The sequence below is a fragment of the Acinetobacter sp. FY731 genome, assembly GCF_059515905.1.
The window spans coordinates 115343-173013 of record NZ_JCAKNB010000004.1 but is presented as its reverse complement, the minus strand read 5'-3'; the positions used below and the strand labels follow the sequence as shown (position 1 = coordinate 173013).

Annotated in this window: 52 protein-coding genes, 1 pseudogene and 1 riboswitch (2 of these 54 running past the window's edge); of the genes and pseudogenes, 32 read left to right on the top strand and 21 right to left on the bottom strand. The window is 36.0% G+C overall.

Annotated features, from left to right (window positions below; all coding sequences use genetic code 11):
- The 8 genes from AC5YC8_RS06945 to AC5YC8_RS06910 form a co-directional block, all read left to right on the top strand.
- Positions 1-238, top strand: partial view of a 3-oxoacyl-ACP reductase gene (locus tag AC5YC8_RS06945; protein WP_496117850.1) — the 3' portion only. Its footprint begins 1154 nt before the window's first position; only the last 238 of its 1392 coding nucleotides appear in the window; the start codon falls outside the window, past its left edge; the stop codon is at positions 236-238.
- A gap of 140 nt (positions 239-378) precedes the next feature.
- A complete protein-coding gene (locus tag AC5YC8_RS06940; RefSeq protein ID WP_496164027.1) occupies positions 379-1233 on the top strand; it encodes a MaoC family dehydratase in 855 nt (284 codons plus the stop codon).
- 61 nt (positions 1234-1294) lie between these two features.
- Positions 1295-2551 carry a serine hydrolase domain-containing protein gene (locus AC5YC8_RS06935; RefSeq protein WP_496164026.1) on the top strand — a complete coding sequence of 419 codons (1257 nt, stop codon included), beginning with the start codon at positions 1295-1297 and terminating at the stop codon, positions 2549-2551.
- Positions 2552-2633: 82 nt separating this feature from the next.
- Positions 2634-3104: a copper resistance protein NlpE N-terminal domain-containing protein gene (locus AC5YC8_RS06930; protein WP_496164025.1), complete on the top strand. Its 471-nt coding sequence runs from the start codon at positions 2634-2636 to the stop codon at positions 3102-3104.
- Positions 3105-3328: 224 nt separating this feature from the next.
- A riboswitch (guanidine-I (ykkC/yxkD leader) is annotated at positions 3329-3442 on the top strand.
- A gap of 28 nt (positions 3443-3470) precedes the next feature.
- Positions 3471-4217: an urea amidolyase associated protein UAAP1 gene (locus tag AC5YC8_RS06925; protein WP_496164024.1), complete on the top strand. Its 747-nt coding sequence runs from the start codon at positions 3471-3473 to the stop codon at positions 4215-4217.
- 15 nt (positions 4218-4232) lie between these two features.
- Positions 4233-4883 (top strand): urea amidolyase associated protein UAAP2, encoded by a 651-nt coding sequence (locus tag AC5YC8_RS06920; protein ID WP_496164023.1) that lies wholly within the window; start codon positions 4233-4235, stop codon positions 4881-4883.
- Positions 4884-4886: 3 nt separating this feature from the next.
- Positions 4887-8492 carry an urea carboxylase gene (uca, locus tag AC5YC8_RS06915; protein WP_496164022.1) on the top strand — a complete coding sequence of 1202 codons (3606 nt, stop codon included), beginning with the start codon at positions 4887-4889 and terminating at the stop codon, positions 8490-8492.
- A 141-nt stretch (positions 8493-8633) separates the two neighbouring features.
- Entirely contained in the window at positions 8634-9578 is a 945-nt protein-coding gene (locus AC5YC8_RS06910; RefSeq protein ID WP_496164021.1) for an Abi family protein, read from the top strand.
- A 286-nt stretch (positions 9579-9864) separates the two neighbouring features.
- On the opposite strand, the gene AC5YC8_RS06905 is transcribed toward AC5YC8_RS06910, so the two are convergent.
- Positions 9865-10626 (bottom strand): hypothetical protein, encoded by a 762-nt coding sequence (locus tag AC5YC8_RS06905; protein ID WP_496117866.1) that lies wholly within the window; start codon positions 10624-10626, stop codon positions 9865-9867.
- 204 nt (positions 10627-10830) lie between these two features.
- On the opposite strand from AC5YC8_RS06905, the gene AC5YC8_RS06900 reads away from it, so the two are divergent.
- Genes AC5YC8_RS06900 through AC5YC8_RS06885 form a run of 4 tightly spaced genes read left to right on the top strand, consistent with a single transcriptional unit; the run spans position 10831 to position 14230 of the window.
- Positions 10831-10962: a hypothetical protein gene (locus tag AC5YC8_RS06900; protein WP_496164020.1), complete on the top strand. Its 132-nt coding sequence runs from the start codon at positions 10831-10833 to the stop codon at positions 10960-10962.
- Positions 10955-11404, top strand: coding sequence for a CopG family ribbon-helix-helix protein (locus AC5YC8_RS06895; RefSeq protein ID WP_496164019.1), 450 nt, complete (start codon positions 10955-10957; stop codon positions 11402-11404). Before AC5YC8_RS06900 ends, AC5YC8_RS06895 begins: the two co-directional genes overlap by 8 nt.
- A 1-nt stretch (position 11405) precedes the next feature.
- Positions 11406-13211, top strand: coding sequence for an allophanate hydrolase (gene atzF, locus AC5YC8_RS06890; RefSeq protein WP_496164018.1), 1806 nt, complete (start codon positions 11406-11408; stop codon positions 13209-13211).
- The gene (locus tag AC5YC8_RS06885; RefSeq protein WP_496117874.1) at positions 13208-14230 is read left to right on the top strand and encodes an ABC transporter substrate-binding protein; all 1023 of its coding nucleotides are present in this window, start codon (positions 13208-13210) and stop codon (positions 14228-14230) included. Before atzF ends, AC5YC8_RS06885 begins: the two co-directional genes overlap by 4 nt.
- Before the next feature lie 48 nt (positions 14231-14278).
- Here AC5YC8_RS06885 and AC5YC8_RS06880 read toward each other — a convergent pair whose 3' ends face one another.
- The 3 genes from AC5YC8_RS06880 to AC5YC8_RS06870 all read right to left on the bottom strand — a co-directional run bounded on the left by AC5YC8_RS06880 (position 14279) and on the right by AC5YC8_RS06870 (position 16502).
- Entirely contained in the window at positions 14279-14614 is a 336-nt protein-coding gene (locus AC5YC8_RS06880; RefSeq protein ID WP_496164017.1) for a DMT family transporter, read from the bottom strand.
- A gap of 63 nt (positions 14615-14677) precedes the next feature.
- Complete coding sequence (locus tag AC5YC8_RS06875) at positions 14678-15559, bottom strand: ABC transporter ATP-binding protein (RefSeq protein ID WP_496164016.1); 882 nt, start codon at positions 15557-15559, stop codon at positions 14678-14680.
- A 1-nt stretch (position 15560) separates the two neighbouring features.
- On the bottom strand, positions 15561-16502 hold the full coding sequence (locus tag AC5YC8_RS06870; protein WP_496164015.1) for an ABC transporter permease: 942 nt from the start codon (positions 16500-16502) through the stop codon (positions 15561-15563).
- Positions 16503-16752: 250 nt separating this feature from the next.
- Between AC5YC8_RS06870 and AC5YC8_RS06865 the strand changes: the two are divergent.
- From AC5YC8_RS06865 to dnaX, 3 genes and pseudogenes are all read left to right on the top strand, one after another.
- Positions 16753-17630: pseudogene (locus AC5YC8_RS06865) on the top strand (EamA family transporter).
- A gap of 60 nt (positions 17631-17690) precedes the next feature.
- Complete coding sequence (locus AC5YC8_RS06860) at positions 17691-18434, top strand: hypothetical protein (protein WP_496164014.1); 744 nt, start codon at positions 17691-17693, stop codon at positions 18432-18434.
- A gap of 60 nt (positions 18435-18494) precedes the next feature.
- Positions 18495-20513, top strand: coding sequence for a DNA polymerase III subunit gamma/tau (gene dnaX, locus AC5YC8_RS06855; protein WP_496164013.1), 2019 nt, complete (start codon positions 18495-18497; stop codon positions 20511-20513).
- A 74-nt stretch (positions 20514-20587) separates the two neighbouring features.
- On the opposite strand, the gene AC5YC8_RS06850 is transcribed toward dnaX, so the two are convergent.
- Positions 20588-21394, bottom strand: a complete 807-nt coding sequence (locus AC5YC8_RS06850; RefSeq protein WP_496164012.1) for an OmpW/AlkL family protein — start codon at positions 21392-21394, stop codon at positions 20588-20590.
- Between the two features lie 546 nt (positions 21395-21940).
- On the opposite strand from AC5YC8_RS06850, the gene AC5YC8_RS06845 reads away from it, so the two are divergent.
- Genes AC5YC8_RS06845 through AC5YC8_RS06830 form a run of 4 tightly spaced genes read left to right on the top strand, consistent with a single transcriptional unit; the run spans position 21941 to position 25669 of the window.
- Entirely contained in the window at positions 21941-22450 is a 510-nt protein-coding gene (locus tag AC5YC8_RS06845; RefSeq protein WP_496120127.1) for a low molecular weight protein-tyrosine-phosphatase, read from the top strand.
- Positions 22451-22460: 10 nt separating this feature from the next.
- A complete protein-coding gene (gene murB, locus AC5YC8_RS06840) occupies positions 22461-23504 on the top strand; it encodes a UDP-N-acetylmuramate dehydrogenase (RefSeq protein WP_496164011.1) in 1044 nt (347 codons plus the stop codon).
- Between the two features lie 3 nt (positions 23505-23507).
- The gene (locus AC5YC8_RS06835) at positions 23508-24626 is read left to right on the top strand and encodes a YdcF family protein (protein ID WP_496164010.1); all 1119 of its coding nucleotides are present in this window, start codon (positions 23508-23510) and stop codon (positions 24624-24626) included.
- Positions 24626-25669: an alpha/beta hydrolase gene (locus AC5YC8_RS06830; protein ID WP_496164009.1), complete on the top strand. Its 1044-nt coding sequence runs from the start codon at positions 24626-24628 to the stop codon at positions 25667-25669. The genes AC5YC8_RS06835 and AC5YC8_RS06830 overlap by 1 nt, the downstream gene beginning before the upstream one ends.
- Positions 25670-25859: 190 nt before the next feature.
- On the opposite strand, the gene AC5YC8_RS06825 is transcribed toward AC5YC8_RS06830, so the two are convergent.
- Both AC5YC8_RS06825 and AC5YC8_RS06820 read right to left on the bottom strand, forming a co-directional pair.
- A complete protein-coding gene (locus AC5YC8_RS06825; RefSeq protein ID WP_496164008.1) occupies positions 25860-27530 on the bottom strand; it encodes an FMN-binding glutamate synthase family protein in 1671 nt (556 codons plus the stop codon).
- A gap of 164 nt (positions 27531-27694) precedes the next feature.
- A complete protein-coding gene (locus tag AC5YC8_RS06820) occupies positions 27695-28855 on the bottom strand; it encodes a ribosomal protein uL16 3-hydroxylase (protein ID WP_496164007.1) in 1161 nt (386 codons plus the stop codon).
- A gap of 256 nt (positions 28856-29111) precedes the next feature.
- Between AC5YC8_RS06820 and AC5YC8_RS06815 the strand changes: the two genes are divergently transcribed.
- Positions 29112-29621, top strand: coding sequence for a hypothetical protein (locus tag AC5YC8_RS06815; protein ID WP_496164006.1), 510 nt, complete (start codon positions 29112-29114; stop codon positions 29619-29621).
- 186 nt (positions 29622-29807) lie between these two features.
- On the opposite strand, the gene AC5YC8_RS06810 is transcribed toward AC5YC8_RS06815, so the two are convergent.
- Together AC5YC8_RS06810 and AC5YC8_RS06805 are read right to left on the bottom strand one after the other, a co-directional pair.
- Entirely contained in the window at positions 29808-30401 is a 594-nt protein-coding gene (locus AC5YC8_RS06810; protein WP_496164005.1) for a Maf family protein, read from the bottom strand.
- Entirely contained in the window at positions 30401-30784 is a 384-nt protein-coding gene (locus AC5YC8_RS06805; protein WP_496120117.1) for a DUF2237 family protein, read from the bottom strand. The genes AC5YC8_RS06810 and AC5YC8_RS06805 overlap by 1 nt, the downstream gene beginning before the upstream one ends.
- Before the next feature lie 143 nt (positions 30785-30927).
- Here AC5YC8_RS06805 and AC5YC8_RS06800 point away from each other — a divergent pair, with 143 nt between their 5' ends.
- From AC5YC8_RS06800 to AC5YC8_RS06785, 4 genes are all read left to right on the top strand, one after another.
- Positions 30928-32115, top strand: coding sequence for a phosphoglycerate kinase (locus AC5YC8_RS06800; RefSeq protein WP_496164004.1), 1188 nt, complete (start codon positions 30928-30930; stop codon positions 32113-32115).
- Positions 32116-32248: 133 nt separating this feature from the next.
- Positions 32249-32503: a hypothetical protein gene (locus tag AC5YC8_RS06795; RefSeq protein WP_496164003.1), complete on the top strand. Its 255-nt coding sequence runs from the start codon at positions 32249-32251 to the stop codon at positions 32501-32503.
- A gap of 145 nt (positions 32504-32648) precedes the next feature.
- Positions 32649-33686: a class II fructose-bisphosphate aldolase gene (gene fba, locus AC5YC8_RS06790; RefSeq protein WP_496120114.1), complete on the top strand. Its 1038-nt coding sequence runs from the start codon at positions 32649-32651 to the stop codon at positions 33684-33686.
- 98 nt (positions 33687-33784) lie between these two features.
- Positions 33785-34639 carry an EamA family transporter gene (locus AC5YC8_RS06785; protein WP_496164002.1) on the top strand — a complete coding sequence of 285 codons (855 nt, stop codon included), beginning with the start codon at positions 33785-33787 and terminating at the stop codon, positions 34637-34639.
- Here AC5YC8_RS06785 and AC5YC8_RS06780 read toward each other — a convergent pair.
- Positions 34602-34826, bottom strand: coding sequence for a hypothetical protein (locus AC5YC8_RS06780; protein WP_496120110.1), 225 nt, complete (start codon positions 34824-34826; stop codon positions 34602-34604). The genes AC5YC8_RS06785 and AC5YC8_RS06780 overlap by 38 nt on opposite strands.
- A gap of 108 nt (positions 34827-34934) precedes the next feature.
- Positions 34935-35588: an oxygen-insensitive NAD(P)H nitroreductase gene (gene nfsB, locus AC5YC8_RS06775; protein WP_496164001.1), complete on the bottom strand. Its 654-nt coding sequence runs from the start codon at positions 35586-35588 to the stop codon at positions 34935-34937.
- 136 nt (positions 35589-35724) lie between these two features.
- Between nfsB and AC5YC8_RS06770 the strand changes: the two genes are divergently transcribed.
- A complete protein-coding gene (locus tag AC5YC8_RS06770; RefSeq protein WP_496164000.1) occupies positions 35725-35955 on the top strand; it encodes a hypothetical protein in 231 nt (76 codons plus the stop codon).
- Between the two features lie 4 nt (positions 35956-35959).
- On the opposite strand, the gene AC5YC8_RS06765 is transcribed toward AC5YC8_RS06770, so the two are convergent.
- Together AC5YC8_RS06765 and AC5YC8_RS06760 are read right to left on the bottom strand one after the other, a co-directional pair.
- Entirely contained in the window at positions 35960-36676 is a 717-nt protein-coding gene (locus AC5YC8_RS06765; RefSeq protein WP_496163999.1) for a UDP-2,3-diacylglucosamine diphosphatase, read from the bottom strand.
- Positions 36677-36795: 119 nt separating this feature from the next.
- Entirely contained in the window at positions 36796-37305 is a 510-nt protein-coding gene (locus AC5YC8_RS06760) for a peptidylprolyl isomerase (protein ID WP_496163998.1), read from the bottom strand.
- Between the two features lie 166 nt (positions 37306-37471).
- Here AC5YC8_RS06760 and AC5YC8_RS06755 point away from each other — a divergent pair, with 166 nt between their 5' ends.
- Positions 37472-39199 carry a glutamine--tRNA ligase/YqeY domain fusion protein gene (locus AC5YC8_RS06755; RefSeq protein ID WP_496163997.1) on the top strand — a complete coding sequence of 576 codons (1728 nt, stop codon included), beginning with the start codon at positions 37472-37474 and terminating at the stop codon, positions 39197-39199.
- A 59-nt stretch (positions 39200-39258) separates the two neighbouring features.
- Complete coding sequence (locus AC5YC8_RS06750; protein ID WP_496163996.1) at positions 39259-40170, top strand: bestrophin family protein; 912 nt, start codon at positions 39259-39261, stop codon at positions 40168-40170.
- 6 nt (positions 40171-40176) lie between these two features.
- Here the strand turns inward: AC5YC8_RS06750 and AC5YC8_RS06745 are convergent, their stop codons facing one another.
- The 5 genes from AC5YC8_RS06745 to putA form a co-directional block, all read right to left on the bottom strand.
- Positions 40177-40725, bottom strand: coding sequence for a lecithin retinol acyltransferase family protein (locus tag AC5YC8_RS06745; protein ID WP_496120097.1), 549 nt, complete (start codon positions 40723-40725; stop codon positions 40177-40179).
- A 442-nt stretch (positions 40726-41167) separates the two neighbouring features.
- Positions 41168-41413, bottom strand: a complete 246-nt coding sequence (locus AC5YC8_RS06740) for a hypothetical protein (protein WP_496163995.1) — start codon at positions 41411-41413, stop codon at positions 41168-41170.
- 148 nt (positions 41414-41561) lie between these two features.
- Complete coding sequence (locus AC5YC8_RS06735) at positions 41562-41786, bottom strand: hypothetical protein (protein WP_154773066.1); 225 nt, start codon at positions 41784-41786, stop codon at positions 41562-41564.
- A gap of 240 nt (positions 41787-42026) precedes the next feature.
- On the bottom strand, positions 42027-43109 hold the full coding sequence (gene trmA / locus AC5YC8_RS06730) for a tRNA (uridine(54)-C5)-methyltransferase TrmA (RefSeq protein ID WP_496120094.1): 1083 nt from the start codon (positions 43107-43109) through the stop codon (positions 42027-42029).
- 298 nt (positions 43110-43407) lie between these two features.
- On the bottom strand, positions 43408-47160 hold the full coding sequence (gene putA, locus AC5YC8_RS06725) for a trifunctional transcriptional regulator/proline dehydrogenase/L-glutamate gamma-semialdehyde dehydrogenase (RefSeq protein ID WP_496163994.1): 3753 nt from the start codon (positions 47158-47160) through the stop codon (positions 43408-43410).
- A gap of 116 nt (positions 47161-47276) precedes the next feature.
- Between putA and AC5YC8_RS06720 the strand changes: the two genes are divergently transcribed.
- Positions 47277-47774, top strand: a complete 498-nt coding sequence (locus AC5YC8_RS06720) for an Lrp/AsnC ligand binding domain-containing protein (protein WP_496117901.1) — start codon at positions 47277-47279, stop codon at positions 47772-47774.
- A 78-nt stretch (positions 47775-47852) separates the two neighbouring features.
- Here AC5YC8_RS06720 and putP read toward each other — a convergent pair whose 3' ends face one another.
- A complete protein-coding gene (gene putP, locus AC5YC8_RS06715; protein ID WP_496164147.1) occupies positions 47853-49370 on the bottom strand; it encodes a sodium/proline symporter PutP in 1518 nt (505 codons plus the stop codon).
- Between the two features lie 552 nt (positions 49371-49922).
- Here putP and AC5YC8_RS06710 point away from each other — a divergent pair.
- Together AC5YC8_RS06710 and AC5YC8_RS06705 are read left to right on the top strand one after the other, a co-directional pair.
- A complete protein-coding gene (locus AC5YC8_RS06710) occupies positions 49923-50240 on the top strand; it encodes a hypothetical protein (RefSeq protein ID WP_496163993.1) in 318 nt (105 codons plus the stop codon).
- Positions 50241-51013: 773 nt separating this feature from the next.
- Positions 51014-54310, top strand: coding sequence for an autotransporter domain-containing protein (locus AC5YC8_RS06705; protein ID WP_496163992.1), 3297 nt, complete (start codon positions 51014-51016; stop codon positions 54308-54310).
- Positions 54311-54373: 63 nt separating this feature from the next.
- Here AC5YC8_RS06705 and ilvA read toward each other — a convergent pair whose 3' ends face one another.
- The gene (ilvA, locus tag AC5YC8_RS06700; RefSeq protein WP_496117908.1) at positions 54374-55912 is read right to left on the bottom strand and encodes a threonine ammonia-lyase, biosynthetic; all 1539 of its coding nucleotides are present in this window, start codon (positions 55910-55912) and stop codon (positions 54374-54376) included.
- Between the two features lie 106 nt (positions 55913-56018).
- Here ilvA and rpiA point away from each other — a divergent pair, with 106 nt between their 5' ends.
- Together rpiA and AC5YC8_RS06690 are read left to right on the top strand one after the other, a co-directional pair.
- Complete coding sequence (rpiA, locus tag AC5YC8_RS06695) at positions 56019-56690, top strand: ribose-5-phosphate isomerase RpiA (protein ID WP_496117910.1); 672 nt, start codon at positions 56019-56021, stop codon at positions 56688-56690.
- Positions 56691-56874: 184 nt separating this feature from the next.
- Positions 56875-57558 (top strand): M48 family metallopeptidase, encoded by a 684-nt coding sequence (locus AC5YC8_RS06690; RefSeq protein WP_496163991.1) that lies wholly within the window; start codon positions 56875-56877, stop codon positions 57556-57558.
- Positions 57559-57560: 2 nt separating this feature from the next.
- On the opposite strand, the gene AC5YC8_RS06685 is transcribed toward AC5YC8_RS06690, so the two are convergent.
- Positions 57561-57671: the 3' portion of a hypothetical protein gene (locus AC5YC8_RS06685; RefSeq protein ID WP_496163990.1), read on the bottom strand. It continues 108 nt past the right edge of the window; only the last 111 of its 219 coding nucleotides appear in the window; the start codon falls outside the window, past its right edge; it ends in the stop codon at positions 57561-57563.

The window sequence follows — 57671 nt, the reverse complement described above, 5'->3', positions numbered from 1 at the left end:
ACCATTATTGAAAAATGGTGTGACTATTAATGCAGTTGCACCAGGTTTCATTGAAACGCAAATGACAGCGGCAATCCCATTTGCTATTCGTGAAGCGGGTCGTCGTATGAACTCAATGAGCCAAGGTGGTTTACCTGTAGATGTTGCAGAAACGATAGCAATGTTTGCTTCAACAGCATCATCTGGTTTAAACGGTAACGTTGTACGTGTTTGTGGTCAAAGCTTATTAGGCGCTTAATGTCACCTAAAAAGCTCCCTTTCTTTTAAGGAAAGGGCTAGGGAAAGGTAACTAGTTATGATGATCCTTACCCCAGCCTTTTCCCAAAGGGAGATGGAGCTTTTTTATAATCTGTAATAATAAAATTCCAAAGGTTTAGTATGAATACTCGCCATTTTAGTCAACTACCAAAACCTTACACGGCATACCCAAAAGTAATTCAGGGTTTAATTTTTAAAAAGCCAAAAGGGGAAAAGGTTCTACCACAAGTTGAATATGTGGTGGATTCATTCAAGGTCGATCCAAAACATTTAAAAGCGTATAACGAAGTCACTGGCTTTAAAAATAATGGATATATTCCTGCAATTTATTTAGCGGTGTTATCACAAAGTCTACAAATGCACATGATGACCAAAGAGGCATTTCCATTTGCAGTGCTTGGTTTAGTACATATTCGCAACCAAGTAAAGCAGTTACGTAAAGTAGGTGTGAACGAAAAATTGACGCTTTCTTGTAAATTTGGTGAGCTTCAACCTCACGATAAAGGCATGCAGTTTGACTTTATTACCACTGTGAAAGTGGGGAATGAAACTGTAGTAGAGGCTTTAACGACTTATCTTGCTCGTCAAAAAGTAGATAAAAAAGTAGGAGCGAAAGATACAGCGGTAAAAGCACCAGATTATCAAGTTGTTGAAGAATGGTCTGTATCTGAAAATACAGGTCGTCGTTATGCTTTAACTTCAGGTGATTTTAATTTAATTCACATTCATGCCATTACAGCGAAAGCCTTTGGTTTTAAACAAGCCATTGCCCATGGAATGTGGAGTAAGGCGCAAGTACTTAGTCATTTAACTTTGCCCGATGCCTATGAAGTTGATGTCGATTTTAAATTGCCAATGTACTTGCCATCAACAGTTGAATTTATGACTGCACCGTCTGGAAAAGACATTAACTTTTTGATTAAAAATAGTAAAAATAAGAAACCACATGTAGCGGGAATATTAAAAGCCGTTTAAGCTAGAAGCCTAAATCATCTGATTTAGGCTTTTTTTCTGTCTAATACAAAGGATTGTATAGATGAAACGTATTCCAGAATATCTCTTCGCTAAAAGAAGAAACTATAAGGGCGATGTCGATGCGCGATTTATAGATTTAGCGAAACAATTTAGCCAAATGCAGGATGCACGAACAGATTTTGGTGGCGCTGCTTTGGTGGTGTATTTCCAAGGTGAAAAAGTTGTTGATATTTATACAGGGAAAAAATCATTCACTGAAGATTGGCAGCACGACTCCATGTCTGTGTGTTATTCCACAGGTAAAGGCGTACTTTCAACACTTGCTCATATTTTAGTCAGTGAGGGTTTGCTCGATTACGATACGCCTGTTGCACATTATTGGCCCGAATTTGCTCAAAATAATAAAGATAAAATTACCTTACGTCATATGCTAAGCCATCAGAGTGGTTTGTTTGATATTCGTTCTAATATCGAGCATGCAACAGATATGGCAAATTGGGAGAAAATGCTACAAGTTATGGAGCAAGCAACTCCAAGATTTCCAGCGGGTACAGATGCAGCATATCAACCTTTTACTTTTGGTTGGCAAGTGGGTGGTGTGTTAGAAAAAGCCTCTGGTAAAAAATTAAATGAATTAATGCAAATTTATTTAATAGAGCCTCTTAAGCTTGATGGGGCATTTTATGGCGTTCCTGAAGATGAAATTGATCGAGTTGCTCGACCTTTAGTTGCTCAAAATCATGAGTTAAAACCGATGTTTCCCAATCCGAAAAAAATTAAACGTAAAAAAACCAAAATGGATCGTTTAATGGAATTTAGTGGGCATAATCTTCAAGATTTTCAAGATGCGATGATTCCTCGGGGCATGGGGCAATTCACTATGTTTAATGAACAAGCGATGCGCTCAATTATTCCTGCTGCCAATGGTGTATTTACCGCAGATAGCTTGGCAAAAATTTATGCCATGTTGGCGAATCGGGGAAATTGGGAAGGCAAACAATATATTCAAGACCAAGTGTTTCAAGAGCTGTCAACGATTCAATATATTAAGCGTGATAGAGTCATGCCTATTCCTATGTATTGGCGTTTGGGGTATCACCGTTTACTTACACTAGGTAAAAAAGCTCCACAAGGTTTTGGACATATTGGCTTTAATGGCTCTGGTGCTTGGTGTGATGTCGATCGACAACTCAGTTTTGCATATATTCATAACTTTCAAACTGGTTCAATTACGGGCGACTACCGTTTATGGGGATTAACGCAAGAAGCTTTACGTTGTGCAGATGCCGAAATTCATGGGTTTAAAGGCTGGTTCTAGTAGAGATGAATTTTTAGCATCTAATGAGCTTTTTAATGCAGTGTGTTATCTTATAGCGATTGTGTTGTTTTGCTTGTGTTATATGAAAAATCGCGTTCTTATTCCTTTATTTGCATCTACTGTACTGCTGGGTTGTCAGGAGTCAAATCAAACGAATACTCAAGTTGATGATGTAAAAGATGGGTGGGTAGAAAAGAAAGTTATTCCACAGTGGGTAGGGAACTATCAGGGGACTACACCGTGTATGACATGTTCTTCTAGATGTGAAGATTGCTCTGGCATGGCGGTAGATGTTGAACTTAAAGACAATATGACTTATGTGCTACGCCGTGAAAGTTTAAATGAAAATGATCACGGTGGAATTGAAACACTTGAAGGTAAAATTCTATTTAAGAATCCTGAACAAACACAATTAGAATTATTAAATGTTAAAACACGCAATCAATTGTTTGTAGATTTGGAAAACCATGTCTTGGAAATTCGTGTTGATCAAACAGCAGAAGCATATAAAGCGCAAAATGACTTTTTGCTTATTTCATCTATTGATGGTTAGTGTGTTGTTTTACGTCTTAGCTCATATTTAATTTTAAAGCCTCATTTTATATGAGGCTTTTTTAGCACTATAAAGGTGCTTTTATCTTCAAAAATGTGCAATTTATATTCTTTATTAATTTCTGAAAAATAGACTTTATTTAAATTGAGTCCCTTACTAACGAGTATTACGTTTTTTTAAATGCGTAATACTAAATTGGCATAGCCTTTGCTTTATAAAATACCTGAAAGGTGAACTAGGGTTCCGATATATGCATTTCATATATGACTGAGACCGAGAGTTCACGGCTTCGTTTTTAACCAAACAGAGCTACACGGAGGGATAAAAGCCCGGGAGGTTGTATTTATAGCTTTTAGGGGGCGTGCAATGGGCGAATATCATAACAACCAAGTTCTTTGGGCTGAGCGTTTACCAGGTGGACATCACTGGTCTGCACGCATTGGGCGTGGCGCAGTCTTACAACTGAAAGCCTTAGGCAAAAATGCCAATGTGGCTCTTTATTGCGTAAACAGTGAAGATAAGCTTGAACGCTATAACATGCCAGACAGCTTAAAAGGGCAACATACCGCATTTTTAAGCACAGGGCACATTTTAGCCTCTGACTTTGGTCGAGCTATGGTTTCTATTGTTAAAGATGACCACAGTTGGAATGATGCTTTTTGTGCACCAAGCACAGCGAAACAAATCGAAAAGCAATTTGGGATTCAAACTTTCCAAGATGCACGTAATGACATGTATCGCAATGGAAAAGACAGTCTATTGCTTGAAATGACCAAGTTTGGTCTATCTGCTACAGATCTTAGTAGCACTTTAAATCTATTCTCAAAAGTTCAACCTGATGACAATGGCAACTTAAGTTATGTGCAATCGGACAATACCGATCAAGTAATTGAACTGCGTTTTGAAATGGATTGTTTGGTGTTCTTATCTTCTGCACCACATGCTTTAGATAATAGTACTGAATATGCACCTGCTGACATCCAATTTTCACTTTTTAAAGCTCTACCTTTAGATGAAACTGACGTTTGCCGTGATTCATGCCCGCAAAATCAACGTGCATTCCAAAATAATAATCGTTACTACGCATTATCTTCTAGCGTGCTTAGCGCTTAATTGGGGAGAAGAAAAATGACTGCATTAGCTCAATTAAACAAAGAAGTGCTCAATGAGGTTTGTCCTGCTGGTGAAGCATGGATGTGTGAAGTGAAAAAAGGACAATATTTCCGCATTGTTGATGTCGAAGGTAATCAAGCAGTAGACACCTTATTTATTTCTGCTCAAAACCCTGAAGAGCGTTATAGCGCAACTGATACTTTAGCTATTAACCAACAGATTTACTTGGAAAAAGGCACAACGCTGTATACCAACTTTGGCAACAAAATTGCCACCATTAATGATGATAACTGTGGTCGACATGACACGTTAGGTGGTGCTTGTTCATGTGAAAGCAATACGGTGCGTTATAGCTTAGATAAGTTCCCAATGCACAGTTGTCGTAATAACTTCATGATTGCTTTATCTCAACATGCTATTGCGAAAAAGCATGGTTTAAACGTGCGCCATATTGGGCCGAATATTAACTTCTTTATGAATGTGCCTGTAACGGCGGAAGGTCATCTTAAGTTTGATGATGGCATTTCTGCACCGGGCAAATATGTCGAAGTGAAAGCAGAAATGGATCTTATTGTTCTGATCTCTAATTGTCCACAACTGAACAACCCTTGTAATGCCTATAACCCAACTAAAATTCAATTGATCATCCGTGAAGGCGAGGAATAAGCCATGTTTAATAAAGTTCTAATCGCCAATCGTGGTGCAATTGCGTGTCGTGTCATTCGTACCTTAAAAAAATTAGGCATTCAATCTGTTGCGGTCTATTCAGAAGCCGATCGTGACTCTTTACATGTGACGTTAGCCGATGAAGCTGTTTTTATTGGCGATTCACCTGCAAGCCAAAGTTATTTAAATATTGATAAAATTTTAGAAGTGGCAAAGCAAACGGGTGCACAAGCGATTCATCCCGGCTATGGATTTTTATCTGAAAATGCAGAATTTTGTGATTTGTGTGAAGCTCAAGGTATTGTGTTTTTAGGACCAAATTCAGCGCAAATGAAATCATTTGGTTTAAAACATACTGCACGTGAACTTGCGATTCAAGCCAATGTGCCATTACTGCCAGGTAGTCAGTTATTGGCGGATGAAGCCGAAGCTCTGCTTGAGGCATCACGCATTGGTTATCCTGTGATGCTGAAAAGTACCGCAGGTGGTGGTGGTATTGGTATGCGTTTGGTATGGAACGAAATCGAGCTCAAAGATGCTTATGCAACCGTATCTTATTTAGCACAAGCCAATTTTAAAGATGCAGGATTATACCTAGAGAAATTTGTTCAAAATGCTCGTCATATCGAAGTGCAAATTTTTGGTGATGGTCAGGGTTTAGTTTTAGCACTGGGCGAGCGTGATTGTTCAGTTCAACGTCGTAACCAAAAAGTGGTAGAAGAGACGCCTGCACCACATTTGAATGATGAGCAACGTGCCTATATTCAAAATGTAGCGATTCAACTGATGCAGTCGGTGAATTACCGTTCGGCAGGGACAGTTGAATTTGTGATGGATACCGACACACAAGAATTTTATTTCTTGGAAGTAAATACTCGTCTGCAAGTTGAACACGGCGTAACAGAACAAGTATTTGGTGTCGATTTAGTTGAATGGATGGTAACGCTAGGCAGTGGTGATTGGAATGTACCAACCTCAAAGTTAGAGTCTAAAGGGCATTCGATTCAAGTACGTTTATATGCAGAAGACCCAATTAAAAACTTCCAGCCAAGCGCAGGTTTACTCACTTATGTAGATTTTGATCCGCAAGCACGTAATGAAACTTGGGTAGAAACAGGCTCAAATGTATCTTCATTCTATGACCCAATGATTGCCAAAATTATTGTCACTGCGGAAAATCGTGACTCTGCGATTCAAGCGATGACGGATACTTTGGCGAAAACCTCGGTTGCAGGTATAGAAACCAATCTTGAATATCTACAAAATATTATCGAATGCGATGTATTTAAAGCAGGTACACAAACCACACGTTTTTTAAATACCTTCGAGTGGAAAACGCAAAAAATTGAAGTGCTTCAAGCGGGTATTCAAACCGCTGTGCAAGATGTGACAGGGCGTTTGGGTTATTGGGATGTGGGCGTACCACCATCAGGTGCGATTGATCCATTATCTTTAAATGTCGCAAATCAACTGCTTGGTAATGCATATAACACCGCAGGTTTGGAATGTACGCTACAAGGACCAAGTTTAAAATTCCATTGTGATAGCCAAATTGTGATTACGGGCGGAGAAATGTCTGCAACGCTTAATGGTGTTACGGTTCCAATGTGGCAAACCATTAATGTGAAAAAAGGACAAATCCTGAAAACAGGTAAAGTTGCCACAGGTTGCCGTAGCTATATCGGTATTAAAGGCGGTTTGAATGTGCCTGAATATTTAGGTTCACAAGCAACTTTTACATTAGGTCAATTTGGTGGTCATGCAGGTCGTAATTTGTTGATTGGCGATATGTTGCCAATTACAGCGTACACATCGGTTGAATCTAAAGCATTAAGTCCTGAGCAAATCCCAACATTTTCGAATACATGGGAAATTGCGGTGATGTATGGTCCACATGGTGCACCTGATTTCTTCACCAAAAAAGATATTGATACTTTTTTTGCCCAAGAGTTTGAAATTCACTTTAACTCAAGCCGTACAGGTGTGCGTTTAATTGGTGAAAAACCTGAATGGGCACGTATAGATGGTGGCGAAGCAGGATTACATCCATCCAATATTCATGACAATGCTTATGCGATTGGTGCAATCGATTTTACAGGCGATATGCCGATTATCTTAGGGCCAGATGGTCCAAGTTTAGGTGGGTTTGTTTGTCCTGCGGTGATTGTCAGTTCAGAGCTTTGGAAAGTGGGTCAGCTAAAAGCAGGCGATAAAGTGAAATTTATTCCTGTGTCTTATGAACAAGCACAAACTTTAAATCAAGCTTATAGCACAGCTTTAAAAGCAGATGTTGCTGATACTGTTGATTTTGCACCAAGCTTTAGCGCAGAAATGGAAACGCTACAAGATGCCATTCTTGCGGTCTTAAAAGGTGAAAATGGCTTGCCTGATGTGGTATATCGCCCTGCGGGTAACAATTATATGCTCGTTGAATATGGCGATTTAGTGCTTGATTTAAACTTACGTTTCCGTATTCATGCGCTGATGCAATGGGTAAAAGATCAGCACTTTGATGGCATTATTGATTTAACACCAGGTATTCGCTCACTACAAATTCATTTTGATTCATTGGTTTTAGATCAGAAAAAACTGCTTGGTTTATTACAACAAGCTGAAAGCCTATTGCCTGATGTAACGGAGATGGAAGTGCCATCACGTACTGTCTATTTACCACTTGCTTGGGAAGATTCGCAAACCCAATTGGCAACCGAGCGTTATATGCAAACAGTACGAAGTGACGCACCGTGGTGTCCTGACAACGTGGAATTTATCCGCCGTATTAATGGTTTAGACTCTAAACAAGCAGTAAAAGACATTGTGTATAGCACCAATTATTTGGTGATGGGCTTGGGGGATGTGTATTTAGGTGCGCCTGTGGCTACGCCACTTGATCCACGCCATCGTTTAGTGACGACTAAATATAACCCTGCACGTACTTGGACACCTGAAAATGCTGTTGGTATTGGCGGTGCGTATATGTGCGTGTACGGCATGGAAGGTCCAGGTGGATATCAGTTTGTCGGTCGTACTACGCAAATGTGGAGTCGTTACCGTAAAAACCCTGACTTTGAGCAAGGTATGCCTTGGTTACTGCGCTTCTTTGACCAAATTAAGTTTTATGAAGTATCTGAAACAGAACTTATGCAAATGCGTGAGGACTTTAAAGCGGGTCGCTTAAAACTTCGTGTTGAAGAAGGTGTGCTTAACTTAAAAGAATACAATGATTTCTTGATTGAAAATGAGCAATCTATTTCAGAGTTTAAAGTTGTACAACAAGCGAATTTTGATGCTGAACGTAAACGCTGGCATGAAGCAGGGCTTGCAGAATATGTATCTGAAAGCCTTGATGCTGTGACTGATGATAGTGATATTCAAATTCCTGATGGTGGTTGTGCGGTTGAGTCGCATATGCCAGGGTCTATTTGGAAAATTGAATGTGCTTCGGGTGATATTGTGGAAGAAGGTGCAACCTTAGCTGTAATTGAAGCAATGAAAATTGAGATTCCAATTATTGCACCTGAGCGTATGAAAGTTGAGGAAATTGTGATTGAGAAAGGGCAAACAGTGAAAACGGGACAGGTGTTGTTTACGTTGGCACCAGTGGCTTGATGAGATAGAAGTTAAAAACCGTCCGTAAGGGCGGTTTTTGATTAGCACTTGCTAATAACGAAAATTATCGATATGATAAATTTAATACAGCCGCCACGCTTAGTTCTTCTTAGGAAGTCCGCGCAACCTTGGCGGTTTTTTATGTTTGAATATAATAAAGCTATGTCAAAAAAGTACGATAAAAAACCACTTTCATATACAGAACAGGTTAATCATTTACAGCAAAAAGGCATGATTATTTATAATCGTGCTTGGGCTGAATCTAGCTTATCTAAGTATGGTTATTATCGTTTAAGTGCATATTGGTATCCTTATCGAATTAGATCAAAACATAGTGTCTTAGATAGATTCAATCAAGATACATCATTTGAAAAAGTTGTGAAATTATATGAATTTGATACTGAATTACGATTACAGATATTTGGTGCCATAGAAGTTATAGAAACATTTTTACGGACGAAATTAACATATTATCTTGGTCATCAATATGGTGCATTTTGTATATACGATATGCGAATTTTTTATCCAAAATTTAATCATAGTAAATTTATAAATACCTGTAATAAAGAGGTGGAGCGTTCGAAAGATACTTTTATTCAGCATTTTCAACAAAATTATGATGGTTTTCCACAACTCCCTATTTGGATGCTGACAGAGGTTTTAAGTTTTGGTTCTTTGTCATATCTATATAGTGGTTTAATAAATAATAAGGCTGACAATAAAGAGGATAAGAAATCAATTGCTCAGCATTTTTCGATACACCATGAAAAATTAGCTGAATGGTTACACATATTGACCTATGTACGAAATATTTGTGCTCATCATGGGCGATTATGGAATAAAGAATTAGCAATTAAATCTAAAGCTGACAAAGATCCAAATTGGCAGCAACCAATTACACCAACAAATAAACGCATTTTTTATGTACTACTTATACTAAAAACATTACTTAGACCTACAGGATTTGATAAAGAGTGGAGCAATCAATTAAATAAACTTTTGAGACCTATTGTAAAAGATGAACATTGGCGTGTTGCAATGGGTTTTCCTGATAATTGGGAAGATCATCCTATTTGGAGTTTATAAAGTATGCTGAAAATATTACAAGAACTTTTAAATAGTCGTAGAATTTAAAGCCCAAAACAAATTTCAGATAAGGTAGATAAACTATTAAAAAATACATATGTGAAGATAGTGAATTATTGGAACTAGCAGAAAAAGCTAAAAATGAAGCGACTATAAAGGTCACTTTAGATGACCTACGAGCTCGAGAATTGTGGTTTTAGTACTAGATGTAGATCGTAGAGATACAATCTATAAGAAAATGTAAAAAGACCGCTTATGCGGTCTTTTTAGTGCTAAAAATTATGAATTATTCATCTGATTCTTCATCATCTTTCGCTTCTAAATTAGCCTTTTTAAGACTATTTTCAAAGCGTTGATCTTCTTTATATTTATCGATAGATTTCTTCGCTAACTCATCCATGCTTCGCTTGAATTGAGAAGAACATTCCTCAACAATCTTTACTCGTTCTTCAGCAACAAGTTGATAATCATTAGCTTTCCATTGTTCTAAAGAATATGATTTACTTTGGTAAACACAGCTTTTTGATGAGAGGTTAACATGCCTAGCACCAAAAAATAATGCATAACCATTTTTAACTGATTTATCTGACTTTTCATAAATCAAACTCCAATAAGGACGAGTAGGTTTTACAAAGAAACCTAGAAGATATTTATCTTTAATATATGGATGGTCTTTTAAAATTGTATCTTTGTAATTTTTAATTGCTGGTTCAATATCAAAAAGTGGATTTTTCAGTTTTTCTTTGTCTGTAATATCTTCGATCAAACTTCCTTTAATATCTTCTTTAGAACTTCCCGCCATTGAACCACCCACCAATAAAAGTAAAGTCGTTTTCGCAGCGGTTACTTTTACAGAGTCAGAAAATTTTACAATTCTAAGCTGTGTTGAACTTTCATAAGCACCGTCATCTGCATCATTTGACTTCGCTGAACGTTCAGCAATACTCTGTGAATTATAAGTGGGTAATGAAGTAACGGTTTTGTAATCTGCAAAAGCTAAGGTATTCGAAAATAAAAGAGCCGTTATTAAAAATAGTTTATTTGTCATAGTAAAAAATTGAATTTATAAATTTTGGGAAAAGATACAAGAAAATACTTAAAATTTCAAAAAATACATAACTAGATAATACGAAAGTTTTTTCAAGATGTTTCATTCGTCATAAGAAGAGTGAAATAGAAAAAATGGCACGCTTTCTGCTTCTTCTTTAGTAATACAGATTTCAATTTTTGTAATACTCAAGTGGAGATGCACATGACCAAATCAAATAGCAAAAAAACAATGCATCCTATTGTTCAATTTTTAGTTGAACTTCTAAGCGCACGTGCAGGTTTGCACATCAAACAACAAACAGAAACAAACAAAAAGGAACAGCATCGTGGCTAAAACCAAATTGGCACGGATCAGCATTACCTTGCCCGAAAAAACACTCAATGCACTCGATTTACGCATAGTTGAAGAACATTACGAAAATCGCTCACAAGCCATTGTCGATATGATTCATCAACATCTCATTGCAGACTTTGCAGAGTCAAATGCAGTGATGGTGGGTACATTAACACTACTTTATGACGTTAGCTCAAAACCGCTAAGAACACAGCTTATAGACTTACAACAACAATATCTTACGCAGGTCATTAGCTCACTTCACATTCAACTCTATGACAACAAAGTCATGCAAGTCATGCTCATGCAAGGTTTGAGCACAGACTTACAGAAAATTAGTAAACAATTTATCGCACTCAAAGGTGTCATAAAAGGGCATTTAGAACTTATGGATGCCGTGATGCCACCCATACCACAAAATTCAGACTTAACAGGGGGTTAAAATGCAAAATTTATGGACTATTCAACAATGGAAAGATGCGTATACAGAAAGTTTAATTCAACTTTCTGGCCTTGTTGAATACGTCAAAAATATAAAAAATGATGACAATGCTTGGATTTCAATTGCCACAGAACAACAGCTTCAACAGCAAATCAATGCACTGCAAAAGCTCGATCAAAACTTACCACTTTACGGTGTGCCATTTGCGGTAAAAGACAATATAGATGTAGCAGGTTTTTATACAACAGCAGCATGTAAAGAAGCCGAATATCTTGCTGAAAAAGATGCAACTGTGGTGCAAAAACTGAAGCAAGCTGGGGCAATTGTGGTGGGTAAAACCAATCTAGACCAATTTGCAACAGGCTTGGTGGGAGTGCGTTCACCCTATGGCGCAGTAAAAAATAGCTTTAACTCTGAATATATTAGCGGTGGTTCAAGTTCAGGTTCTGCTGTTGTTGTCGCAAAAGGTATTGTGCCATTTTCACTCGGAACAGATACCGCAGGTTCAGGTCGAGTACCCGCAGGACACAACAATATTGTCGGTTTAAAACCAACCAAAGGCTGGTTTTCAACTTCGGGTTTAATTCCTGCTTGTCGTACCATTGATGTCATTTCAGTTTTTGCTTTACATGTTGAAGATGCTTGGACGGTTGCCGATATTATGCAAGGCACAGATGAGCTAGATGATTACTCAAGAAAGCATCCTGAAAATGTGCCATCTCAGTTTTCAAAAGGTAAAATTGCCATTCCAAATATGCTGGAATTTTATGGTGATGCCGAATCTGAAAAAGCATTTTTAATTGCGATTGAACGTGTAAAAGAACTTGGTTATAGCGTAGAAGAAATTGATTTTGCACCATTTAATACATTGGCATCTGCTTTGTATAATCGTTCTTGGGTTGCTGAGCGTACCAATGCAGTGCAAAAAATGGTTGCACGTGAGCAAACACATCCCGTCATTCATCACATTATTAATCAAGCAGATCAATTCAATGCGGTTGATGCTATGCAAGATGAATATGACCGTAAAAAATTAGAAAAAATCATCAATCAATCGCTTGAAAAATACGATGCGTTAATGGTGCCAACTGCACCAACAATTTACAAAATTGCAGATGTTGAAGCAGATCCATTCATTAAAAACAGCCACATGGGGGCATATACCAACTTTGTAAACTTTGCCGATTTATCTGCTTTGGCATTGCCGAATGTGATGCGTGCAGATGGTTTGCCAAGTGGTGTCACTTTTATTTCACAAGCATGGATGGATGAAGCATTAGCGAAGTTTGGTCAAATTTGGCAACAAAAAACAGCGCTTACTTTGGGTACATCCGATATCAGCTTTAATCCAACAGTATCTTTAAAGTCTGAACATTTTGTACGGTTGGCAGTTGTTGGAGCGCATTTAACAGCTATGCCACTGAATTTTCAAATTGTGCAGCGTTACGGCACGCTTATCGAAAAAACGCTGACTTCTGAACATTATCAATTATTTGCACTAAAAAATACCACGCCACCTAAACCAGGTTTACAGCGAGTAGCGCATGGTCGTGCCATTGAAGTCGAAGTTTGGGAAGTACCACGTTCACGTTTTGGCGATATTGTGGCTGAAGTTCCTGCACCACTCGGTATTGGCAATGTGGAATTACGTAATGGTACGTGGGTAAAAGGTTTTATTTGTGAAGGATATGCATTGGAAGATGCGGAAAATATCAGTCACTTTGGGGGATGGAGAGCCTTTATAGAGTCTAAGGCAATCGTAAATACGAAGTTTCAATGTTTGAATATTGGGGAAGTTGTAAAATGATCAAAAAAGCATTTTTATCGGCATCAATTGTATCTGCAATTGTATTAGCGGGCTGTGATAACACAGCAAAAATTCCAGAGCGTTCTGATAAGGCAGCAGGTGCAGTAAATACGACACCAATTACCATTGGTTATAGTGATTGGCCGGGTTGGGTGGCATGGCAAGTGGCCATTGAAAAAGGTTGGTTTAAAGAAGCGGGTGTAAATGTTGAGTTTAAATGGTTCGATTATTCAGCTTCTATGAATGCATTTTCTGCAAATCAGTTAGATGCAATTTCCGTGACCAACGGGGATGATCTAGTGATCGCATCGGGTGGTACGAAGGGTATTATGATCATGGCAACGGATTATTCCGCAGGGAATGACGTCATTATTGCCAAAGCGGGTATTCAGAGTATTGCCGATTTAAAAGGCAAATCCATTGCTGTTGAAAAAGGTTTGGTCGATCATCTTTTATTAAATACGGCTTTGGCAGATGCAAAAATAGCGCAAACAGATGTGAAACTGGTTAATGCTGTGACCAATGAATTACCGCAAGTATTTGCAAGTCCGGATGTTTCAGCCATTGCGGTGTGGCAACCTGTTGCAAACCAAGCGTTGAAATCGGTTGCTGGTTCTAAAATTATCTACTCATCAAAAGATAAACCAGGACTTATTTATGACACTTTAACCGTGAATATGACACATTTATCTAGCCATAAAGAAGAATGGAAAAAAATCATTCAAATTTGGGATAAAACTGTTAAATATATTCAAGATCCTGCAACACGTGCAGATGCCTTGGATATTATGTCTAAACGTGTGGGGCTAGCACCTGAGCAATATTCGCAGTTTATTGATGGCACGCATTTACTTGATTTAGAAGCCAATAAAAAAGTATTTACCAAAGGTCAGGGTTTCGATTCAATTTATGGTTCAAGTTATCATGTGAATGAATTTAACGTACTGAATGGTGTTTATACGACAAAGGTAGATGTAGATGGGTTAATTTATCCTGCATTAATTGAAGAATTAAAATAAAACAGCGCAAAGAAAAGGGATAATTTATTTATCCCTTTTTTATATTGATTAAATATGAGTGCTTTTAGAAAACACATTAATAATAACAATTCCTGCAACCATAAAAGTTAGTCCAATTAATGCAGCTGCATCTAAATGTTGTTTAAATACAATAAAGCCAACAAGTGAAATTAGAACAATTCCTGCACCCGACCATAAGGCATAAGTAATTCCAACAGGAACCGTTTTCATGGTGATTGCTAAAAAGTAAACGGCAATGGCATAACCGATAACCGTAATACTTGCAGGAAGCATTTTGGTGAATCCATTCGATGCATTTAAGGCTGAGGTTGCAATAACTTCAGCAATAATCGCAATGATTAAATAAATATATGCAATATTCATGTGAACCCCGATATGAATGAAATAAAAATGCCTTTGAACATTCAAAGGCATTGAATGAGGCTTTTATTTTTGTGTACTTACTTTGGTCATACGTGGAATAGTCGGTAACTCTGCAAGTGCAGGGTCTAGCTCATCTTCATCGGCATGTACAAGTTGATCTACTTTCTTTCTTAATGCTTTAAATTCCGCAGTGAGCATAAGCTCAGGCTCACGTGGTCTGGGTAAATTGACTTCAATAATTTCTTTAATTTCACCAGGATTTGCTTTTAAAGCGACAATACGGTCTGCAAGTAAAATTGCTTCATCCATATCATGCGTCACAAAAATAATGGTGATATCAATGTTTTGCCATAAATCCATGAGATGTTTTTGCATTTTTTGACGCGTATGTGGATCAAGTGCACCAAAAGGTTCATCCATAAGTAGAATTTTCGGTTCATTAACTAAGGCACGAGCAATTGCAACACGTTGTTTCATACCACCTGAAAGTTCATGTGGATACTGGTTTTCATATTTTTCTAAACCAATAATATTAATCCATTCACGTGCTTGAGATTCGGCAGATGGGTTGCTTTCACCTTTCATTAAAGGTCCAAACATCACGTTTTCTTTTACAGTTTTCCATGGGAAAAGCGTATAGCCTTGAAATACCATGCCACGCTCAGGACTTGGACCTGTAATAGGTGAACCATCCACTAAAATCTCACCCTCTGTATAAGGGTCTAAACCTGCAACAACACGGCTAAAAGTCGATTTACCACAACCAGATGGTCCGATGACACAAATAAATTCTCGCTTATGAATTTTTAAATCAAGTGCATTTAAAATGGTGCGTTCAGTTTTACCATGTTTAAATTTTTGGGTCAGTTTTTTTGCTTCTAGGATGACAGGACGTTTATAAATTTTGTCAAAGTATTCACGTGAATCAAAATCTTGAATTGTCATTTTATACTCCTGTTTTCCATTTAAATAGACGTTGCCCAATTTTCATTAAAACTACATCGCAAATGAGACCAATTACACCAATAATGAGGATTGCAGCAAAAACATTATCAAAGTGTTGGTAGCGTGCTTGTTGGGTAATAAACCAAGTAATGCCAGAAGTACTTCCAATTAACTCTGCCACAATGAGGTATGTCCATGCCCAACCTAAAAGTACACGTAAGTTACGGTAAATTTCAGGTAAAGCCGCAGGAATAACTACATGAATTAGGCTTTTAAATTTGTTCGTACCTAACGTAAAACCTGCTTCAATTAAGCTTTTATCGACTAAACGTGTGGTATTTGCGATGATAAGAACCTGTTGAAATAATGTACCAATGACAATAATGGCAATTTTTGGTGCATCATTGATCCCTAAAATAGCAACAGCCAAAGCGCCAAAAGCAGGTGCAGGTAAATAACGGAAAAACTCAATAAAAGGCTCAGTTAATTGAGATAATTTATTTGAAAATCCACATAAAATACCTAGGGGTAAACCAATGAGTGATGAAATAAAAAATGCAGTAAATACAATTTTAATACTGTGCCATAAGCTTTCATGAAACCAAGGTACATTGGTCTGTGCTGGTGCTGTTGTAAATGCAGTAACCAAAGCTTTAGCGACTTCATGAGGTGCTGGTAAATAAATAGGATTGACAACCATCCCTTGAGGCGGTGCAACACCTTGATCGACTGCTAATTGAGCTTCTTTGTAGAAAATTTCTTTATCTATACGGCTATCAATTTGCAAATAAGCCACACTTCCAGAATTTGTGATTTGTACTTGCGGATGCCAAATAAATGGCAAATAGCTGACAGCACACCAAATTAAAATAGGTATTAAAAATGACCCCAAACCCCATAAAACTTTTTGTTGTGGACTGAGTTCACGTGCAACGTATCCCATGCTTGCTGTCCTCAATATTACTTTTTTGAAAAATCGTAATATTTTTAAGCAAATAGGATGCCAATTTTCTATGTGTTAAATCTTTAATTTAAAATTAGATTTTGTTGAGCTTGAATCGACATTCATTAAAAAATGAAAAGACTAGAATTAAATTATAGTTATTGAATTGATAAGAATTAATCATGTAAATAAGCCACAAACATCATCATGAAAAGCGTAGAGTATTCTAAAATTAAACACTTTGGATGGTATGGCTGTGTCTTGGATCGTATTTACTTTAATGGCTGCATTTATGCAAGCTTGGAGAAATGCATTTCAAAAACAACTAAGTACAACTGTTGATGTTTATGGTGTAACTTTAGCGCGTTTTATTTTTGCTTTGCCATTTGCAAGTGTCTATTTATATAGTTTGTACCATCACTATCCCATACAAGAACATGTGATATTTACTGTAAAGTTTTGGATTTATGTCAGCATTGCAGCACTCAGCCAAATTTTAGCGACCATTTTAATGGTGCAATTATTTAAGCAACGAAATTATGCGATTGGTGTTGGACTAGCGAAAAGTGAAGCAATTTTTGCTGCAATTATTGCATTTATATTTTTAAGTGAAAAATTATCATTTATTGCGTGGTTGGGGGTGTTGGTTGGAGGATATGCTGTTTTCTTATTGAGTAAAGCACCTCATCAGCAGAAGTTATCTGTTAAAACCTTAATGATAGGCGTGGGAAGTGGTTTAAGTTTTGCTGTTACATCGTTATTGGTACGTGAAGCAAGTTTGGAAATAAGCCACTTGCCTGTTTTACATCGTGCATCTTGGGTGTTATTTACGGTCATATTTATACAATGTGTAGTCATGTTGACCTATTTAAGTTTGTTTAGCCGAAAAACACTATGGGCAATGTGGCAACGTGTAGGGTTAACATTTCGTATTAGTGTCTGTAGTTTTCTAGCGTCCTTAGGTTGGTTTACTGCAATGAGCTTACAAACAGTAGCAATTGTAAAAACTTTAGGTCAAATTGAGATTTTATTTAGCCTACTTATTTCTTTAAAGAAAAATTAGAAGTCAAAGATAAATTTGGTATTTTATTGGTGGTAATTGCGGCTATTTTGGTGATTAGCATGTAATTGAAAAATAAATAAATATGTGTGATATTTAAGCTAAATATATGTTTAGAATTTTAATTCATGAAGCTTAAAGAATTAAGTTTTACAGACTTAATTGCTATTTTTTCTGCAATTTCGATAACTTTAACTTTTATTTCCCAAATATATTTTTATTATAGGTTGGATTCGTTATGGTTGATGGCAGTTATTACACCTAGTGCATATATATTAGAAGTTATAAAAGTATTTTTAATTTTATTTTCGCTTTTAATTTATATTTTATTATTAAAATATTTATATGATTCTTTATTTAGAAAAATATTTAGTAAAAAGAAAGTAAAATTAACAAGTAACAATTTTCTTAAGCTTCGAGAAATGTTGCTCAAAGATCGTAAGAAATATGAATCATATTTGACAATATGGGTTTGTATTTTTACAGGTGGAGTAGTATTTACGCTGTTATTCTTTAGAGTTATTGATTCATCAAAATCATTTGTAATTCCTCTTTTAATTGGGGCGTGTGTAGGAGGTGTTCTATCTTTAATTTTTTCAAAAAATTTAGATAAATCTATAAAATTTAGTATTTGGGGAATAGTGATTATTCTAGTGTCATTACTAAATGCTGAATTTAAATATAACCAATTGGACAGTCTTGAAACTGTTTATTTGACAGATGAAAAATCTGAATTTAATAAAGCTAAACTCGTAGAAATTAGTGGTGATAAAGCGATATTACTTAAAAGAGATAAAAAGACAAATATTGAAATAAAAATTGTTCCAATAGATGCCATAGAAAAGATTGTTGTAGAAAAGCGCTCAAATTAAGAGTTTTCATTCACTCTTGTGAAAAAAAACAGTATCCTACTCATGTAAAAAGGAGCATACATGTATCAAGTACTCGCGCGTAAATATCGTCCTCGTAATTTTAATGAATTAGTAGGTCAAAACCATGTTTCACGTGCTTTAACTAGCGCACTAGAACGTGGTCGTTTACACCATGCGTATTTGTTTACAGGTACTCGCGGTGTAGGTAAAACGACTATTGCACGTATTTTAGCGAAATGCTTGAACTGTGAAACAGGCGTAACATCAACGCCGTGTGAAGTATGTCCTACGTGTAAAGCGGTAAATGAAGGTCGTTTTATCGACTTAATTGAGATTGATGCTGCATCACGTACAAAAGTAGAAGATACACGTGAACTTTTAGATAATGTTCCTTATGCTCCAACACAAGGTCGCTTCAAGGTTTATCTTATCGATGAAGTACACATGCTCTCTACGCACTCATTTAATGCTTTGCTTAAAACATTAGAAGAACCGCCTGAACATGTTAAATTTTTATTTGCGACAACAGACCCTCAAAAACTTCCAATTACAGTCATTTCACGCTGTTTGCAATTTACTTTGCGTCCACTTGCTGTTGATGAAATTACAACACATTTAACTGATATTTTAGCGAAAGAGAATATTCCGTCAGAACAAGATGCACTTTGGCAAATTGCCGAATCTGCACAAGGTTCATTACGTGATGCTTTATCTTTAACGGATCAAGCCATTGCTTATGGTCAAGGTGAAGTTCATCACCAAGATGTTAAAGAAATGCTTGGTCTAATTGATCGTACGATTATTTATGACCTAATTTTAGCAATACATCAAAATCAAAAAGCACGTGTAAGCGAATTGTTGATGCAATTTAGACAACAAGCGCTAGATGTATCTATGGTTTTAGATCAGCTTATTTCAACATTACATGAGCTTGCTTTGTTGCAATATCTGCCAGAGTTAAGCCTAAAATATAGTGCTGAAATTAATAAGAAGATTATGCAGCTGTCTCAGTTAGTATCAGCTCAAGATTTACAACTGTATTATCAAATTACCTGCAAAAGTCGTGCAGACTTACAGCTTGCTGTTACGCAAGAGCAAGGTTTTGAAATGTGTGTTTTACGTTTGTTGGCGTTTAGACCATTACAACCAAATGAGATTGTAGTAAATACACAAAAAACCATTCAGCAAACGGAGCAGGTAGACGCTGTACAACTACAGACATCCTTACCCACACAAGCTTTGGTGGTAGAACAAACGACGACTGAATATGTTGTAGATGTGCCTATGGCGGAAGAAAAACAGCCAGTCGAATTAAAGCAACAAATTGAAAATCAAGATTCATCTCAAAATAATGTAGATCAAATTGTTTTTGATCCATCTACAGGTGATACGTTATTTGGTTTAGATGAATCTGAAGTGGAAGAAACAGTTCATCAGGCAGATGAACCATCAAGTGATGATTTTTTAGAAGAAGATTTTAGCCTAAGTAATTTTGATGAACAGCCTATTGTTCAAGCTTCCAATACTTCAGAACCAAGTAAAGGTGTTTCACAAGATGTTCTAGAAGTAGAAGTTTTAGAAACAATTGCTTCACCAAAGATAGAAGCACACGTTGAAGACGTGATTGTTGAAGTTACGCCTGTAGAAAAAACATCTTTAATGCCACAAGATATTTTGCGCTTACAAGATCAAGTCTTGGACGGTGAATGGAATGTTGAAAAGTGGGAGTTTTGGTTTAGAAATAGTGGACTTTCACCTGCAGTTCAAGAAATTGCACAATATGGCGTGATGCAGGGTCAAATCAATGGTGAATCCGTATTCCATGTGCCGAATCAGTATCAACATTTAGTTACACAAATGCAGGCAAATTTAGAAGATGCATTAAAAGCTCAATGGCCGAATACGTTATTTAAAATTCAATATGGTGATGTTGACGGGATGACGCCGTTTGCGATGCAGCATGACCGTAAAGAGAAAGCATTTCAACGTACAGTAGAATTGTTAAATGCCGAACCAATTGTTCAAGATTTAATGAAGACTTTTGATGGTGAATTGCAAAATATTCAGATTAAGTCTTAATTTTTTATTAATAATGAATATATAAAAAAACAGGCTCAAGAGCCTGTTTTTTTACGTTTAAATCTAATTAAAGATTAGAAACGGTAACCAAGACCAACAAAAGTTACGATTGGGTTGATTTCAACTTTACTTTTACCTGTGATTAAAAGATCTTTGTTTTTGTCCAAAATTTCAAGTTTTGCATTTGTAGATAAATGAGCATAAGAAACTGATGCGGTTGCGAACCAATCTTTATTAATGTTGTAATCAACGCCAGCAACAACAACAGGAGCAAAAGCATCTTCAACAGTTACATTACCTAAACTTGGTTTCATAAGTGTTAATGCACCAGTATTTAATGCAGCATTTACACGATCGCTATCGACATCAATATCACTGAAATGAGCATACATTACACCACCACCTAAGTATGGGCGAATTTTACTATCTACAGTACCAAATTGGTATTTAGCAAGAAAAGTAGGCGTATATGCTTTAGTGCTTGCAACTTTATCAAGTTTACTTAAATCTGGACCAACACCAGAAGCACCTGGAATAGAAGCTTCCGCAAGACCAGCACCAGATAATTTCATTTTAGGTGGAGCACCTAAAACCATTTCAAGTGAAACATTATCATTTACGAAATAATCAAGTGTTAAACCAATAGTATCAGCCTTTTGCACTTCAAAACCAGCACCAGCAGAATAGCGAGAACCTGATAGAATAAGACCATCATTTGCTGCAGTATTTGTTACACCTTGAGCAGAGCTTTGCGGCATTACATGTAACCAACCTGCAGAAACACCAAAAGTTTTACCATCTGAAGTTGCGGCATGAGTTGCTGTAACAGCAGTTAAGCCTAAAAGTGCAAGTGGGAGAATCGTTTTAATTGAAGGCTTCATATATATCCCTTAATAGAAGTAGAAGTGTGTTTTGAAATTACTGCAAAGTTTAGGGATTTAATTTTGAAATAAAATATTTAGTTAATAAAAATTACACAATAATAAAAGTTTAGCTGAATCGGTGAAAATCAAAAATCTTTATAAAACATGAGTGTATATTTTAAAATAATATAAAAAATATCATAAATAATTGTTTTTATTGATTAATATTTTAGAGTAATTATTCGATTATTGTTTAATCAGTTATTTTGTATATTTGTAATTTTTAAATAAGAATAATAATCTATTAAGAAATTCTAATGATTTTTGAGTGTGTAAATATGATCTATAAATTCGATTTTTTGATAATTTTAATGATCTTTTAGTTTAAAAACATGCTTAATTATTCTATTGAGTTTGATTAAATATAATTTTTAGCAAAAAAGGTCGTGATCTGAGGTGAAAATTAATACGTAAATCAACATTATTATAGAAATTCTATATAGGATTCAGCTCTTAAATCACTTAACATAAGGCAGTGAAAATAAAAGTGTAAAAGAGGTTGCTATGTCGTCCCAAACGCCATACAAGGTGTTATGTGTTTGTTTAGGAAATATCTGTCGTTCACCCACGGCAGAAGTTGTTCTTAGACAATTTTGCGATCAAGAGCAACTCAATATTGTAGTCGATTCGGCAGGTACAAGTAATTATCATCCCAATAAGGCTCCCGATGAACGTAGTCAGCAACATGCACTTAAGCGTGGATATAACTTATCTTCGCTAAGAGCAAGACAATTGACCATGCAAGATTTTATCGATTTTGATTTAATTTTAGCAATGGATCATGAAAATTTAGAAAATATTCAAATGCTTCAGAAGAAAGCAGAAGCTGTATTTGATAAAAATCAACTTCGTGCAAAAATTGCTTTAATGAGCGAGCATGATGAGAAATATAAACAGCAAGCATTGCCAGATCCATATTATGGAGGTGCTAGTGGTTTTGAGCGTGTATTAGATCAATGTGAATCGAGCAGTCGTGCTTGGGCAAACATCTTTAAAAATGAATTAAGAGCATAGGTTTTAAGATATGAAGATTCAAACACAAATTCAACTTAAAGCTTTTAATACATTGAGTTTAGATGTCATTACATCGCACTACATTAAAGTTCAAGACAAGCAAGAATTGGTAGATGCCTTAGCTTATGCTGAAGATCATCAGTTGAATGTGATGATTTTATCGGGTGGTAGCAATATGCTATTGCCTCAACAATTGCATGCGCTTGTTATTCATATAGACATACAAGGCATAGAATATATTTCTGAAGATGCTGCTTCTAAAACCATTCGTGTAGGCGCAGGTCAGGTTTGGCACGATTTTGTTTTATGGACAACATCTCAAGACTTATTTGGTTTACAAAATTTAGCGCTTATTCCTGGCTTAGTGGGTGCATCACCTGTGCAGAATATTGGGGCTTATGGTGTAGAAGCGGGTGAGTTTATAGATTCTGTACAGGTTTACGATCGCTCTAACAAAGAATTTAGTTCAATTTTAGGCAAAGATTGTCAATTTTCTTATCGTCATAGTATTTTTAAAGATGATCCGAATAGATATGTAATTGTATCTGTGACTTTTAAGCTTTTAAAACATCCAGATTTAAAGCTAAATTATGGCGATTTAAAAACAGCCGTTGGCGAAGAAAAAACAGCATTAAATTTACAAACACAAGTTATTCAGATTCGCCAAGCTAAACTACCAGATCCTAAAGAATATCCGAATGTTGGGAGTTTCTTTAAAAACCCAGTGGTAGATGAGGCGGTATATTTGAAATTGGCAGAGCAGTTTCCGAATTTACCGCATTATCCGCAGCCGAATAACAAAGTTAAAATTGCAGCAGGTTGGTTGATCGATCAAACAGGTTGGAAAGGTAAGAAATTGGGCGTTGTAGGCATGTTTCAAAAGCAAGCTTTGGTGCTGGTTAATTATGCAGATGCAAATTTAGCAGATGTTCAGGCAACATATAAAGCTGTGCAACATGATGTTTATGTTAAATTTGGTGTATCTTTAGAACCAGAACCAGTCTTATATAGTGAACATGGTTTAATTCACGAACACCATGTAATTACAGGATAGTAAATGGCTAAAAAGCATTTAATGGTGAAATTAGTACAAATAGCATCTTTGTTATTTGTATTTTTAGGCAGTCTAATGCTTTTTATTTATTCGCCTTTTTACTCGAAATTGGTCGTGAAATCATTGAATGCTTTTGTCCCTGTAGAAGTGAATGAATTAGCTGCGGAAAGTCAAAAGCTTGCGTCTTTAAGTGAAAATGATACTTTTGAGCCTGGCTCAGAGCTTTGGATTGCACGTCAAGCATATTTAAAAGTGATGGAGGCGGAACTTAAAAAAGGCTCAAATTCTGACTTAAGTACGATTCAAGCACGTTATAAAATATTGCAAAACTCTATTGTTGAAGAACGAGAAAAAGAAGAAAAAGATGAGCCTCTTAAAGCATCCATCCCACTATTGGACGTATCATCAAGTTCTGAAGCACAAGCTATACCTGCTGTTCGAGAGTTATTGGAATTAAATAATTCTGAAAATAAAGCAGCAATGGAAAAGTACACAGATTTTTTATTGACGCATGAAATTATAGAGCCTCAAAAGGAAGGGGTGAATTTACAAACTTTGGAGGATGTTCAGCATATTCAAGAGCAAAATGCTGTTTCAACTCAGGTGCAAAATTCAAAACCTTATGCAATTATTGTATTAGGTGGTGGTTTAACTTTAGATAAAGATGCTAAAACCATTGTTGTGAATGATTACACTCGTTTAAGATTAGAAAAAACGTTAGAAATAGAAGAACAATATCAACTTCCTATTGTGTTAAGTGGCGTAGAAGCACCCTATATGCAAGCATGGCTTAAAACACGTGGAGTTGATGCCAAATTATTAGAAGATAGAAGCATGAATACTTGTGAAAATACACGTTTTAGCTCGTTGTTATTACAAAAGAAAGGTGGTGCACCAACGGTTATTCTTGTAACAGATGAATACCACATGCCTCGTACGCGCCGATTATTTGCCTTAAATGGTATTGAAACAATTCCTGTAGAGGCACCTATGCCAACACAATTAACAACTTGGCGACCTAGCGTTAAAAATTATGATCACAGCCGTAGAGCAAATTATGAAATGCTGGCATCTATTCGAGATGTATTCTTGGGTTCAAGTGATTGTAGGGAGATCCCATAATGCGTGAGATTCCATTTTCAAATCCAAATGAATTAAAGTTGTTAGACTTACCTGTACCTAGTAGAGAAACTACATCGTCACAACTTGAAGCACTGAATTTGCATCGCCAATTTTCGCCCAATTCGGAGTTACAAGCATATCGAAAACTTTATGGTTTTCATTTGTTAGATGGTGAGCATTGGCAAGGCTATGTTGCTATGTCGCTGTTTAAGTTACATGTGCAAGTTTTTAAACCTAATTTAACAAATACGCGTTTTAAAGAAATACAAGGTACTGTATTTTTATTACATGGTTATTTAGAACATAGTGGAATTTATCAACCTATTATTCAAGAGTTGATGGAGCAGGGTTTTAGTGTCATTACATTCGACTTACCAGGTCATGGCTTAAGTGATGGCTCACCTGCAAATATTAAAGATTTTGATCATTATCAAGATGTTTTACATGCTGTTTATCAGTATGTAAAAACAGCAGACCAATTGCCAAAACCATGGCTGGGTATTGGGCAAAGTACAGGTGGCGCAATTTTAATGCATCATGTACTTGAGTTTGCTGAACGTCGAGTTAACCCTTATATTGACCGTGTTTTATTACTATCGCCATTAGTGCGTCCTGCAAAATCTGCTTGGTGGCACAATTCGGTGGGTTTAGGCATTATTCGTCGAATTAAAAAGCAAGTTCCACGTCATTTCCGTAGGAATAATCACAATCCTGAGTTTCTAAGATTTATTCGTTTAAAAGATCCTTTACAACCTAAAATGATGGGTATGGATTGGATTTTAGCAATGTCTAAATGGATGCAAGAAATGGAGCAAAGACCATCTTGTCGTATACCAGTTTGGTTGGCTCAAGGTGCTCAGGATCAAACAGTAGATTGGAAATACAACATAGATTTCATTCGTAAAAAGTTTAGATTGCAAACTTTGTTGATGTTGGAAGAAGGTTCTCATCAATTAATTAATGAACGTGCCGATATTCGTGCTGCATTAACAGGTTTAATTCCTGCATTTTTACATGCAAAGCAAAGCAAAGTTTATTATTAATGAGTATAAAAAAGGAAAGCTCAAGTAAGAAATACTTGAGCTTTTTTATGTATTTAAGATTTACTCAATGATTAACATGTTTTGGTTGTCAAACTTCCAACTTTCAGAATATGCAACCTCCCAATAATAGTGACTTAATACAACATAATAAAAAAGAGGCCGAAGCCTCTTTAATCTCAAATACTAAAATTTAGAATTTATTTACGTCGGCAACTTTCCACATACGATAATAGAAATTATCCGTGTTCGCTTGATCGCAATTTAAAAGTTCACCTTCTTTTAGCCAAAAGTGAAGCTGTGCGTAGTTATTAATTTCACGGTCATTAACACGTTGTGCTAAATGATGCGATTTAATTTCAGACGGGTGCTCTAAGCCAGCAGAAGCAAGTAATTCCGCTAAAGCACGCATAGTGTTTTTATGGAAATTATGTACACGGTCTGATTTAGTTGGAACGTGAATTGCTTTTTGGCGTTCTTTATCTTGTGTTGCAACACCAACAGGGCATTGGTTAGTGTGACAGCTTTGAGCCTGAATACAACCTACGGCAAACATGAAGCCACGAGCCGAGTTTACCCAATCGGCACCTATAGCAAGTGTACTTGCAATATCAAAAGCACTAATGAGTTTGCCACTAGCACCAATTTTAATTTGTTTACGTAATCCTACGCCAACAAGAGTGTTATGTACAATTCGTAAGCCTTCACGTAATGGAACGCCCATATTGTCAATAAGTTCGATAGGTGCTGCGCCTGTACCACCTTCAGATCCATCAACCACAATAAAGTCAGGCACAATTTTGGTTTCAAGCATAGCTTTTACAATGGCCATAAACTGCCAAGGTTGACCAATACAAAGTTTAAAGCCGACAGGTTTACCATTTGAAAGTTCACGCAATTGTTGGATAAATTGCATTAACTCAATTGGATTTGAGAAAGCAGAATGTGTAGATGGAGAAATACAGTCGTGTTCACGGCTAATACCGCGAATTTGAGCAATTTCCTCTGAAATTTTATCTTTAGGTAAAATACCGCCATGACCTGGTTTTGCACCTTGTGAGAGTTTAATCTCAATCATTTTTACCTGTGGAAGCTTTGCTTGTTTTGCAAAAGCTTCAGGAGAAAATTGACCATCTAAGGTACGGCAGCCAAAGTAGCCACTACCTAATTCCCAAACAATATCGCCATCATTTTCTAAATGATATGGGCTAATACTACCTTCACCCGTATCATGATAGAAGTTACCTAGTTTTGCACCTTTATTTAGTGCACGAATTGCATTGGCACTTAAACTACCAAAACTCATGGCTGAAATATTCAAAATTGATGAGCTATACGGTTGAGTACATTGCTCGCTACCAATTTGAATACGGAAAGTAGATGGATCTGCGGGTTTGCAAGGAGCCATCGAATGCATGATAAAGCGGTAATCTTGTTGATATACATTAATCAATGAACCAAAAGGTTTATCTGCATTTTCATTTTTTGAACGTTGATAGACTAAGCTACGTTGCATGCGTGAAAATGGTAAAGCATCTTGATCTGATTCAATGAAATATTGACGAATTTCAGGACGGAAATCTTCAAATAAATAACGGAAATGTCCCATAATCGGGTAGTTTTTTAAGACCGCATGACGTTTTTGTAAAATGTCATACGTACCTAAAAAACTAAGCGCAAGTGTACTCAGCCAAATTGTATTAATCGCAGTATCTGATAGGAAATAGTGTAAATAATGGATTTCAGAAAATACTCTGAACCATGTAAGTGACACAGCGATAATGATACTAATCAGCCAAACTGAGTACCTTGAAAAAAAAGTATTTAAAAATTTATGTCTTATGCTTTGAGATAGGCTGGACACTTTTTAACCCGAAAAATTAAATATATGCTAACAGTGCAACTTTTAGAAATAATTATCAAGTGTTGATTTGTCACCTTTTAAATTCAAAACCAAGGATATCTAGTTGAAATATCAATAAATAAATCAAGTTTGATGAGGTGAAATCATCAAACTTGATTGTGGTTTTATTCGGCAGGAACCAATATTAAAATAGATTCATTTAATAATTGGGCAATATCTTCAAGAATATCTTGATCGTATAAATCTTGGTTTAGTTCAAGTATTTGACCATCTGCTAATTGTTGTAAAAGTGGTGTAAATACTTCTGAAATGCAGATACCTTCACCGTTTGCCCAAAATAAAACGTCACTATCTTGTTCTGTATAAAGTAGTCTAGATGATGGCTCTAAACATAGTTTATAACCTTCTTCTAGTGCTTCTTCTAAATCACCAGCACCAATTTCTTCTGCTTCAGGAATATTTTCAGGGTACTTAGCTTCAGACATTAATGTCATGATGGCATCTTCAAGAACGTTTGAGTTTTGAAGTTGTTCCATGATTTTTTCTTTTAGATATTCGAGTTCATTTTTGCTCACTTCACCTGCAGCTGAAACTTGATCTCGAATAATGTCTAATAGTGGATTACGTAAAGCTTCATTTTCTGAAATTTTATCGCCAACACGATCAACCATATCAGTCACATTTGGCATGCGGAAACCAAAAGAGAATGTTAAACATTCATCTTCTGCAACACCATAGTGCGATAAACCTGGTGGTACATACAGTAAGTCGCCTGGTGCAAGAACCTCATCAAAATGAACATCCATTTCAGGAAGTAGTTTTATAGGTTGTCCTGCAACGAAGTCTGTATCGTCATCACACATTTGCCCTAATTGCCAACGTCTATGACCATAACCTTGTACTAAGAACACATCATAAAAGTCGAAATGTTTACCTACAGAACCACCTTGAGGAGCATAAGACACCATAATGTCATCACGGCGCCATTGCGGAATAAATGGAAATTTCTTCCAAAGTTCAGCAAGGTCAAATGAATAATGATCGACAGCTTGAACCAAAAGCGTCCAAAGTTTGGGCATTTTTTGGAAATCTGCTTTTAATAAAGGTGAAGATTTCACTGACCATTGGTTTGGGTCACGGTCTTTTTGCTTAATAAGACGAGCAGTAATATTTTCGTCTAGCGCAAGTTCCATTACATCGTTAGGTTCTAAGATGTTCGCAATTTCAGGCATTGCATTACGAACAAGGAGAGGTTTTTTTTGCCAATATTCGGCAAGGAATTGTTCAGCGGTAATTCCGCCTAATACGTCTAAAGGTTGTGACATTGCAATAACTACAAATAAATTTTGTATATTGTCCCTTGTGACGAGTTTTGGTGCAAGTTAATAGGTCTAAATGCTTGGATTTTATTTTTCAAGATTGATATAAAAGCACAGACAACTAAATATGGCTGTTTTTTAGGAAATTGAATCTTTCTACTTTTGGATTAAAAATTCATTTCGTATAACAGCCATTATGTTAAATAAATATTGTTAATGTATAATTTCTTATTAAATAAATACGGTATAAAAGATGAAAAGCATGGACTTTAAATTAGGAAAATTAGCAGGCGTGCTAGAAGCATTTTCATGGATAAATACAAAAGCAAATCACTCTTATAGTTTTGAACTTGAGAAGCTACCTGATGAAGATGATTGTCCTCAATCTTTTGAAAAGTATATATTTCAATATTATCCTGAAGCTAGTTTTACACTAGAACCATTTAATATTGATGATGAATTAGTTTATTCAACAATAAAAAATTGGATTTTTTCCTATCAGAAATCACCAAATATTAATGAAAGCTCTATAGGATGTGGACATGAATCTTGCTATTTAGATGATAAATACAGAGCTTTTTCATTAACACACGAGAGCTTTAAAATAGATTTCTTAAAAAATTTCTTAGATGAATTGCTGACATTAGTAGAAGTCCATGCAATTTATAAAGTTCACCTGAAAACAGATACATGGTATGAGGGTGCTTGGGATGATTTTATATTTGAAGGAAAAAATGGAAGGATTTTTCTCCATTTAGGGGTATCAGATTAATTATCAATATTTCCTAAAATTAAAATAATACACGTTATACGAAATATTTTAAATTTTTTATAAATATCAGTGTCTTAAATTATTTTAGCTAAAAAATAGGGTACTAGAATGATTGTAATTTGAAAATCAACGGACATTAATTAAAAAAACCGAGCCATTGAACTCGGTTTTTTTTTAAAGCTTAGATTAAGGCACTAAAATTTTTAACTCTCTTAAAATGCCACATAGCTTAATCATTGGCATGCCCATTAAAGTGGTTTGGTCTTGTCCAATCATTTCTTCAAAAAGGCTAATACCAAGGCTTTCACATTTAAAACTTCCAGCACAATGTAAAGGCTGTTCAATTTCAACATAGCGCTTAATTTCTTCTAAATTTAGCTTACGGAACTTCACTTTGTAATGTTCAATCAAAGTTCTTTCAAAACCAGAAGCTTTGTGTTGAACACTTAAAGCAGTACTAAAGTAAACAATTTTGTCAGAGTTGGCTTGAAGCTGTTTAATTGCTTTTTCATTGCTTAAAGGCTTACCAATAAAAATATCAGGAGCACCTTCACGCCAAGCCACTTGATCAGATCCAATGACAATCGCATCGGGATATTGGTCTGAAATAAATTTTGCTTTTTCAAAAGCAAGGCGCTTGGCTAAATCATCGGCATGGTTTTCACCACGTGGAGATTCGTCAATATCGGGAACAATAGATTGATAATCAATGCGTAAGCGATCCATCAATTCTTTACGGGTTTGGCTACTAGACGCCAAAATAAGTTGCATATTGTTCATTACACTGCGTAGTCCATTAAAACATCAAGCGGTACATAAGACAGAGCCGCTTGGTGACATGCTTGAATTTTAATAGGGGGTGCACAACCATCTTGGTAGGCATCTACCCAACGGGTCACACAAATACACCAAAAGTCACCTGGTTTTAAGCCGGGGAAACCTGCTTCAGGAAGCGGGGTGGTTAAATCATTACCTACACTTTGAGAATAGTTTAGAAACTCAGAGGTCATTTGTGCACAAACTGTATGTTGCCCAATGTCTGATGGAGCCGTATGGCAAAAGCCATTGCGAAAATAACCAGTAATAGGGTCAAAACAACAACTTGCGAGAGGTTCGCCTAAAACATTCAATAAATTGATGCTTGGGTCTGGATGAATGGACATAGATACTGAATTTCGTTGTGACCTAGAGACTATGATAATCAAAAGTACCACTTTCTACATCTTTTATGTAAAAAGAAGCTAACCTTTTTTTGCATAATCATTTAAAATCGTGCCGGTTTTGATATATAAAAAGTGAGCTATACATGAATTTTCAGCGTATGACTGACCTAGATTTAGCTGGTAAGCGTATTTTAATCCGTGAAGATTTAAACGTACCTGTTAAAAATGGTGTGATTACAAGTGATGCACGTTTACGCGCGGCATTACCAACAATTAAAGCTGCTGTTGCTAAAGGCGCTGCAGTAATGGTTTATTCTCACCTTGGTCGTCCTGTTGAAGGTGAACCAAAAGCTGAACAATCTCTTGCACCTGTAGCGGCTTATTTAACAGAAGCACTTGGTCAAGAAGTTAAACTATTTACTGATTACCTAGATGGCGTAGAAGTAGAAGCAGGACAAGTTGTTTTACTTGAAAATTGCCGTTTTAACGTAGGTGAGAAGAAAAATAATCCTGAGCTTGCTCAAAAATATGCAGCGCTATGTGATGTATTCGTAATGGATGCATTTGGTACAGCGCACCGTGCAGAAGCGTCAACTGAAGGCGTTGCACGTTTTGCTCAAGTTGCAGCGGCAGGCCCTTTACTTGCAGCAGAGCTTGATGCTTTAGGTCGTGCACTTAAAACACCTCAAAAACCAATGGTTGCTATTGTTGCAGGCTCTAAAGTTTCAACTAAGCTTGATGTACTTACTTCACTTTCAGATATTTGCGATCAAATTATCGTAGGTGGTGGTATTGCAAATACATTCTTAGCGGCTGCAGGCTTCAATGTTGGTAAATCACTTTGCGAAAATGATTTAATCGACACAGCAAAAGCGATTGCTGCAAAAGTTTCTGTACCATTGCCAACTGATGTTGTTGTTGCAGATGCGTCTGAAATTGATTTTGCAGATTTCTTAGGTTCATTAGCTGCTGCTAAAGCGGTTGTGAAAAAAGTTGAAGATGTAGCAGACAACGACATGATTCTTGATGTTGGTCCTGAAACAGCAAAAGCTTTTGCAGAAATTATCAAAAACTCAAAAACAATCCTTTGGAATGGTCCAGTAGGCGTGTTTGAAGTTGATCAGTTTGGCGAAGGTACAAAAGCACTTTCTCTAGCAATTGCAGAATCGAATGGTTTCTCTATTGCAGGTGGTGGCGATACTTTAGCTGCAATTGATAAGTACGAAGTTGCAGACAAAATTGGTTATATCTCTACAGGTGGTGGTGCATTCCTTGAATTCGTTGAAGGTAAAACGCTTCCTGCTGTAGCAGCACTTTTAGAACGCGCTTAATTGTTCATTTAAAGTGAAAAAAGGTTGGCTTCGGTCAGCCTTTTTTGTTTAGATATTCGTCATAAAAATGAAACATCACTGTCATATTATGCTTTTAATGAATTAAATCGTTGCATATTAAGGTAAATAGATTATGAAACAGCAATTAGCTTTGGCGGCATTATTGGTAGCATCTTTAGCATTAACTGCATGTTCAAAACAAGAACAAGCACCTGCTTCTGAAGCGGATGCATCGGCTGTGACTACAGATTCTGAAAAAGTAAGTGCTGAGCAACAAGCCACAATTGATGCAATTGACAAACCAATTCTTGATGAAAAGAACACAGATGTTCCTGCTGAAATTGCAAATGCATCTGCAGATGCTGCAACACCACACGAAGAAAAATAGCCAAAAGGCAGCAAAATAGCTGAACTTCGCGATATTTTTGTAAAAGTCCTCTTTATATGAGGACTTTTTTTTTAAAAGATACGAATTGTTGCTGAATTGAAACAAATCCCAATGTAGAATATGTGGCATTACCTGGGAGGATATTATGGCTCTTATTTCATTGCGCCAGCTCTTGGATCACGCCGGCGAACATGCTTACGGCGTACCAGCGTTTAACGTAAACAATTTAGAACAAATGCGTGCAATTATGTTAGCTGCAGATGCAACTAACTCACCTGTTATCGTACAAGCATCTGCGGGTGCTCGTAAGTATGCAGGCGCACCATTTTTACGTCACCTAATTTTGGCTGCAATTGAAGAATGGCCGCATATTCCAGTGGTTATGCACCAAGATCATGGTACAGACCCTGATGTATGTCAGCGTTCTATCCAATTGGGCTTCTCATCTGTAATGATGGATGGTTCTTTGGGTGCAGATGGTAAAACACCAACAAGTTATGAATACAATGTAGACGTAACTCGTCGTACAGTTCAAATGGCGCATGCTTGTGGTGTGTCAGTTGAAGGTGAAATTGGTTGCTTAGGTAGCCTTGAAACTGGTATGGCTGGTGAAGAAGATGGTGTAGGCGCAGAAGGCGTTTTAGATCATTCTCAACTTCTTACTTCTGTAGAAGAAGCACGTAGCTTTGTTGCAGATACAAATGTAGATGCATTGGCGATTGCTGTAGGTACTTCTCATGGTGCTTATAAGTTCACTCGTCCACCTACAGGCGATATCTTAGCGATTGACCGTATTAAAGAAATTCATGCTGCGTTACCAAATACGCATCTTGTAATGCACGGTTCAAGCTCTGTTCCTCAAGAATGGTTAGCTGTAATCAATGAGTTTGGCGGCGACATCAAAGAAACTTATGGTGTTCCTGTTGAGCAATTGGTTGATGCAATCAAACACGGTGTTCGTAAAATCAACATCGATACAGATTTACGTTTAGCGTCTACAGGTGCTATGCGTCGTTTGATGGCTGAAAAACCAAGTGAATTTGACCCACGTAAATTCTTCTCTGCAACTGTTGATGCAATGAAACAAATTTGTATCGATCGTTATGAAGCATTTGGTACTGCGGGCAATGCTGACAAAATTCGTCCAATTTCTTTAGAGAAAATGGTTGAACGCTATAAATAATTGCGAAAGTAATCGTTTATAAAAATAAAAGCCCACAATTTGTGGGCTTTTATTTAACAAAAAGAATTCTATAAACAAAAGCATAAGTAGATGATGGTATGGAATTAATATTTGCTGCGGCATTGTGTAGTGTTTTAGTCTCTATTTTTCTAAAAATAATGAAAAATCGAGGATTTGAACCGATTCAAATGATCACTTGGAATTATGCAATTGCGAGTGTTTTATGTTTTATTTGGTTTAAACCCGATTTAGCTCATGTGTCTGTCGTTTCTACGCCGTGGTTACTGGTGATTGCATTAGGTGTGCTTTTACCCAGTGTATTTTTGTTTTTATCAAAATCATTGCAAAGTGCAGGAATTTTAAAGACAGAAGTTGCACAGCGTTTATCTGTAGTTTTATCTTTAAGTGCTGCATATTTTATATTTCATGAACAATTTTCAGATTTAAAACTCGTGGGTATTGGACTGGGGATTATGGCTGTTATTGCCATTTTGTTTTCGAATTATAGCAAATCGAGTGGGGGGAATCAGGGAGTTTTATATCTTGCACTGGTTTGGTTCGGTTATGCCAGTATCGATATTTTATTAAAATATACAACAGGTTTGGGTTTGCAGTTTGCTGTTGCACTTAACTTAATGTTTATTTGTGCTTTTATTCTTTCAGTTTTATATATTTTGATTAAACATAATACCATCGGGTCTGTGAGAAATATTGGTGCGGGTTTGTTTTTGGGAGTGCTTAATTTTGCCAATATTGCATTGTATGTAAAAGCTCACATGTTGCTAAAAGATTCGCCTGCCATTGTATTTGCAGGGATGAATATCTTAGTTGTTGTATTGGGTGTTTTAAGCGGTTTAATTTTCTTTAAAGAAAGATTAAAAACCGCTTCATGTATTGGGCTTTTATTGGGTATTGTTAGTGTGCTTTGTCTAGCGTATTCAATGTCTGTTTAACAATACTTGAAAGTACACTATATGGATGTTTTAAAACATCATCAGCTTCAGCAGTACCAATCAGTAAACCACTTTGATGGCAAGTGGGGCATTCGGGGTAATGTAATTCTGAGTTTTTATAGTGCTGAAAATAAAGCTGATGACAAGTTGAACATTCAAATTTTAAGGGCATAAAAGCAGTACTCATCGTTATTCTCCTGTTTTGTTTTGTATAAAAAATAAGCAATACGTGTGCCAATATCTTCAGATCATAAAAAAGGGACCTTGAAGTCCCTTTTTTTATTTAAAGTAAGAATTAAAGTTTTGTAAAAATTTCTTCAGCACTTAAACGTGATTTTGGAAGTTTTGCATTAAAGTCATTTTCACTTCGGAAACCCAAAGTCATAATGACAGATGGAATTAAGCCTTTAGCTGTTAAGCCTAGCTCTTCTGAAATGATCTTTTCATCAAAACCACCAATAGGTGTTGCATCAATATTTTCAATGCCTGCGGCTAATAGCATTTGACCGAGTGCAATAAATGTTTGATTTTCTGCCCAACGCTGAACATCACCTTTTTCATTGCGGTAAAAGTCGACATAACCGATACGTGCATCTTTTTGAGCTTGTTTAGCGGCTTCATCTTTGAAACGACCATTTTTGTCATCTGTACTAAGCAAGCTTTCTAAATGTTCTTCGGTAATATCGGCTTTGGTACAAAACAAAATGGTATGTGATGAATCGAGAACTTTTGGTGCATTGTAGGCATAACGACCAACCAAGGCTTTTGCAATACGTTGTTTAGCATTGTCATTATCTGCGATAAAATAATGCCAAGGTTGAATATTAATAGAAGATGGAGCTAGACGTAAGATTTTAAGTAAACGCTCAAATTGTTCTTGTGGAATTTTTTTTGATGAGTCATAAGCTTTGGTGGTGTAGCGAGTTTTTGAAACGTTTAACAAATCCATCGTTTGCTCCAATATAAATTATTTCACTGAGTATATAGGTTTCGTTAAGAGGTGTAAGGCTAATTTAATAAGGGGGGAATATTTTATTTAATCTTTACATATATATTTTTAAGATATTTTTGAGGGAGATGTAATTTTGTTGAATATTGAGCCTAAAACTATTCAAGGAAAGATCCGTCAGCAATCTTTACAGAAGCTATTTACTGTTTTTGCATTTGCTTTACTGGTTTTAATTCTTGTTAGTGAATACCGTAAATATGGTGCCTTAGATGTTAAATATTTAGTAATATTAGGTGGTGTTGTTTTTTGGAATTATAAATTAGCCAAAGAAATTAAAAATTTAAAAAACCAAGTTTCATCTGAATGATACTTTAATAATTCCATGTTTTAAGTTGGAAATCTCTTATATTGTTTTCATCAATTTCTAAAATTTGCGCTTCATGTTCTCGCCAATCACCTAAAACAATACGTTTCTTATTATTCACATTATGAATTTCAGGGCGGTGTGTATGTCCATGAATTAAAATATCAACATGTGTCAAAGCATTTTCTACGGCAAGTTGATTCACATCCATAATGTCATAAGACTTTGTCTGCTTGGTTTCGGAACTTTTTTTACGAAAACCATTTGCAAGTTTTTGTCTAAAACCTAAAGGCGTACTTTTCAAAAAGCCTAAAACGAAGGGGTTACGAATTATTTTACGGAATTTTTGATAAGAAACATCATCTGTACAAAGTAAGTCACCATGTTCTAAACGAATTTTTACATGAGCAATTTCTAAATAATCGACATCTTTTAATAAATGACCATTAAATTGATTTAAAAATTTTTGACCTAAAGCAAAGTCTCTATTTCCAAATTGGAAATAAACTTCATTTCCTGAGGCGTTAAACTGTTGTAATGCTAAAACTATTTCATCTAACCACGGGGCGCTGTAATCATCGCCAATCCAAGCATTAAACCAATCGCCTAAAATATAAAGATGTGTTTTCTTATTTTGGTATTCGTTTAACAAAGCCAAAAACCCTCGAATTAATCGAGGGTGATCGGGTGACAAATGTAAATCTGAGATAAACAGATGAGTCACTAAGGTTTCCTATTTTGAAAATCCCTCCCGACCTCCCTTTTAAAAAGGGAGGAGAAAACCACATAAGCATTAGTGGAAATTCCCTCCTTTATTAAAGGAGGGTTAGGGAGGATTCTAAATTACTCAGCAATAATTTTAGCAGATTCGATTACAACGTTCTCTAAAGGAACGTCAGCGTGATAACCACGGTTACCAGTACGAACGCCTTTAATTGCGTTTACTACGTCTAAACCTTCAGTTACTTTACCAAATACTGCATAACCCCAACCTTGTGCTGTTTTACCAGAGTGGTTAAGGAAGCTGTTGTTACCAACGTTAATGAAGAATTGAGCAGATGCAGAATGAGGAGCTTGTGTACGCGCCATTGCAATTGTACCCAAATCGTTTGTTAAGCCGTTGTCAGCTTCATTTTCGATTGCATCACGTGTTGCTTTTTCTTTGAAGTTTTCATCCATGCCGCCGCCTTGGATCATGAAACCATCAATTACACGGTGGAAAATTACGCCATCATAGAAACCGTCACGAACATATTCTAAAAAGTTAGCAACTGTGATAGGTGCTTTTTCTGCGTTAAGCTCAAGAACAATACGGCCTTTATTGGTGTTTAATTCAACTTGAGGAAAACTCATTGTGTAATCTCCTTTACATGGACACGAAAGCCATGGGTTTTTTGGTTGTGAGAAGCATAAGCAAACTGTAAACTACAAGGCAAGTAAAAACGTTATTTTCTTTGTTAAAAATACAGAAAAGCGTTTTAATTATCCAAATTTTTATTTTAAAAGTGATTTTACTACTATGAATCCAAATGATGTTGTTTCATCTCTGCCGAACAATCCGACACCAAGTAACAGTGCTTCTGTCGAAGCTGTGCAGCAAGAACAACAGCCAGGCTTGGACTTTGTACGTCAAGTCATTACAGATGATTTAGAAGCTGGCCGCACACAACAAGTTGTAACACGTTTTCCGCCAGAACCAAATGGTTACTTGCATATTGGTCATGTGAAAGCAATTTGCTTAAACTTTGGTATTGCACAAGAGTTTGATGGCTTATGTAATCTTCGTTTCGATGATACAAACCCTGATGCTGAAGAACAAGAATATGTCGATGGTATTGCAAACGATGTTAAATGGTTAGGTTTCCAATGGAATGGTACACCACGCTACGCATCAAGCTATTTTGATCAGCTTTACACATGGGCTATTCAACTTATTAAGCAAGGTGATGCATACGTAGATTTACAATCACCTGAGGAAATTCGCTTAAATCGTGGTAATTTCCAAGAATTAGGTAAAAACTCTCCACAACGTGATGCAACGGTTGAAGAAAACTTAGCGCGTTTCGAACAAATGCGTAATGGTGAGTTGGGCGAAGGACAAGCTGTTTTACGTGCCAAAATTGATATGACAGCGCCAAACATCCATATGCGTGATCCTATTTTATATCGTGTACTACATTCTGAACATCATCAAACAGGTGATAAGTGGAAAATGTACCCAATGTACGATTATGCACATCCATTGTCAGATGCTATTGAAGGCATTACGCACTCACTTTGTACATTAGAGTTTGTAGACCATCGTCCATTCTATGATTGGATTGTTGAAAAGGTTCAATCTCCATCGGTGCCTCGTCAGTACGAATCTAGCCGTTTAAATGTGGATTACACCATTACGTCTAAACGTAAGTTACGTCGTTTAGTAGAGGGTGGTTTTGTAAATGGTTGGGATGATCCACGTATGCCTACAGTTGTTGGTATGCGTCGTCGTGGCTTTACAGCAGAAGGTTTACGTGAATTTTGTAAGCGTGTAGGTGTAACGAAGGTTGATGGCAGTATTGTTGATGTTGCAATGCTTGAATACTGTATTCGTCAATCTTTAGAAAATACAGCAGCACGTGGTATGGCGGTGTTAAATCCACTTAAAGTGACTTTAACAAACTTACCTGAAGCAATGGATTTAGTTCATTCACGTCATCCAAACGTAGACATGGGTGAGCGTGTTATTCCGTTAACATCTGAAATTTACATTGATCGTAAAGATTTTGAAGAAGTGCCACCAAAAGGCTTTAAACGCTTAACAACGGATGGTGAAGTTCGTTTACGCCATGCTTATGTAATTAAGTGCGATGAAGTGATTAAAGACGACAATGGTGAAGTTGTAGAGCTTAAATGTTCAATTGATCCTGAAACTTTGGGTAAAAACCCTGAAGGTCGTAAGGTGAAAGGTGTTGTACATTGGGTTTCTGCAACAAAAGGTATTCCTGCTGAAGTTCGTATTTATGATCGCTTATTCACAGAATCTGATCCTGAAGTAGGTGAAGATTTCCTAGATAACTTGAACCCTGAATCTTTAAAAGTGGTTCAAGCTGTAATTGAACCTGCTTTGGCACAAGCCAATCCTGAAGATCGTTTCCAATTTGAACGTGAAGGTTACTTTGTTGCAGATCAACATGATCATACAAGCGACAAGCCTGTGTTTAACCGCATCTTAGATTTAAAAGATAGCTTTAAACCTGCTAAGTAATTGAAAAGCACGAAAAGCCCGACCTATTGGTTGGGCTTTTTTAATGAAGGAGTAAAAAGATGATTGTTCGTGATAGAAGTAGCCGTTTGAGTTTGTTAATTGCATGGCATGGGACTATTTTGCCCAAAGTTATGCCTGCATTGCTTGGTGTGGTGATTCTTTCAGGTATTTTGGTCTATTTACGACAAAGTCTTTTTATTGATTTACCGACAGTACCAGCGATTGGTTTTACTATTTTTGGTGTGATTCTCTCGATATTCTTAAGTTTTCGTAATAATGCATGTTATGACCGCTGGTGGGAAGGGCGTAAGTTATGGGGAGCTTTAATTGCGACAACACGCCACTTAAGTCGTGATAGTCATGTTCTCTCATTTGATGAAAGAGAGCGACTATTGAGCCGAATGATGCTATTTACGCATTTGCTAAGAGATCGCCTAAGACAGTCTTCTCAAAGTATTGAGCATTATCAAAAAAGTGTAGGATTTAGCACAGCTGAATTTGAAAATATTCGTAATCGTGTTAATCCTTCGCAATGGGTACTTGAACAAATTCAAATTCAATTGGTTCAGATTTACCATCATAAAAATATTAGCGATATTATTTATAATAATCTAAATCAGCACATTGTGAGCTTGGGGAGTATTCAAGCAGGCTGTGATCGTATTTTATCGACACCATTACCATTTGCTTATTCAGTTTTATTACATAGAGCTGTGTATTCATTTTGCTTTATTTTGCCTTTTAGCTTGGAAGCAAGTTTAGGCTTATGGACACCTATATTGGTGGTTTTAATAGCTTACTTATTTTTAGGCTTTGATGAATTAAGTGCTGAATTAGAAGAGCCTTTTGGTACGCAAGATAATGATTTAGCACTCGATTCAATTGTTCGAATTATTGAGCGAGAAACATTAGATGCGATGAATAAAGAAATTCCTGAGGTTTTAATCGCAAAAAAAGGTTTATTGAACTAATTTAAGTTAGTGCTTCAAATCTTGAGATTCAGTTTGATCTTTCAAAAGCTGTTCGTATTTTCTCGTTTTTTTCTTTGCTTTATCACGTAATTTTTTCTTTATATAAAAGACTAAAGCAAAGCTAGTTGTAGTCAGCGTTAAGAATAAACCATTCATATAGCTCATTACTGAGCTTACATAGCCAATGGTTGTAAGTCGATTCATCATTTTAATGACTTGAGGGCTGCTTTCTACACCCGTAATTGCCCATGTACATAAGTGTTCACAGTTGTTGATTATAAGATGGTAGTTGTTTTCATGCATACGACTACGCATACGGCGTACAACTTTACGACCTGAGTATTTAGGAGAGGTATATTTTTGAATTTTGATTGCTTTACCAAAGCTGAATTTTTCAATTGATGTGATTTCAATGGGGTGCTTTTTAAAGAAATGGGCGAACCCTGAATAATGAATAACACGCCCACGACCAGCGTAAATCCCGTGATGGGTATAGCCAAAGTGGGTAACAATAAGATGAGACCCTAATGGAAATCGCTTTTTCTGCTGTAGCATTGACGTATTTACCAAAAAAGTTACAAATGTATATCAATTCGTTATTTTACAGCGTTTGATGACAGATTACGATAGCCGAAAGCGACAACAAATATCACGATACAAATGATTAAACGGACAATAAAGAAGAACATTAAAACGAGAAATATCATTCATTCTAGCGATTTTCGTGGCATTAATACAAGCCAATGATACATATCGATAGATAGTTGATATATAAATTGGAAGTATGTGTATTTTTATAAGCAAATGGCTCTAAGCAAAAGCAACTACAAAATAGCCTAAGCAAATTTCATGATTCAATTAGAACAAGACCATCTCTAATACATAGAAAGTGAAAAGGGCATAAATAGACTTTAAAATACATTTTATCTAGATCGAGCATAGTGTTGGAATTATATTGCCCATATCACTTAAAGCAGTATATCAAGACTCAATGTGCTTATTCAGCCATTTGTAAAATAGCGTTTTGAGTAGAACAAAGTTTGACAGCTTCTTTAGGATCCATTTGCTTAATGTTGTCTTCAAATTCATGTTTACGTTTTTGAAGCTCTTCTTTAGAAACGCTAAGTTTTTTACCAAACTTTTCCATTTTATTCCAAGACTCTTGGCATTCGCTGGGCATTTTACTGCAGGCAGTAAGTGAAACAAGTGTAATCCCCATACTTAATAAAATTAACTTTTTCATATTCATCCCTAACTTTTATTGTTTATTTTTAAGTCAAACTATTAAATCATAGAGCGTAAACATTTGTAAATTGTTTCAATAAAATCTGAATACAATAAAAAAGGTATTTAGATTTACACCTAAATACCTTTTTTGCAATTTTTCACTACTATTGTAGGGGTAAATGCTGAAGTTCGTTTAACTCTTTGCGGCTATAACCTCGAGAGGCTAAAACTTTCTTAATACCGATAATGACATCTTCATCTGTTGCTTTCGCTAAAGCTTCAATGAGCTGTTCATTTGTCTTACAAGAGCAATCATTTTCAACACAAGAAATCTGGTTCTTATGTTCGTTGTGTTGTTCATTTGAGAACAACTTTTGCCAAAAACTCATAGAGCCTTCATACGCAACCTAACATAGATCGAAATATAGACATATTAAAAAATAATGCAAGCTTTCTTATGTGATGGTTTAGTCATTTAAGTGAAATATTTTTGTAATTTTGGTGTAAAAAAAAGCCAAACAGTACATCATGGTTTATAAAGTGAATATAAATCATTCATTTATAAATATAAAAAAAGAGATGTAAAATACACCTCTTTTATGACAATTTAGTTTTATGAAACAAATTGTTTAAATCTTTTCAAGTAAAACGCCAGATTCTACATGATGCGTATATGGGAATTGATCGAACAATGCAAACTTCGTAATGCGGTGAGTTTGGCTTAATAAACCTAGATTGTCATGTAAAGTATCTGGGTTACATGAGATATAAATAATACGTTCAAAGCGCTGTAAAAGCTTTAAAGTGTCATCATCGATACCTGCACGCGGTGGATCTACAAATACAGTGTTGAAGTCGTAGCTTGAGATATTAATTTCAGCTTCTTCTAAACGTCTAAATTCACGCTCGCCATTATAAGCTTGGGTAAATTCTTCAGCAGACAAGCGCGCGACTTGAATATTGTCTATAGCATTTTTTTCGATATTCCACTGCGCAGCGTATACAGAAGATTTTGCAAGCTCTGTTGCCAATACGCGGTTAAATTTCAAAGAAAGCGGTAGGGTGAAGTTACCGTTACCACAGTAAAGCTCAAGTAAGTCTTTATCTGTTTTTTCAGCTGCATTACATGCCCATTCAAGCATTTTTTGACATACTTGAGCATTGGGCTGAGTAAAGCTACTTTCAATTTGTTTATAAGCAAATTTACGGTCAAAAACCTGAAGTTCTTCTACAACATAGTCATCTGTCAAAATAACTTTTTGACCACGACTACGACCGAAAATTTTAATATTTAACTGTTCTGATAATGCTTTTGCAGCGGTTTCCCATTCTGCTTCAAGTTTGCAGTGATAAATAAGGGTAACCAGCATTTCACCACTGAGTGTCGCTAAAAAATCGACTTCAAATAAACGCTTAGACAGAATAGGCTCAGCTTTTATCGCTTCAAGTAGTTTTGGCATTAAAACATTAATGCTTTTATCTGCAATTGGAAACTCATCTATACGAACAACGGTTTTTTGGTTGTCTTCATCGCGCTCGAACATCGCATAGAACATATCATCATCTGTATGCCAAATACGGAATTCTGCACGCATACGGAAGTTTTGTTCAGGAGATGCAAAAACTTCTAATGAGGGAGGATTAAATTCGGCAAATTGCGCTGAAATACGTTCAACTTTTGCTTCAAGTTGTTGCTGATAAGATGAAGTCATAATGCAGTAAAAATCACAGACATGTTCAAAACAGGGATGTTAACAAAGTTTGCCTTTGAACACTAAAGGAAATGGATAATTTTACGAAAAAACTGTATGTGGTGGTGTTGTATGGAAACAAACTTCAATGAATTAATATCTAGTTCTATGAGATTAGATGATCATTTTAAAAATAGTTAGCTCATCGTTTGAAGAAAAAATTTCCAAATAGAATATTGGTATTTAAATCAAATAAATTTTTAAATAAAAAAGCCCATAACAATTAAGTCATGGGCTTTTCGCTTTTATATGAAATGAATTAGTTCATTGTCATTAAGCTTGCATTACCACCAGCTGCAGCAGTGTTAATACTAATTGCACGTTCAATGACAAAACGCTCAAGTGGAATGTTGTAGTCACCAGAGTTTAGGTGGGTAATACCTACAATTGCACCTTTACGGCTCGCAATTTTCTTCTGAAGTTCGAGAAGTTCAGAAGAGTTGTTGTGATGTAAAACAGCTTCAAAATCGCCAGTTTCAACATCATTCACAACTTTAATTTGATCAGCTACAGCTTTAGGCATGCTAGATAAGTGTTTAAGCACAAAAGTATTATCAGCTAATACAACAGCATGGCTACCAACAGCAAAGATTGAAAGAAGCTGTTGAATTTGATCTTGTTCATTTATTGCTAAAGACAATACACGTTCACGTGGAACAACAACGTATTGGTTGCTTTCGCCCGTAGGACCTTGTAACTCATAGCTACTGCCTACACAGAATGCAGGTGGAATTTGCAAGGTATATTGTGGGAACGTTTTTTGTGCCCAAGTTTTGAATTGTTCCAAGACAGATGTATTGTCTGTTAAAGGTGTAATTTCACCTGTTGCGTATGGCGTAGCTAACTTTTTACGGTCACAGTTTTCCATTAAGCGGTATAAGTAAATTGGACCACCAGCTTTAGGACCAGTACCAGATAAGCCTTCACCACCAAATGGTTGTACACCAACAACAGCACCAACAATGTTACGGTTAATGTATAAGTTACCCACTTGAGCTTTTGCTACAACAGTTTGAATGGTTTCATCAATACGTGTGTGTAAACCCATTGTTAGACCGTAACCTTTAGAATTAATTTGATCAAGTAACTGATCTAATTCCCCATATTGGTACGTAATTACGTGTAGAACAGGACCAAATACTTCACGTTCTAAGTCGTTAAGGTTTGGAAGTTCGATTAAAGTTGGCGGAACAAAGGTACCATTTACTAAATCATCGCTATTTGCATTACGCATAAGTTGATGAACTTTATGACCTTTTGCAGTCATTTTTTCAATATGGTTTCGGATAATACCTTGTGCCTCTGCATCAATTACAGGACCAATATCAGTTTTTAATAAACTTGGATTGCCTACGCGTAATTGTTGCATTGCGCCTTTTAACATTGTAATTACGCTTTCAGCATTATCTTCTTGAACACACAAAATACGTAAAGCTGAACAACGCTGACCAGCACTGTCATAAGCCGAGTTCACAACATCTAAAATAACTTGTTCAGTTAAAGCAGATGAGTCAACAATCATGGCATTTTGACCACCTGTTTCCGCAATAAGAGGAATAGGTGTGCCTTTGTTGCTTAAACGGCTTGCTACAGTTTTTTGCAAAATTTTTGCAACTTCTGTAGAACCCGTAAACATAATGCCTTTAATACGGTCATCTTGGCTAAGTTGTGAACCAACGGTTTCACCACGACCTGGTACAAGCTGAACCACAGATTGTGGAACACCAGCTAACCAAAGAATACGAATGGCTTCAGCGGCAATTAATGGTGTTTGTTCAGCTGGTTTTGCAATAACGGCATTACCTGCAACAAGAGCTGCTGCAATTTGACCTGAGAAAATTGCAAGCGGGAAGTTCCACGGACTAATACATAATACTGTGCCCAAAGCTTCAATATTAGTATTTTTGTCAAGATCAACCATTTGAGCAGCATAGTAACGTAGGAAATCTACAGCTTCACGAACTTCTGCAATTGCATTGGCATAAGTTTTACCACTTTCACGGCTAAGAAGAACCATCAGTTCTTGTAAGCGAGATTCCATGATGTCTGCTGCACGAAGTAAGCATCCTGCACGTACATCTTTGTCTGTGTTAATCCAATCGTTTTGTGCATTTGCAGCAGTATTTAAAGCAGCATCAACTTGTTCAGAAGTCGCTTCAAATACATGACCTACAACATCTTTATTATTTGCAGGGTTGATAATGGTAATAGCTTCAACTGTTGTATCCGCAGGAATTTCTTTTCCTAAAGGTAGAGAAGTCCATTGGTGAGAGATCAGTTTTGTTGCTGTTGCATTTAATGCAAGTAGATCTTTATCGTTCGCAAGGTCTATACCATCAGAATTTTTGCGGTTAAAGCCGTATAAATCTTTAGGGAATGGAATGCTAAGATGTTTTTGACCCACTTTACCTTCTTTATTTGCAGCAGCATTAATTGTTAAACGTGGGTTTTCAATTAAGTCTTCAACTTTAAGGTTTTTATCTGCAATGCGATTTACGAATGATGTATTTGCACCATTTTCAAGTAAACGGCGTACTAAGTAAGCCAATAAAGTTTCGTGGTTACCTACAGGTGCATAAATACGGCAAGGTACGCCTAATTTATTTTCAGATTTAGGACCAACAACTTGTTCGTAAAGCGGTTCACCCATGCCATGTAAACATTGGAATTCGTATTGACCTGGGTAGTATTTAGCAGGATCTGCCATTTGGTAGATGGTTGCTAAAGACTGTGCGTTGTGTGTTGCGAATTGCGGGTAAACTTGTTCAGGTGCTGCAAGTAGTTTACGTGCACAGGCAATATAAGATAAGTCTGTATGTACTTTACGAGTAAATACAGGGTAGTCCGTCATACCTTCAATTTGTGCTTTTTTAATTTCGCTGTCCCAGTATGCACCTTTTACTAAACGAATCATTAAGCGTTTTTCACTACGTTTTGCAAGGTCAATAATATAATCAACCACGTAGAAACAACGCTTTTGGTAAGCTTGGATAACAAAACCAATGCCTTTCCAATCTTTTAGTTTTGGTTCGAAGCAAAGACGTTCTAATAACTCTAAAGAAATTTCTAAACGGTCTGTTTCTTCAGCATCGATGTTTAAACCGATGTTGTATTGTTTTGCAAGTAATGCAAGGTTGTAAACTTTGCTGTAAAGCTCATCATGTACACGGTCAATTTGCGCACGTACATAGCGAGGGTGTAAAGCAGAAAGCTTAATTGAGATACCTGCACCATCGTAAACATCTTTATCGGCAGCAGCTTTACCAATTGCATGAATTGCATTGGTGTAGTCTTGGTAATAACGTTCTGCATCATGATCTGTTAATGCAGCTTCACCAAGCATGTCGTATGAATAACGGAAACCTTTTGCTTCTAGTGATTCAGCATTTTGTAGTGCTTCACCAATGGTTTCGCCTGTAACGAACTGTTCACCCATCATACGCATAGCAACGTCTACAGCTTTGCGAATAATGCCACGGCTAGAACGTGCAAGAAGACCTGTTAATACGGTGCTTAAGCTTTTTTGCTTTGGTGTTTCCATTAACTTGCCTGTAAGCATTAAGCCCCAAGCGGCAGCGTTTACGAACATTAGGTTACTATTACCTAAATGATCTTTCCAACTACCTTGATTAATTTTATCACGGATAAGTAAGTCACGAGTTGCTGTATCTGGAATACGTAACAATGCTTCTGCAAGGCACATTAATGCAATGCCTTCTTGAGAAGAAAGAGAGAATTCTTGAAGTAGACCTTGAACAATACCAGCTTTACCACTTGAGCCTTTACGTTCACGTAAAGCATGTGCAAGTTGGAATGCTAAATCTTGAATGTTGCCATTAAGTTCATCTGAAAGTTCGCTGTGAGCAAGTAAATTTTCTACACACTCACTTTCATCAATGCGCCATGCCGCATTAATTTTTTCTTCATACTCATTTTTTTCACGAAATTGGGAGATATATTCTAAATGAGGTTTTGAATCATCAATTTGAAATTCGTTTTCAGTGATATTCATGTCAGCATCCTGTGACTACAAAAATTAATAGGTAAAAAACCAGATATAATTTATGATTACAGAAAATTTGATGAACAACTCACTATAATTTTTCTGTTTTTTAGAGAATAATTCTGATGACCAATCATGTAACAACCCTCGATCGTATAGATATTAGAATTTTAGATATTCTGCAGAACGATGGAAAAATTTCAAATATTAAACTTGCTGAGGCTGTTAACTTATCACCAACCGCAGCTTTAGCACGTGTGCAGAAGTTGAGCAAGGAAGGTTATATTTTAGGCTATGGGGCACGATTAAATCCAGATAAATTAAATTGTAGTTTTGTTGTTTTTGTCGAAATATTGCTCGACAAAACCACACCAAATGTATTGGATGAGTTCTCCGAAGCTGTGGTGCATTGTCCAGAAATTGTCGAATGCCACATGATTAGCGGTGGATTTGATTTTGTTGTGAAAATTCGATGTTCAAATATGGAAGAGTTTAGAAAAATTTCAGGACAGATTTTGTGGCAGTTACCTGGTGTAAAAGAAACACGTAGCTATCCTGTTATGGAAGTGATTAAGGAATCGAGCCAAATTAAGCTTAAAATGCCAGTTAAACCTGCTGTTTAATAAATGTAGTACTGATAATGTTTAAAATGATTAAGGGGCATATAGCCCCTTAATCATACTAACTGTAAAGAAATAATATTATTTCTTATCGTATTTCATTTCTTCCATTGCTTGAGCATAAAGTTCTTCAGCGCGGTCAAAACGATCTTCAACGTCTTTAGACGGTGCTTTGCCCATTAAACTTACAACAACAATTGAAAGCGTAGAAAGAATAAAGCCAGGAACAATTTCGTATAAACCTGTATCGGCAAAGTAAGTTTTCCATACAATTACAGTTACAGCACCTACAATCATCCCCACAATTGCGCCATTCAATGTCATACGTTTCCAGAACAATGAAAGAATAATAAGTGGACCAAAAGCAGCACCGAAGCCAGCCCAAGCGTAAGCAACTAAGCCTAAAACTTTACTGTCAGGGTTCATACCTAGGCAAATTGCAACAATTGCAATGAGGATTACCATTAAACGACCAATCCAAACTAATTCGTTTTGAGAAGCATTTTTGCGGAAAAATCCTTTGTACAAATCTTCAGTTAAAGTTGTAGAACATACTAATAACTGACAGCTTAACGTACTCATTACAGCAGCAAGAATTGCAGCTAAAATTACACCTGCAACCCATGGATTAAATAATACTTTTGTGACTTCCATGAACACAATTTCAGGGTTTGCATCAACTACAGCACCGAACTGTGGATTTGCATGGAAATATGCAATACCGATATAACCAACGGCTACAGCACCGCCTAAGCAAAGAATCATCCAAGTCATACCAATACGACGTGCAGCAGGAATTACTTTTACAGAATCCGCAGCCATGAAACGTACTAGAATGTGTGGTTGACCAAAGTAGCCTAAGCCCCATGCCATTGACGATAAAATTGCAACAACACTCAAATCGCCAATTAAGCTGTTTGCGTGTGGACGTGCATTTTCAATAAGTACAGTCACACTTTGTGCATGATCGCCAATTGCAAGATACGTTACGATAGGTGCAAGTAATAATGCAAAAATCATTAAACCTGCTTGGAATGTATCAGTCCAACTAATTGCAAGGAAGCCACCAATACATACATAACTGATTGTTGCGATCGCGCCAATCCATAATGCAGTGGTGTAGTCCCAACCAAAGAGGCTTTCAAATAATCGCGCACCTGCAACCATGCCTGAAGCACAGTAAATCGCGAAGAAAATAAGAATAACGACAGCAGAAATTAAGCGTAAAACTTTTTTTGTATCGCCAAAACGACTAGTGAAATAGTCTGGGAGTGTTAAGGCATTATTTTGAACTTCTGTATGTGTACGTAGACGTCCAGCAACAAGTAGCCAGTTGAGCCAAGCACCAATAACCAAACCAATTGCAATCCATGCTTCAGACAAACCTGAAAGATAGATTGCACCAGGTAAGCCCATCAATAGCCATCCGCTCATGTCGGATGCACCAGCAGACAATGCAGTTACTACGCTACCAAGGCTTCGTCCACCGAGAATATAATCATCAAAATTTGTTGTGGCTTTGTAGGCATATAGCCCAATACCAATCATAGCCACGATATAGAACATGAATGTTACTAATGTGGGATTCAGTTGGCTCATCATTTTGCCATCCTTTGTCAGTCCTAAAAGAATCATCTATCCAAGATGAATTTTTATGCATTTTTTGCAAGTCGCTGATTCAAGCACAAATTTAAAATTACGCTCTGTAATAATTGAGTGGCGCTTATATGTTGTTTGTGAAACGAAATGTAATTTTGGTTACAAAGGTCGATGCAATGGGGCGTTATCATGTGAACTTTCTATCTATAGAAAATTGAAATTTGCTCTGTGTTATTATGAGCAGTAGCTCTTAATTACAATAATTGGTATGTATAGAATATTTCTAAAATGGTTTATTTTTTCTTTTATAATTTTATTGTGTATTGCATATTCAATAGCTATTTATGCTATAGGCTTAGATCAATTATTAGGTGTGATTTTTAATGGAATAATTAATGATTTATTAATGTTAACGGCACCAAGCATAGTTGTTGCAATAAGTTTAACGAGATGGCAATTAAAAAAAGAAAGAAAAAGGTAGTTAATTGACTCTTATAAGAAGTTTTTTTATTACATCAACATATTACGTAAGTCTATTTTTAGGATTCTGTTTTGAAGCTTGAGCGGTATTTTAAGTCTTTCTGTTTTGGTATGGCAGCTTTTTTATTATTCACTATTTATTCGAGTATTTCTTCGGGAGATATAGAAGTTGACGGTTATCTCACGAAAATAGGATTGCTACTTATCGCCATTGAATATGGTGTTCTTATGACAACTGATCAGCTTAAAAAGAAAGTAACTTTAAAATCTTTAATCGTGCCTGAACCTGAAAAAATTGAAGTAACAGGTATTGGTGTATTTGCTCATGTTTTAGGGAGAATAGGATTTTGCTTTCTTGTTATTGGGTTTGTAATGAGTTTTATAAAATGAATATAAATAAAAAATTTAAAGAAGTATTTTTGTATGGTGGTTTAGGCTGGGGATTACCATTTTTGTATTTTTCTCAATTTTAAGGTGGATTGAATATAAATCTCCAGCATTTGGTTCTTTAAGTGTCTTTTTTGTTGTAAGTGTAATAGCCGGTTGCATTTTAGGCTTGATAACTAAGATTTTTACTAAAAATGCTGTGGAGATAAAATTCGATATAGAAGTATTCTGCAAATCCATTTTACTTTTTGCTTTTGCAATTCTTATTTATGGTGTTGTGTACAGATACATTCTTATTTCTAATAGTTGGGATAAGCCGCTTATTGGGACGATTGTTTTACTTATCTTATTTTTTCTTTCTTCATTAATTCAAAATAGAATGACTAAAACATCAATAGCCGAAATTACTGGAAATTAAACACTAAAAATAAGTAATGTTACTTATGATTTAAATTAAACCAAATTTAAATACTACCTTCTCATAGTTTTTTCATGAATACAAACTCATTAAGAATCAGTCTTAAGGGGGAGGGCTTATTTATTTAAAAACTGTATTACTAGTAAAGGCACTAAGAGCTGTACTAAGTAAAAAATATTTAATTGTTAATAAAAATTACAAAATGATCACAAATTTTTTACAAAAAATAATCAATATCATCAAATATATGTTTAATATTGAAAAAAACAACACTAATTAAGTTAAATGTTAATTAATTGATGTTTTATTAAAAAAACAAAAAATACTTCCATTACTCCGAAAACTAAATGGTGATTGTATGAATAATAAATTTAAAATTGCTTTTGATACAAAAAATGGCAACTTTGTTGTGATATTAGACAAGGCTAAAAATAGAGTAATTGGAGAGCGTTCAGAGCATGATTTTATATTTGATTTACAGAAAACAGTTTTATCTTTTGCTATTCTATTTTCAACGACATCCCTTATCAGTCAAGAGTCATTAGCAGTTACTTATGACGGAACATTAGCACAGTCGAAGTCTAGTACTGATGTTGGTGGGAATTTTAATATATTAATTGGAAGTGATACTGTTAAAGGAATGGTTGAGTTGAGTAATAGTGCACCTGTTGTTGTGGATTATGCTCCAGCAGCACTTGCAAATAATTTTATTTTAGCTGGATATTCAACAATTGATAGTGGTACTCAGGTCAATGGTAATGTGATTACGTTAGATAAAGGTAGTCAAATTGGAGATATATACTCTGGATTGTTACATTCGACTAAAAAGTTTCCATCTGTAAATTGTGTAACAAATCCTGTGAGTGATTGTTCTGGAAAAGCTTTTTTATCTACACAAAGTAATAAATCACTATCTACAAGTAATAATACAGTCAGTATTTCAGACAAAAATGCCGTAAATGTGACTGGCACAATTAATTCAGGTTCTACTCAGATTAATATTGATAATGGCGATGTTGTTAATGGTGTTTATGCGAATGCTACAGTGACTCAACTAGAAACTATTAATGCAAATACAATGCAAACCAATTCGAATAAAGTTGTGGTGAGTGGTGATCAGCATCAAACAAAAAATGCGAATATTGGTAACAATACTATTGCTGTAATATTAGGGGATGTTACAGGTGGTACTTCAGTAGATCTAGGGAATGCAAGAGCTTATGTAAATGCTCAATCAAATGTGAGAACAAATAAGCTTTATACAAATAAAAATGAAATGAGTGTAAGTGGGAGTAATAATAAGTTTTTAGATATTAATGCAGGGGCAAATACGATTCTTATAGAGAGTGGAAATCTTAAAGCGGGTACTTCACAGTCGATAAACACTAATATTAACACGGTAGGCGCTACTTCTTATGTATTTGGTTCTAACTATGTAATATCAAGTGTATTAGATTCAAATGAAAATAAGCTCACAATTACAGGAAATGATAATAAAGCAGATAATATTAAAGTCGGACATAATACGATAAGCGTACATAATGGTAATATGATTGCAAATACATCAAACTCTCATGGCTCCGCATTTTCTTATGTAGAATATTTCAGTAATTTAGAAAAAAATAAGTTAAATGCTAACTATAATTTGGTGGAAATTGCTGGGGATAATAATGTCTTAAACGATATAGTTGCAGGTTATAGTACGTTTGATATAAAAGCTGGAGATGCGATTGGTTCTGAATCAACATCTACACTTCAGACAGACGATAAGGCTGATGCGACTTCAACGATAAATGTCAATGGGAATACATTAGTTCAAAAGAATAATACCATTACAGTTAAAGGAAATAATAACAAACTTAATAATATAATGTCCGGTTATGCAGATTTTAATTTATCGGTTGGAGAGACAATTGGTGGTAAATATATCGTTAATGGTTATACTAAGATAAGTAACGCACAGTTAAGAATTAACGCGAGTGGTTTAAATATTTATGCAACAGATAATAAAATAAATTTAAGTGGTACTTCTACAATTGATGGCAGCATCAATACTGGCTATATCAATTTTAATATTGATTATGGCTTGGTAAAAAAGAATGATGGAACATTGATAACACCAACCATATACACAAATTCGGCACCGAATACTGCTGATAGTTATATTGATTTAAGACAAACAAATGTCAATGCTACAAAAAATACAATTAGCATTGAAGGAAGTCATACTTTTACTAACCCTAACAGCACACTTTATGGCGGCTATTTACATTATAGTGATAGCACAACAAAACCTGCAAGTTTTGATGTTTTTACAGGTAATACTTTAATTTATGCGAATAAAACGCCTATTTCCATTAAGGAGGTGGCAAATTTCCAAACATATGATTTTACAATTAGACCTGATTTTGCAAATTTACCGACGTCTTTGATTACTGCTGAAACTATTGTTTTAGGAAGCCATGCTTCAAATATGAGTACACCGCAAGCAAATTTAAAATCTGATATTTCTGTTTCATATATATCAGCTGGATCGCTTGTGAAGAATCATAGTGAATTTATTTTAATGAATGCAACAAAAAATTTGGTTGGTAATGGCCAAGGTTCTACTACAAGAGGTGTTGCACAGCAAGGTGTTTCCTTAGTTTATGATGTTGATACTTTTATTAGAAATAATCAGGTAATTGCGTTGGTAGAAGGTGGTCCTGATGATGTGGGACCAGAGACAAACCCTCAACTTAAGTCCTTATTGGAAGGAAATCTATCAGGCTTAATGTTACTTACAAGGAACGCTGACAATATTGCCGATAATATGCTCAAGGCGATCGGCGAACAAAATAATCAACGGGGTTTGGTTCCATTTATAATTTTTAATGGAAATCGCACTCACTATAATACTGGCTCCTACATTAAGTCGGATGGTGGTTCTGTTACCACTGGTGTGAGTTATCAAAATAGCCAATTAACTGGCGGATTGTTTATGGAAAATGGCTGGGATAGCTATAAAACGTTTAATGACTTTGAGGATGTTAAAAACGTACATGGTAGAGGTCATAATAGATTTAACGGGCTTGGTGTGTATGGTCATTATGATTTTATTAATAATTGGTATTTAGATGGTTCTGTACGTGGTGGTAAGTTAAAAACAAATTATGTTTCTGATGACATCATTCATTCGGACACAAAACAAAGAGCAGAATATGAAGTAAGTGGTAATTATTACAGCGTACATTTGACAGGTGGATATGGGTATCAATTAAATGAAAATAATGATTTAGATGTTAATTTGAAATATCTATGGTCTGGAATTGAGGGGCATGATATTGAAATTGCAGGTGAGCAAGTGGAGTTTAATAAACTCAACTCACATCGAGTTAGATTAACTGGCGAAAATAATTATCAGTGGAATAAAGATATTCAATTACTTGCTGGTTTAGGATATGAATATGAATTTGATGGTACTGCAAAAGGAACCGCACTAGGCACATATAATATCGCGGAACCAAGTGTTAAAGGTAGTACAGGGATAGTTACATTAGGTATTCGATATGATCCTGAAATGTTTAAAAATTTTAGTATGGATTTGAAAGCGAGTGGTTATTTTGGTAAGAGAGACGGTGGAAGCGCATTGTTACATCTAAAATATGCTTTCTAATAAATTGTATATCGATGATAAAGAAGCCTCTATATAGAGGCTTCTTTATTTAAGCTAGAAAACTTATTTTAAGAAACGTTGATAACCTAAGTTATTGGTAATTTCTTCGTATGGATAAGTAATACTTTCTAATGTTTCAATTAAACCATCTGGGTTTTGTTGCGCATCTTCAGCTTCTAAACCAACCAATACACGACCTTCGGCAGCACCATGGTTACGGTAATGGAAAAGCGTAATATTGTGAGTTGGCCCAAGACGTTCTAAGAAAGTGAGTAATGCACCTGGGCGTTCAGGGAATTCCACACGGAATAAACGCTCATTCTCAATATCGGCATGACCGCCAATTAAGTAACGAATATGTAGTTTTGCAACTTCATCATCAGATAAATCGTCTACATCAAATTGAATTTTTAATGCTTCAAAAATATCTTGGCGTTCTTTTTCGCCAGCTTTAAGGCTAATACCAACAAAAACTTGTGCCGCAGAAGCATGACTTGCACGGTAGTTAAACTCTGTAATGTTACGACCTTGTAGTGCACGACAGAAGTTAAGGAATGAACCTTTTTCTTCTGGAATAGTCACTGCAAAAATAGCTTCTTTACGTTCGCCAAGTTCTGTACGTTCTGCAATATAACGTAGGCGGTCAAAGTTCATGTTTGCACCACAAACAATCGACACCATGTTTTTATCTTCTAGACCATGTTCAGCCACGTATTTTTTAATACCTGCCAATGCCATTGCACCAGATGGTTCAACAATACTGCGACATTCATCATAAGTATCTTTAATGGCAGCACAAATTTCATCTGTATTGACCAATACAACATTAGGTTCAACAATTGGTCCTGAGTTATCAGATTTTTGTAGGCGAATCACATCAAATGGTTTTTCACCAATTTGTGCAACAGCCGTACCATCAGCAAATAAACCAACTGTAGGAAGGATTACGCGTTCATTTGTTTCAAGTGCAGCTTTCAGACAAGCGGATTCGTCATATTCAACAGGAATAACTTTAACATGTGGTGCAACATCACCTAAGTACGCCGCAACACCCGCAATTAGACCGCCACCGCCAACAGCCACAAATACATAGTCGACATCACGCCATTGACGTAAAATTTCATTACCAATTGTACCTTGTCCCGCCATAACAAGTTCATCGTCATAAGGGGGAATAAAAGTCATACCGTCTTCTTGGGCACGAGCAATTGCATATTTATTGGCTACATCAAAAGAATCACCATGCAATACAACTTCACCGCCTAAGCGTTTAACCGCTTGAACTTTAATGTCTGGTGTTGTTTTTGGCATAACAATAATGGCGCGAATACCGAGCTTTTGACCAGATAATGCCACGCCTTGAGCATGGTTACCTGCTGAAGCAGTAATAACGCCACGTTCCAACTGAGATTTCGGTAATTGACTAATACGGTTATAAGCACCGCGTAGTTTGAAGGAAAAGACAGGTTGTAAGTCTTCGCGTTTGAAGCGAATGTTATTTTTTAGTTTTTCACTAATTCGTGGCGCTGCTTCGAGTGGGGTTTCGATTGCAACATCGTATACGGTTGCTTGTAATATTTGTCGAACCAAACGAGACAGCATGTTAATTTTCCATCTAACAGTTTAAAATAGGTGCTTATTGTAACAAAACCCCATACATTTGGGCTGTAAAATCAGCAACAAATGTGAAAAATAGTTGAGTAATGTCATGAGTCTATATGCAACCCAAGATGAGAAGAAGCAAGCAGCAGCAAAAGCTGCTTTAAAACACTTACCAAAAGGGGGCATTTTAGGCGTTGGTACAGGTAGTACTGTAAATTTCTTAATTGAGCTTTTACCTGAGCTTCAATTGGAAGCAGCTGTTGCAAGTTCAGAAGCGACTGCGGAACGTCTTAAAAAATTAGGTATCGAAGTTGTAGATATGAACAGCGTAGGTGGTTTAGATGCTTATGTGGATGGTGCGGATGAAATTGATCGTCACATGCACATGATTAAAGGTGGCGGTGCTGCGCTTACACGTGAAAAAATTGTGGCATCTATTGCAAAAAAATTCGTTTGTATTGTAGATGATTCTAAATGGGTGGAACAATTAAGTCGTGAATTCCCACTTCCTGTAGAAGTTATTCCTATGGCACGTTCTGCTGTAGCACGTAAAATCGTTGCTTTAGGTGGTGATCCTGTATATCGCGAAGGTGTTGTAACAGATAATGGCAATGTAATTTTAGACGTTTATAACCTAAATATCTTAAATGCACTTGAGTTAGAAAAAACCTTGAATGATATTCCAGGTGTTGTATGTAACGGTATCTTTGCATTAAACAAAGCTGATGTTGCTGTTGTAGCAACTGATAACGGTATTGAAGAACGTACTGCGGTTTAATAAATTTTTTAAGCCAAAATCCCTCTAACTAAATCTCCCTGAGCGTAGTTTTAAAGCATTGCTTTAAAACAAGCGCAAGAAGGGAGACTTTAAGTAACTTTTTGAAGAGATAATCTCCCTAAATCCATCTTTATTAAGAGGGGCTTTACAGGTTAGGGGGATTTCAAACTAGCAAAGAATAAAAATGACTTTAAGTGATTTACCTGAAATTCAAATTACTCGAAATATTCGATCTACACGTTTAAGACTTCGTGTAGAGCCAACACGTATACGTTTAACAGCCCCAATATTTTGTACAAAACGACAAATTCAAAACTTTATAGATCAGTCCGAAACATGGCTGATTAATACATGGCAAGCACAGCAAAATAAAATTGTAGAAATTGATAGAACATTACCAATAGAAATTCAGTTGTTTAATTTATCTCAGCCTATTCGTATTGAATATTTAACACAGAAAAATAATTTTGTTTTTGATGCTGAAAATTTGATTTTAAAAGTAAGTGATCGCACACCTGAAAAATATTTAAAAGCTTTTGTTGTTGAATATGCAAAAGAATACTTGCCGATGTATTTAAATGAGGTAAGTCGAGAAATCGGTCTAAAATATACAGAATGTAGTATTCGACAACCTAAAACACGTTGGGGAAGTTGTTCTGCTCAACAAAAGATTATGCTAAATAGTGCTTTGGTGCTATATCCTACAGCCGTTGTAAGATATGTTTGTGTGCATGAGTTAGCTCATACTGTTCATTTTAACCATAGTGCACAGTTTTGGCAGTTGGTTCAAAAGCATGATATGAATTTTCAACATCATCAAAAGTTACTTAAACAGACACCTGTACTATATTGGTGGAGCGTAGTTTAATCCTAAGAGTTACTAGCTTCTTCTTCTTTAATTTCATAATATTCTTTTTTTAGACGTAACAGTTCATTTACAACAGTATCAATATCTTCTATCTCAATAGTTACAATGATGTT

Excerpts from the sequence above, each read along its gene's own strand:
- AC5YC8_RS06805 (WP_496120117.1), bottom strand. The coding sequence starts at position 30,784 with ATGTCCATTCATCCAGACCCAAGCATCAATTTATTGAATGTTTTAGGC.
- AC5YC8_RS06745 (WP_496120097.1), bottom strand. The coding sequence starts at position 40,725 with ATGCTACAGCAGAAAAAGCGATTTCCATTAGGGTCTCATCTTATTGTT.
- AC5YC8_RS06800 (WP_496164004.1), top strand. The coding sequence starts at position 30,928 with ATGAATTTTCAGCGTATGACTGACCTAGATTTAGCTGGTAAGCGTATT.
- nfsB (WP_496164001.1), bottom strand. The coding sequence starts at position 35,588 with ATGGATTTGTTAAACGTTTCAAAAACTCGCTACACCACCAAAGCTTAT.
- AC5YC8_RS06740 (WP_496163995.1), bottom strand. The coding sequence starts at position 41,413 with ATGAAAAAGTTAATTTTATTAAGTATGGGGATTACACTTGTTTCACTT.
- AC5YC8_RS06870 (WP_496164015.1), bottom strand. The coding sequence starts at position 16,502 with ATGGGATACGTTGCACGTGAACTCAGTCCACAACAAAAAGTTTTATGG.
- AC5YC8_RS06845 (WP_496120127.1), top strand. The coding sequence starts at position 21,941 with ATGTCGTCCCAAACGCCATACAAGGTGTTATGTGTTTGTTTAGGAAAT.
- AC5YC8_RS06795 (WP_496164003.1), top strand. The coding sequence starts at position 32,249 with ATGAAACAGCAATTAGCTTTGGCGGCATTATTGGTAGCATCTTTAGCA.
- AC5YC8_RS06820 (WP_496164007.1), bottom strand. The coding sequence starts at position 28,855 with ATGTCACAACCTTTAGACGTATTAGGCGGAATTACCGCTGAACAATTC.
- AC5YC8_RS06780 (WP_496120110.1), bottom strand. The coding sequence starts at position 34,826 with ATGAGTACTGCTTTTATGCCCTTAAAATTTGAATGTTCAACTTGTCAT.
- AC5YC8_RS06930 (WP_496164025.1), top strand. The coding sequence starts at position 2,634 with ATGAAAAATCGCGTTCTTATTCCTTTATTTGCATCTACTGTACTGCTG.
- AC5YC8_RS06885 (WP_496117874.1), top strand. The coding sequence starts at position 13,208 with ATGATCAAAAAAGCATTTTTATCGGCATCAATTGTATCTGCAATTGTA.
- AC5YC8_RS06905 (WP_496117866.1), bottom strand. The coding sequence starts at position 10,626 with ATGACAAATAAACTATTTTTAATAACGGCTCTTTTATTTTCGAATACC.
- AC5YC8_RS06920 (WP_496164023.1), top strand. The coding sequence starts at position 4,233 with ATGACTGCATTAGCTCAATTAAACAAAGAAGTGCTCAATGAGGTTTGT.
- atzF (WP_496164018.1), top strand. The coding sequence starts at position 11,406 with ATGCAAAATTTATGGACTATTCAACAATGGAAAGATGCGTATACAGAA.
- putP (WP_496164147.1), bottom strand. The coding sequence starts at position 49,370 with ATGAGCCAACTGAATCCCACATTAGTAACATTCATGTTCTATATCGTG.
- AC5YC8_RS06750 (WP_496163996.1), top strand. The coding sequence starts at position 39,259 with ATGATTGTTCGTGATAGAAGTAGCCGTTTGAGTTTGTTAATTGCATGG.
- AC5YC8_RS06880 (WP_496164017.1), bottom strand. The coding sequence starts at position 14,614 with ATGAATATTGCATATATTTATTTAATCATTGCGATTATTGCTGAAGTT.
- AC5YC8_RS06705 (WP_496163992.1), top strand. The coding sequence starts at position 51,014 with ATGAATAATAAATTTAAAATTGCTTTTGATACAAAAAATGGCAACTTT.
- AC5YC8_RS06850 (WP_496164012.1), bottom strand. The coding sequence starts at position 21,394 with ATGAAGCCTTCAATTAAAACGATTCTCCCACTTGCACTTTTAGGCTTA.
- AC5YC8_RS06785 (WP_496164002.1), top strand. The coding sequence starts at position 33,785 with ATGGAATTAATATTTGCTGCGGCATTGTGTAGTGTTTTAGTCTCTATT.
- dnaX (WP_496164013.1), top strand. The coding sequence starts at position 18,495 with ATGTATCAAGTACTCGCGCGTAAATATCGTCCTCGTAATTTTAATGAA.
- rpiA (WP_496117910.1), top strand. The coding sequence starts at position 56,019 with ATGAGTCTATATGCAACCCAAGATGAGAAGAAGCAAGCAGCAGCAAAA.
- AC5YC8_RS06925 (WP_496164024.1), top strand. The coding sequence starts at position 3,471 with ATGGGCGAATATCATAACAACCAAGTTCTTTGGGCTGAGCGTTTACCA.
- AC5YC8_RS06940 (WP_496164027.1), top strand. The coding sequence starts at position 379 with ATGAATACTCGCCATTTTAGTCAACTACCAAAACCTTACACGGCATAC.
- AC5YC8_RS06735 (WP_154773066.1), bottom strand. The coding sequence starts at position 41,786 with ATGAGTTTTTGGCAAAAGTTGTTCTCAAATGAACAACACAACGAACAT.
- AC5YC8_RS06900 (WP_496164020.1), top strand. The coding sequence starts at position 10,831 with ATGACCAAATCAAATAGCAAAAAAACAATGCATCCTATTGTTCAATTT.
- AC5YC8_RS06935 (WP_496164026.1), top strand. The coding sequence starts at position 1,295 with ATGAAACGTATTCCAGAATATCTCTTCGCTAAAAGAAGAAACTATAAG.
- AC5YC8_RS06810 (WP_496164005.1), bottom strand. The coding sequence starts at position 30,401 with ATGAACAATATGCAACTTATTTTGGCGTCTAGTAGCCAAACCCGTAAA.
- AC5YC8_RS06875 (WP_496164016.1), bottom strand. The coding sequence starts at position 15,559 with ATGACAATTCAAGATTTTGATTCACGTGAATACTTTGACAAAATTTAT.
- AC5YC8_RS06860 (WP_496164014.1), top strand. The coding sequence starts at position 17,691 with ATGAAGCTTAAAGAATTAAGTTTTACAGACTTAATTGCTATTTTTTCT.
- AC5YC8_RS06755 (WP_496163997.1), top strand. The coding sequence starts at position 37,472 with ATGAATCCAAATGATGTTGTTTCATCTCTGCCGAACAATCCGACACCA.
- ilvA (WP_496117908.1), bottom strand. The coding sequence starts at position 55,912 with ATGCTGTCTCGTTTGGTTCGACAAATATTACAAGCAACCGTATACGAT.
- AC5YC8_RS06835 (WP_496164010.1), top strand. The coding sequence starts at position 23,508 with ATGGCTAAAAAGCATTTAATGGTGAAATTAGTACAAATAGCATCTTTG.
- trmA (WP_496120094.1), bottom strand. The coding sequence starts at position 43,109 with ATGACTTCATCTTATCAGCAACAACTTGAAGCAAAAGTTGAACGTATT.
- AC5YC8_RS06690 (WP_496163991.1), top strand. The coding sequence starts at position 56,875 with ATGACTTTAAGTGATTTACCTGAAATTCAAATTACTCGAAATATTCGA.
- AC5YC8_RS06815 (WP_496164006.1), top strand. The coding sequence starts at position 29,112 with ATGGACTTTAAATTAGGAAAATTAGCAGGCGTGCTAGAAGCATTTTCA.
- putA (WP_496163994.1), bottom strand. The coding sequence starts at position 47,160 with ATGAATATCACTGAAAACGAATTTCAAATTGATGATTCAAAACCTCAT.
- AC5YC8_RS06830 (WP_496164009.1), top strand. The coding sequence starts at position 24,626 with ATGCGTGAGATTCCATTTTCAAATCCAAATGAATTAAAGTTGTTAGAC.
- AC5YC8_RS06760 (WP_496163998.1), bottom strand. The coding sequence starts at position 37,305 with ATGAGTTTTCCTCAAGTTGAATTAAACACCAATAAAGGCCGTATTGTT.
- murB (WP_496164011.1), top strand. The coding sequence starts at position 22,461 with ATGAAGATTCAAACACAAATTCAACTTAAAGCTTTTAATACATTGAGT.
- AC5YC8_RS06910 (WP_496164021.1), top strand. The coding sequence starts at position 8,634 with ATGTTTGAATATAATAAAGCTATGTCAAAAAAGTACGATAAAAAACCA.
- AC5YC8_RS06720 (WP_496117901.1), top strand. The coding sequence starts at position 47,277 with ATGACCAATCATGTAACAACCCTCGATCGTATAGATATTAGAATTTTA.
- uca (WP_496164022.1), top strand. The coding sequence starts at position 4,887 with ATGTTTAATAAAGTTCTAATCGCCAATCGTGGTGCAATTGCGTGTCGT.
- fba (WP_496120114.1), top strand. The coding sequence starts at position 32,649 with ATGGCTCTTATTTCATTGCGCCAGCTCTTGGATCACGCCGGCGAACAT.